Below are 56,337 nucleotides of genomic sequence, written 5' to 3'. Positions count from 1 at the left end.
GCGGGCTGCGGGCCCTCCACCTCGGACGGCGGTTGCGGGCGGGCCGGCTGCACGGGGCCGTCGCCATGCAGGTCCTCCTCCTGGGCACTGCCCTGATGGCCGTCAGCGCTCTGGTCTCGTGGCCCGCTGTGTTCACCGGCGCGGCGCTCGCCGCGTGCGGCGCCGACCTGTACCTGCACCGGGCCGACCCAGCGCTCATGCGGCTCCTCGGACAGCGGCGGGCCGGAGTGACGGTCCGGGTGGCGTCCCGACTGGCGATGCTGGCTCCGATCCTGATCGGACTGCCCTACGCCTCGCCGAACCGGTGCCGGGCCGCGGCACTGGGCGGGCTGTCGCTGGCGGCGGGCATCGCCCTCTTCTCAGGTCTGACGGCCGCGTTGCGCCGCAGGCGCCGACTGCCCTTCGCCAGCCGCAACATCGAGCTGGCGAGGCTGAAGGTCGCCGGCACCCCCTCGCGCTGGCTCACCGCGTGGCCGGGACGGCGCCTGCTGCACCACGAGGCGGTGATCTGGCTGGGGCTGGCAGGCACCGTCGCGGGCCGCCGGTTCGCGTGGGTGGCCTTCGGGCTGGCCCTTTCCGGAACGGCGATGGCCGCCGGCCTCGTGCTGCTTCTCGCGGCACTGCGCCGTACCGGGCGCGGCACCGATGCCGGGCTCGCACTGCGCAAGCTCGACGCCTGGCTGGGCCACCACCGTCCCACGGTGGTGCTGTACTTCAGCGGCTCCCGCGGCTCCGCCTACCAGGTCGACATGTGGCTGGAGGCGGTGGCTGCGCTCCCCGGTGCACGCCCGCTGGTGCTGCTGCGCGAGCGGCACGTCCTGGCGGACCTGGCCCTGACCCCGCTGCCCGTTCTGTGCGTGCCCTCGGCCGTCGACCTGATGGCCCTGGACCTGTCCTCGGTACGCGTGGCGCTGTATCCGGCGAACGTGGGCAAGAACATCCACCTGCTGCGCGAGCCCGGCATCAAGCACGTGTTCATCGGGCACGGCGACAGCGACAAGGCCGCCAGCGTCAACCCGTTCAGCAAGGTGTACGACGAGGTGTGGGTCGGCGGCCCCGCCGGGCGCGACCGCTACGCCGCGGCGCAGGTCGGCGTCCGGGCACACGCCATCGTGGAGGTGGGCCGGCCCCAGCTCGACGGGGTCCGCACGAGGACGGCCGCCCGCCCCGCCGTGACCGGGACGCCCACCGTGCTGTACGCGCCGACGTGGGAGGGCTGGACCGACGAACCCGGCAACACCTCGCTCATCGCCGCCGGGGAGAACATCGTCGCCGAACTCCTCGCCGTCCGACCGCCGGTCCGCGTCCTGTACCGGCCCCACCCCTTCACCGGGATCCGTTCGCCCGCAGCCCGGCTGGCCCACGAGCGGATCGTGCGCGCACTGGCGGAGGCCAACGACAGGACGAGCCGGGCGCGGCTTGACGGCGCCCGGGCCCGCCGCCGGCACGACGCGGCCGCGTGGCGGCTCGCCGAGGCACGCACCCGGCGGGCCGAGCTGACTGCCCTGGCCCGCCGGCCGCAGGCGGACGAGGCGGAGCGCTCTTTGACCGCGGCCCGCACCGACCACGCACTGCTCGCCCGGATCAAGGAGGCGGACCGGGAGTGCGCGGAGCTGTACTGGGCCGCACACCCTCACTCCCGCCACCTGGTGATCGGGGCGGACGAGGTGCCCCTGTACGACTGCTTCGACCGCGCCGACCTGCTCATCAGCGACATCTCCAGCGTGGTGTCCGATTTCGTCGCCACCCTCAAGCCCTGTGCCATCGCGGACACCGCCGGTCTCGGGGCCGAGGAGTTCCGGGCCCGCCACACCGCTGCCCGGGGTGCGTACATCCTGACGCCAGACGCCCGCGGCGTGCACGGCCTGGTCGACACGGTGCGCTTCCCCGCCACCGACACGCTCCGCGCTTCCCGGGCCGAGCTGCGCGAATACCTCCTGGGCCCCTGCGTACCGCCGTCCGCGGACCGCTTCGCCTCCGCTGTGAACCGCCTCATCCTGCTCGGCGCCGAGCAGGGGCCGCGCATATCCCCCCACGCACACCACACCCCGCAAGGAATGCTCGCGTGAAAGTCTCCTTCCTCCTGCACAACCGGTACGGCATCGGCGGTGTCATCCAGAGCACCCTCAACCTGGCCGCCGCCCTGGCCGACCAGTACCGGGTCGAGATCGTCTCCACCCGCAGAGACCGGGACGAGCCCGCACTCGCCCTGCGCCCCGGCATCGAAGTCGTCGACCTCGTCGACACCCGCAAGGGCTCCTTCGCTTACGACGGCAAGGACCCGCGCTTCACCGCGCCCCCGCTGGTCTATCCGGAGGGCGACACCGTGCGGTTCCGGGACATCTCGCGGCTGACCGAGGTGCGGCTGGGGTCCTATCTGGCCCGTACGGACGCCGACATCGTCGTCGCCACCAACCCCGGACTCTCCGTCTGCCTGGCGGCGATGGGGACCGGGCCGGGCATGGTCCGGGTGGCCCAGGAGCACCAGGCACTGGCCGCACCGGACAGCGCGCTGGGCCGCCGCCTGGCCGAGGCCTACCGCACGCTGGACGCGGTGGTGACGGTCAACCCCGATGACGAGCGGCGGGCCCGCGCTGCCTTCGGACACGCCGGCACGCGCATCACGACCATCGGCAACTGCGTGCCCCGCGCCGGCGTGGAGCGGTCGGACCAATCCTCCCGGACCGTGGTCACCGCGGGCCGGCTGGCACCGGTGAAGCGCTACCCCGATCTCGTTCGCGCCTTCGGCAGGGTGGTCGCCGAACGCCCCGACTGGCGGCTTCGGATCTACGGCGTCGGTCCCGAACACGCCCGCATCCGCGACGAGATCGACGCGCTCGGGCTCGCCGACCACGTCCTGCTGATGGGCGCCTCACCACGGATGGAGGCCGAGTGGGCCAAGGCCGCCATCGCCGTCTCCTCCTCCCACGCCGAGGCGTTCTCCCTGGTCGTGGTGGAGGCGGCGCGAGCAGGCGTGCCCACCGTCAGCACCGCCTGCGACGGGCCGCGGTCCCTGATCAGCAACGGACGAAACGGCATCCTGACCCCCCGGGGCGATCCGGAGGCCCTGGCCGAGGCACTCCTGGCCCTGATCCAGGACGACGGCCTGCGTCGGCGGATGGGCGACCACGCGCTTGAGATTCCCGGCCGGTTCGCCCCCGAGCTCATCGGCCACCAGTACACCGCGCTGTTCGAGCAGCTCCGGGCGGACCGGGCGCTCCCCCGGTCTGCCGACTGGTGGACGGACACCGCAGGCGACGTCATTGTGCGTGTGACGGCCCCGGACACCCCTGCCGACCGGCTGCGGCTGCTGTGCGCCAGCGGCGACGGCTCCGCCGCCGAGCCCCTCGTGGTCCTGCCCTTCGTCCGCGATCCCGCAGGGGAGCCGGGGTCACTGGTCTGCCTGATCCGCCGGGCGGTGCTGCCCCTGTCGGAGGGAACGTGGGAGCTGTACGCACAGTCCGCGGACGGCGGGGCCCGGCGGCGTCTGCGCACGGGCGCCTTCGACAACCGCACCCTGCTGACGGCGACGCGCCGGCCGGTCTCGCCGGACGGCCCGGCCCTGGTCTCGCTGGTCCCCCACACGGGCCCCGACGGACTCCTGGACCTGCGGGTGTGGATCCGCCCCCGCCACGCGGAGGTCACAGGAGTCGAAGTGGCGGAGGGCGAAGCCCGGGTCACGGTCGAACTGTGGCCCCCGGCGCCGCCGGAGCGGGTCTGCGTACGCGCGCAGTCACGGCGGCAGGCGTCCCCCGACATCGTGCTCCCGGTGCGGGCCGGCCACGGACCTGCGGTGCAGTTCGTGCTCTCCACCGTCGAGTTCGCCGACCACTGGGGCGGCGGGCAGGAGGTCTGGGACCTGTACGTGACCGGTGGCGACACGGCTCCGGCACGGGTGGCCGGGCTGGTCGGGGACTACCCGGACCGCTCGGCCGTCCACCGCTACCCGTCCATCGCAGTGGCGCAGACACCACACGGTGCGGCGCGGGCCCGCGTGTTCTACACGGACGCCAGCGAACTCTCCTTCGAAATGGCCGGCCTCGCCGATGCGGGTGCCGACGGCGGCCGCGCCACCGGGGCCGGGGCGCCGCGGCCGGGCCGGTGGCGCGGGCTGCTGCCGCGCCGACAGCGGGCCTCGGGCACCTCGGCGCCGGATCCCGCGGCCGCCCCCAAGAAGGGCATCCCACCATGCGAACGCCATGAGGCGGAGCTGCACCGGTTGCGCGACGAGCAGCGTCGGACCGGGCGGGCGCTGCGCGAGGCAGCGGAACGCCTGGCCCGGCTCGCGGAAGCCCTGGGTGACGCGGCGGAGCCGGGCTGACCGAGTCCAGTCGGGCGGCGGCACGGCCCGGTGTTCTCGGGGTCGCGTCAACCTTCGCGACAGCCGGTCAACTTCTGCTCCCGGCCCCTGGATTGCACGGAGGGCAATGCTGGATGACATCCAAGATCCATATTCGGAAGGCGAGGCCATGCAGCACGTAGTTGAGCCGGGAGCACGCTCCGGGGAAGCGACCGGCGGACGGCAGCCTGAGGGGCTGCGCACGGGCCGGCGGGTGGCTGTCTGCGCCCTGCTCGTCGCGGCAGTCACCTGCGCCGCCGCACCGGTCCACGCGGCGGCCGCCCCAACGGGGGCCAACAGTGCTCCGGAGACTGCCACGTCCGCTGGGGAAGAGGCGACAGCGTCCAGCGGAGGGGTCATCGCCTGGGACTACGAGAAGGAAACCTTCCGTGAGGTACCTGAGGAGGCCACCTCCGGTGTCGCGTCCCTCGCCGTGTCCCGAGTCGGCGAGCTCTACCAACTGGCACTCAAGGAGGACGGCAGCGTCATCGCCTGGGGCGGTGAGGGAACGCCGGGCTGGGCCACCGTCCCTCCGGCGGCAGCCACCGGTGTCCTCGCCGTCTCCGCCGGATTCGGACACTCGCTCGTGCTGAAGAAGAGCGGCAGTGTCATTGCCTGGGGCAGCAACAAGTTTGGCCAGGCCACCGTCCCCCCGGCTGCAGCCACCGGCGTCGCCGCCGTCTCCGCCGGAAGCAACTACTCACTCGCGCTGAAGGACGGCGGCGTCGTGGCGTGGGGCTCTGAGCCCGCGCCGCTGCCGGCCGCAGCCACCACAGGTGTCACAGCGATCTCCGCCGGCTCGCGCCACGCCCTGGCGCTGAAGGACGACGGCAGCGTCATCGGCTGGGGCGACAACGAGGCGGGCGAGGCCGCCGTCCCTGCGTCGGCGGCCTCCGGAGTGGTCGCCATCGCCGCAGGTGTATCCACATCCGCAGCCCTCAAGGCCGACGGCAGCGTCATCGTATGGGGCAGCTTCTGGGGCCCCGAGACGGTCCTGGCTCCCGCCGGCTCCGGAGTTACCAGCATCGCCGCTGGTTACCACATCGCCGTGGGGAGGAGGGACGGCACCATGGGCTTCGCGTCGGCACCCGGAGGGTTCGAGGACCTGCCCCCAGCACTCGGCACGGGCGTAGCGGCCGCCGCTGTGGGCGACTCGACGCTGTTGGCAGTGCGGACCGTCCCGGCCCCCGAGGTCACCTCCCCCCGCCCCGACACCGTCGCGGGCACCCTGCGCCCCGCCATCACCGGCAAGGGCGTGCCCGGCGCCGGTATCACCGTCAGGGCGAAGGACAGCGGCGCAGTACTCACCCGCGGCACGGTCAAGGACGACGGCACCTGGTCCCTGACCCCCGACAAGGACCTGACCCCCGGCCGGGTCACCACCTCGGTCACCCAGACCCTCCACAAGGTCACCTCCGCCGCTGTGGAGCGGTCGTTCACCACCCTGGCCGCGCTGCCCGCGAAGGACCTGTCCGAGATCGTGCTCGCCGACTTCACCGGCGACGGCAAAGCCGACATCGTCGCCAAACCCAAGGCATCCGCGGGGCTCCACCTGTTCAAGGGGCGCGGCAACGGCACCTTCGAGCCCGGAACGAAGATCTTGGACACCACCACCTGGGCCTACACCCAGACCACCGCCGGCGACTTCGACGGCGACGGCGCGGCCGACCTCGTGGCCACCGACCCCTCGGGCACCCTCCACCTGTGGCGCGGCAAGGCCGACGGCACCTTCGGCGACCGGCGGAAGCTCACCGGCTGGACGGGCAAGGAACAGACCGCGGCCGGAGACGTCGACGGCGACGGCATCACCGACCTCGTGGCACTCGACACCAAGGACCACACCCTCAAACTCTGGAAGGGCACCAAGGCCGGCTCCGGAAACCCCTTCGCCCGCCCTCGGAACCTGACCACGTGGCAAGGATTCGAGCAGAGCAGCCTCGGCGACCTCGACGGCAAGGGCCTGGCCCACCTGATCGCGGCCCGCACCGACCCCAAGACCGGCAAGACCGGCCTGCGGCTGTGGAAGTCCAAGGGCAACGTGCCCGGCAACCCCTTCGAAAAGCCCCACCACCTCACCGAATGGGCAGACTTCACCCACACCACCCTCGGCGACATCGACGGCAACCACACCGCCGACCTCCTCGCCGTCGACAACCACAAGAACCAGCTCAAGATCTGGAAGTCCAACGGCCGCATCGACGGCAATCCCTTCGGCACACCGCAGAACGTGATGCTCTACCTGGCCTCCTGAACGCCCTTCGAGGTCGTTGCCCGCCGCTTCTTCGATAAGGGGGCCGGGTACGGACGGCGGACCAGTGCCCTGGAAGCACCGCCCGCAGAACGGGTCGGCCGCATTGGTCTTGCCCGAGCTGCCGGGGATGCATCCCGCGGGCAGACAGCAGAAGAGGACCCGCTCAAGGCGCCTACGGCCCCGGGCGGGTCCTCTTCCGGCCTTGGAGCCGCAGCAGCTCACCTGCACCTGTCAGTGGTTCACGGGGCCCGGTGCAGGCGGGTCCGGGGGCGTTCGACGCGCAGCCGGATCCGGGTTCGGAGCTTTCGGGGCCGGAGCAGGGGTGCCACCTGCCGGAGGACACCCTCTGACACCCCGGTCAGGATGTCGCCCGGGTGTGCCGTGCCGTCCACGGTGAGGGAGACGGCCAGGCACACCGTATTCCCGCGGCCCGTCAGGCGGCAGCGGGCTCGTACGACTCCCGGCACGGTGGTGCACCCGGTCTGGACGGCCCGTTGGACCGCTCGGCTGTCCAGGCGGCAGCCCGGCGGGGGAAGGTGCAGGAGGCGGGGAGCACGCCGCGTGATCTGTGTGGCGAGCAGGGCCAGCGAGGCCGCAAGACCCGTCCAGCCCGCGGCGAGGAGCAGGCGGTGGTCTGCCTGCCCGAGGCGTTCGAGGCCGGCTTGGACGGAGTGCTGCCCGCCCCACCGGGCCAGGGCCGCGCCTGCGGCGAGAAGGGCGAGTCCGCAGAGGGCGAGGACCAGCCGGTTGGCCACGGCCCGGCTACGCATCCGCATCCTCCGGCCCCTGCCTTCCGTACGCGGAGGTGTGCGGGTCGCGGGTGTGGTGGAGTACGACCCTCACCTTCGGATTCCGTCTCAGCGTCAGGGTCCCGACGGCTCGTCGGACGGCTGCGTCGGCTGCGTCGCGGAGGTCCTGCGGGTTCCCGGACGCTGCCTCGGCACGGACGGTGACCCGGCGGGGGGTGAAGCGGACGCTGCGGACCCGCAGCCCGGGCACGCCGGTGGCGGCCGCACGCACCAGGCGTGCGGCGTGTGTGCGGGTGGTCCAGGCCCGGAGGTGGGGAGGGCAGCCGAGTCCCAGTGCGCGGCGGTGCCCGGGGGTCAGTGCCAGGAGGACCAGCCATGCCCCGGCGGCGGCCAGGAACGCCGCCGGGGGTACGGGGGACCAGCGTGCGGACTGCCGGGTCCATTGCCCCGCCTGCTTCCACGGGGGCGCGGCGATGCCCGGGGCGTGCTGCTGCAGGACGGTCCACAGCAGCAGGACGGACAGCACGGCCACGGCGGAGCCCAGGCCTGTGGCGGCGGGGCGGCGCTCGGACCACCGCCTGCGACCCGGACCCGGCGCCGGCTCTTCGGCGTGCGGCTCGGGGTGGGGTGGGAAGGAGGTGAACCCGCGGATCCGGATGTGTGCGGGCGCGACCGCAAGCCCGGTCAGGTACCGGGTGCGTGCGGTCAGGCCGTCGCGCAGGTGGTCCATCTGAGCGGCGTTGCCGGGTACCGACAGGGGGAGGTCCACCTCCACCGTCATCTCGACTGCGGGTCCGCGCCTGGCGGCGGTGGTGCGCCGGACGAGGCCGCCGGCTGCCGCGGTGGCCTCGGCGCAGGCCTGCCGGGCGATCTTGGCGGTGACCCGGTCGGAGAGCGTGGTGGTGCCCCGCTCCGCCTCCCTCACCGGTGGCTGCGCTCGGCGATCAGGAGGTCGCGCAGGTCTCCGCCCCGCTCGAGGTAGCTGCCGGCGGCGTATCCGAGCCCGCCGAGCGCGGCGACGAGGACGAAGGCGCCGAAGCCTCCGAACCATCCGGCGAATCCCAGTGCCATTCCCGCCACGAGCCCGAGGGCGTGCTTGTCCATCACTGTCTTCCCTTCCTCACGGACGGCATTCCGTCTCCGTACGCAGACGCGGTGCGGGGTGGGTCAGGCCACGCGTGTTTCGCCGCCGTCGTCCCCGTCGTCGCCGGGGAGGTGGACGTCGGTGACGGCGATGTTCACCTCCACGACCTCCAGTCCGGTGATCCGCTCCACCGCGCTGATCACGTTCTCCCGCACGTCGCGTGCCACGTCCGGGACCGGGACCCCGTATTCCACGACCAGCTCGACATCGACGGCGGCCTGGCGTTCGCCGACCTCCACCTTCACTCCGCGCCCGATGTGGGGGCGCCCGCCGGGTACGCGGTCGCGGACCGCGCCCAGGGTCCGGGACAGGCCTCCGCCCATGTCGTGGACGCCGGGGATCTCCCGGGCCGCCCGCCCGGCGATCTTGACGACCACGGTGTCCGCGATCGACGTCCTGCCGCGCGTGCCCGCCGGTTCGCTCACCTCCGTACGCCCTGCCTGCGGCTGCGCCCCGTTCGCGGATACCCGGGGGGCCGGCGCCTTCTCCTGCGTTGCGGTCATCTGCTGCTCCCTGAACTGGTGTGTCTGCGGCTCGTACTCCTTTGACACCGCGAGCCCTCCATCCGTTACGGACCCCTTGTCCTGAACGGGTGAACGGCAGTGCGGATCAGGACCGGCGTAACGGAAGCCGGGCGGGCGGTGTCAAACACGGTGGAGGCTGGAAGGAGCCCGCGTTGAAAGCTCGGTGGGGCCCTGACGTACACGAGGAGACGGCCGAGGCCGATGACCGGCTGCTGGCCGTACGGGCCGCGGAAGGAGACGAGGAGGCGTTCGAGGTGCTGGTACACCGCCGCTCCCCGGCCATGCTTCAGCTGGCCGAACGCCTCATGGGCAACCGGACCGAAGCCGAGGACGCGGTCCAGGACGCCTTCGTCAGTGCCTGGCGCAGCCTTCCCGAGTACCGGGGAGAGGCCGGATTCGCCACCTGGCTGCACCGCATCGTCACCAACCGGTGCCTGAACCTGCTGCGGGCCCGCAGACCCGCCGCCGACCTCGACGCCGTCACCGAGCCCGCCGCACCCGAGCACCAGACCTCACCCGCCCGCGCCGCCGAATCACACGCCGCCGCACGCGACCTCGCCCAGGCCATGGGCTCGCTGTCCGCCGAGCAGCGGATCTGCTGGGTGCTGCGCGAGATCGAGGGCCAGCCGTACGAGGCGATCGCCGAGACGGTGGGGATCAGGCCCGAAGCGGTGCGCGCCCGCGTCTTCAGGGCCCGGCGCATGCTGACGGAGGCGATGGCCGCATGGCGATGAACCACCACCCCACCCCCGGACACCTCCCCGACGAGCCCTTCGACGGCGACGACTCCGAACTCCTGGCCTGCGGGCGGGACCTGGCGGCCGTGTGGGAACAGGCGGACTCGGCGCGGAGCGACCCGCACACCGCCACCTGCACCTACTGCCGACGGGCTGTAGCGGACCTGGAGCACCTGCGCGCGGCCCTCCCTTCGTCCTCCCCCGCGTCGGCCGACACCGACACGTCGGCGGTGGTGCGGCGGGTCATGGACGCGGTCCGGCTGGAACTGCGACCCGGACGCAGCCTGCCGCTCGGAGAGGCGGACGAGGACAGCTGGATCTACGAGTCCGTCGCCGCCCGCGTCCTGCGCACCGCCGCCGAACAGGTGCCCGGAGTGCTGGCCGGCAGCTGCCGCATCGCCCCGCCCGGCAGTCGCACCAGCCCCCTGCGGGGCCCCGTCGCCGTCAGCCTCGGCATCACCGTGGCCTTCGGACTCGACCTCCAGGCGACCACTCGGGCCGTGCGCGCGAGCCTCGGCGCAGCCGCCCGGGACCGACTCGGCATCGTCGTCTCGGACCTGCACGTCACCGTCACCGACCTGCACGGACCCCCCGCCCAGGCCCAGGAGGCCGGACCGTGAGAAACCAGCGGAGCACCGCCCTCACGCAGAGGGTCACCGAAGCCGTTCTCGCGGTTCCCGGCGTCGCCTGCCTGCGGCCCGGTCTGCGCAGCCTGCTGCAGACGGCGGCCTCGCAGCCGCCCGGTGCCCACGGGGCCGGCAGCCCGGGCTCGGCGGTACGCATCACGCTCGACGCCCGCGGCGCGGTCGCCGGACTGCAGGTAGACGTCGTCGTCCGCGCCCGCCCGCAAGCCGCCCGCACGGCAGCGGCCGTACGGGCGGCGGCCGCGCAGGCGGCGGCGGCCCCACCCGGCGCAGTCAGGGTCACCGTCACCGGAATCGTGTGAGCCACCGCTCGCACGCAGCCCGTCCCGGCCGTCCACCCGCCCCGCCGCCTAGAAGGGCGGCGCGCACATGAGGACCGCCCACAGCGCGAGCGACGCCAGGCAGGCCGCGGCGCCCAGCAGCCGAAGCCGCCGGGCGCAGTGCGGCGCGAGTGGGTCCGCGCCGCCTGCTCCCCCGCGCACCGCCCCGACCGCTGCGGGTGCCGTCGGACGCCCGGGCAGGGGTGCGGGGGTCAGCTGCGGGGCGGGGCTCACACCGGATCCGGCTGCCGGGGGCGCCGGACGCGGTCCGGCCGCCTCTGGAGACCGGCGTCCTGCGGCGAGCACCGCGGCGACGGTCAGGGGCACGGCGCCGTGCTCGGCCAGACCGCCCAGAAACCACCGGTACGCCTCCTTGCGGCCGCCTCTGGGCGCCGAGCGGCCGCGCTCCCAGGACCGGACCGTCGCCGGGGTCACTCCGAACGCCACGGCCACCTGCCGGGTCGTCAGGCCCCACTGCTCCCGCAGTCGGCGCCGCTCCCCCGGCTCGGGCAGCTCACGCCGCAGGCGCCGCGGAGCCGGGGGCGGAAGGAGGGCGGCCTGACGGGGGATCGCCTGCTGGTGCATTTTCGTCATATCGATACGACAATCCGTACGGACCGGATGTGACGCACGGTCGGGCACGTTCACCCGGACGCCCCGTCCCGGGGCCGAACCGACCGGCCGGGCGGCCCCGGGCCTTTCAGAGAAGACTTCAGCGGGCTCTGCGACCCGCACGGCGGTGACCGCGCGGCGGGTACTGCGGCGCGCCCGCGGTCAGGAGGCCTGCCGCCACGCGCCTGCGGCAGGCGCCGGCCCGTCTGGAACGCCTGCCGCTCACGGGTGGAGTGTCGCCTCGCCCTTGACGACGATGCCGGTGCGCTGGCCCGGGTGGACGGCGACGGGTGCGGGCAGCCGGATGCCGACCGGTGTCTCCAGCCCGTCGACGGAGACGGTGACCATGGCGTCGTGTCCGTAGAAGGTGACGTCGGTGACGGTGCCCTGGGCGGCAGTCGCGGCTTGCGTGAGCTGGAGTTGTTCGGGCCGGAGCAGGACGGTGCCCCGGGTGCGGCCGCCGGCGGGTGCCGCGAGGGGGAGGCGGCCGAGAGCGGTGGTGGCGGTGCCGTGCTCGGCGGTTGCAGGTACGAGTACGGCGTCGCCGACGAAGCGGGCCACCCACGGGTCGGCGGGGCGGAGGTAGACCTCCTGCGGTGTGTCGCACTGGGCCACGCGGCCGTCCCGTACGACGGCGACGAGGTCGGCGGTGGAGAGGGCCTCCTGCTGGTCGTGGGTGACCAGGACCGCGGTGGCGCCGGTGGCGCGCAGGGCGGCCCGTACGTCGGCCCGGACGCCTGCGCGCAGGGTGCTGTCGAGGGCGTTGAACGGTTCGTCGAGCAGGACCAGTGCGGGTTCCGGCGCGAGGGCCCGGGCGAGGGCGATGCGCTGCTGCTGTCCGCCGGACAGTTCGTGGGGCATGCGGTCGCCGTAGCCTGCGAGGCCGACGAGTTCGAGCATCTCCTCGGTGCGGTTGCGGCGTTCGGTTCTGTCGGGGCCGGTCAGCCCGTAGGCGACGTTGCGGGCGACGCTCAAGTGGGGGAACAGGGCGCCTTCCTGGGGGACGATGCCGATGCGGCGGCGCTCCGGGGGAAGGTGGAGGCCGGGACGGGCCAGGTGCCGTCCGCGGACGGTGATGGTGCCCGCATCGGCGTGCAGGAAGCCGGCGATGATGCGGAGCAGGGTGGTCTTGCCGCAGCCGGAGGGGCCGAGGAGGGCGGCGAGGGCGCCGGCGGGGACGGTGAGGTCCAGTCCGCGCAGGACGGGTGTGTCCGGGCCGTAGGACTTCGTCACTCCGGTGATCTGTACGTCGCTCATGTGCGGTGCCGTCCGAGGAGGTAGGAGGGGATGGCCGCCAAGAGGATCAGCGCTGCGGCGTAGGGGGCGGCGGCGGCGAACGACCCCGTCCCCGTCTCCGTCCAGAGGCGGGTGGCGAGGGTGTCCATTCCGGTGGGGCGCAGCAGGAGGGTGGCGGGGAGTTCCTTCATGCACACCACGAAGGTCAGGGCCGCTCCGGCGGCGACGCCGGGCGCGGCGAGCGGGACGGTGATCTCGCGCAGTACGCGCACGGGGCTGCGGCCGAGCGAGCGGGCGACGTCCTCGAGCACCGGCGGGGACTGCAGTACGGCGGCCCGGGTGGCGGCCACGGCTACGGGGAGGAAGAGCACCGTGTACGCGCAGACGAGCAGCGGGAGCTCCTGGTAGAGCGGTTCGGCGTAGCGGACGGCGAAGAAGACCAGGGACAGGGCGACGGTGATGCCGGGCAGCGCGTGGCCCGCGTAGGCGGACTGTTCCAGGAGGTGTGCCGTCCGGCCCCGGTGCCGGGCTGCGATCACGCCGACGGGCAGGGCCAGGAGGGTCGTGAGCGCGGCGCCCGCGGCGGCGGCGCCGAGGGTGGTGCCTGCGGTTTCGAGGAGGGCGGCGGGGTCCCAGGTCGCCGAGTTGCCCACGGCGAGCCAGTATCCGAGGGTGGCCAGCGGCATGAGGACGGCGGCGGCGGTGACCGTCGTGCACCAGGCCGCGGCGGGTATCCGCCATCGGCCGAGCGGTGCGGGGACTGCGGGGCGCGCCGTCCCGGTGCCGGTCCTGGCGTGTCGCGCGCGGCCGCGGGTGCGGGCCTCGGCGGCGACGAGCAGGATCGTCATCACGACCAGGACGATGCTGAGCGCGGCGGCCGGCGTCCGGTCGAAGCTGGCCCGGTAGGAGGTGTAGATGCCGCGGGTGAAGGTGTCGTACCGCATCAGGGAGACGGCTCCGAAGTCGGAGAACACGTACAGGGCGACGAGTACGGCTCCCCCTGCCGCGGCGGGGCGCACCTGGGGCAGTGTGACGTGCAGGAAGGTCCGCAGCGGACCGTGGCCGAGCGCGCGCGACACCTCCTCCTGTGCCGGATCGGCCCCGCGCAGCGCCGCCGTGACGGGCAGGTAGACGTACGGGAAGCTCACCAGGGTCAGTGCGAGTGCGGCCCCGGTGAAGCCGGCCAGTTGCGGGACGGCGGACAGCCAGGTGAAGGCGGCGACGTAGCTGGGTACGGCCAGGGGCAGGGTCGCGAGGACCGACCAGGCCCGGGCGCCGGGCAGCGCGGTCCGGACGGTGAGCCAGGCGAGCGATACGCCGAGCAGCAGGGAGGCCGATACGACGGCGGCGGCCAGGCCGAGGCTGCGGCCGAGGAGCTGGGCGGTGCGCTCGTCTGCGATGGCGTCCCAGGCGAAGGCGGGACCGCGCTCCAGGGAGCGGACCGCGAGGTAGCCCAGGGGCAGCAGGGCGAACACGGCGGCGACGGCCGCCGGCAGGAGGAGGACGGCGGGCGGGCGGTTGCCGGCGCGCAGCCGCCGCGGACGGTTGCCGGCGCGCAGCCGCCCGGCGGGCGCGGCGGCGCCGGCCGGGCGCACTGCGGGATCCGCCGGTGGGACGGGATCCGTGGAGTGCATCGGGTCAGACCATCCCGACTTCCTGGAGCATCTTCAGGGTCTCCTGGAGCGAGTCCAGCCTGCCGAGGTCGATCTTGGGTGCGTCGAGGGAGGCCAGCGGCGGAAGGCCCTCGACGGTGCTGGTGACACCGGAGGCCAGCGGGTACTCCTTGGTGTCCTCGGCGAAGTACTCCTGCGCCTTCTCCGAGAGCAGGAAGTCGACGGCCTTCTGCGCCGCGGGGGCCTGGTCGCTGCCCTTGACGACGCCGACTCCTGCGGCGTTCACGAGGGCGCCCGGGTCGCCGCCCGGCAGGAAGTGGATCTTCGCTCCGACCTCGTCCTCGCCCTTCTCGGCGACCTTCTCGTACCAGTAGTAGTGGTTGATCAGGCCGAGCGCCACCTCGCCCTTGCCGACGCCGTCGAGGACCTTGAGGTTGTTGTCGTAGACCTTCGGGTCGTTGGCCTTCAGGCCCTCGAGCCAGGTGCGGGTGGCCCCGTCGCCCTCCAGGACGCGCATGCCGGTCACGAAGGCCTGGAATGAGGCGTTGGTCGGGACGTAGCCGATCCTGCCCTTCCACTCCGGCTTGACCAGGTCGTGCACGGTGTCGGGGACCTGGGAGACCTGGGCGGGGTCGTACGCGAGGACGCGGGCGCGTCCGGAGGTGCCCACCCAGTCGCCCGCGCCGCCGCGGAACGCCGGGTCGACCTTGTCGAGCGAGGCCTGGGGCAGCTTCGCCAGCAGGCCCTTCTTGGAGAGGGCCCCGAGGGCTCCGGCGTCCTGGGAGAAGAACAGGCCCGCCTTGGTCTTGCCGCCCTCCTCCTGGATCTGGGCGGCGAGTTCGGCGCTCTCGCCGTAGCGCACGGCGACCGTGGTGCCCACGGCCTTCTCCAGCTCGTCCAGGATCGGCTCGACCAGCTTCTCGTTGCGGCCGGAGTAGATCACGAGCCCGGCGTCGTCCTCGTCGACACCGCAGCCGGCGGCAGCGGGGAGGAGGAGCGCCGACACGAGGAGCGCGGTCGAGCGTCGGACCAAGGGGCGTCGCATGGGAAGCCTTCCTGCACGTGCAGCGAGAACCTGAACGCCCCCATAACTAAGGTAAAGCTAACCTAAAGGCAAGTGTGATGCACGCAACGCTTCGATCTCACCGGGAGTTCGGCGGAGCCGACCCTACCCCGTGCATTCGCTGTGGATCTCCCCTATCCCAGCCGTGACTCTACTGTGACTATCCCCTCAGGTAAGCCTTTCCTAAGATGCGCTCCGTGACAGCCCTCCCCGCCCTGCTCCCCGGTGCCCGTACCGTTCCGTTCGCCGCCGCCCTCGCGGCCCACGGCGGCCGCACCGCGGTCATCACCGCCGACGGTCCGCTGGCCTACAGCGAGCTCGCCGCCCGGGTAGCGGCGACAGCCCGTCGCCTGGGGCGCGAGCGCCGTCTGGTCCTGGTGGCCGGCGCCAACACCGTGGACGCGCTCGTCGTCCATCTCGCGGCCCTCGCGGCCGGGCACCCGGTCCTGCTGGTGCCGGGAGACCACCCGGATGCCCTCCAGTCGCTCGTCGACGCGTACGACCCCGACGTCGTGGCACGCCCCGACGGCGGACAGTGGGTGCTCGACGAGCGGCGCCCCGTCTCGGCGCACGACCTGCACCCCGACCTCGCCCTGCTGCTGAGCACTTCCGGATCGACCGGTTCACCGAAGCTCGTACGTTTGTCGCACGAAAACCTGCAATCCAACGCCGAGTCCATTGCCGACTACCTGGAAATCCGCGATACCGACCGCGCGGCCACGACACTGCCGATGCACTACTGCTACGGCCTCTCCGTCATTCACAGCCATCTCCTCCGCGGCGCCTCGCTGGTCCTCACCGACCTCTCGGTGGCGGACAGGTGCTTCTGGGAGCTGTTCCGAAGCGCCCGGGGAACGACCTTCGCCGGCGTCCCGTACACGTTCGACCTGCTCGACCGCGTCGGCTTCGCCTCCATGGACCTCCCCCACCTGCGCTACGTCACCCAGGCCGGCGGCCGGCTCGCCCCCGACCGCGTCCGGCAGTACGCGGCGCTCGGCCGGACCGCCGGGTGGAAGTTCTTCGCGATGTACGGCCAGACCGAGGCGACCGCCCGCATGGCCTACCTGCCGCCCGACCGGGCGGAAACCCACCCCGAGGCGGCCGGAGTCCCGATACCCGGCGGTTCCTTCCGGCTCCAGCCCCTGCCCGACTGGCCCGGGGAGGACACCGGCGAGCTCCTCTACACGGGACCGAACGTCATGCTCGGCTACGCCCGCACCCCCGGCGACCTCGCCCTGGGCCGGACCGTGGCGGAGCTGCACACCGGCGACATCGCACGGCGCACCGCCGAGGGCATGTACGAGATCGTCGGCCGGCGCAGCCGGTTCGTGAAGATCCTCGGCCTGCGCATCGACCCCGCCCGGGTCGAGGCGGTGCTCGCCCGGCACGGGATCCCCGCACTCTGCACCGGCGACGACGGCGCACTGTCCGTGGCCGCCGTCGCCGCCGACACCCACGCAGCCGATGCGCGGAGCATCCGGAACCTGGTGGCGGGCGAGTGCGGCCTGCCGCCCCGCGCGGTCAGGGTCCAGGTCGTCGCGGACCTCCCCCGCCTGGACACCGGCAAACCCGACTACCCGGCCGTGCGCGAACTGACCCGCCCCGCCGACTCCGACCCCTCCGCGGCCCGGCACCCGGGCAACCGCCCCGGCCAGGGCCCGGGCGACCGCCCCGACGACCTGTGCCAGCTCTTCGCGCGCATCCTCGACCGCACCGACGTGACGCCGGACAGCACCTTCGTCGGCCTCGGCGGCGACTCCCTCTCGTACGTCGAGATGTCCCTCCAGCTCGAAGAACGGCTCGGGCACCTCCCCGCCGACTGGCACACCACACCGATCCGGGAACTCAGGCCGCGGGAGGCGAAGACTCCCGCGCACACGCGGCGGGCCCTGGAGACCAGCGTCGCCCTGCGCGCCATGGCGATCTTCTGCATCGTCGGATCGCACATCCACGTCTTCGGCATCAAAGGCGGAGCACACCTGCTCCTCGCCATGGCCGGCTACAACTTCGCCCGCTTCCACCTGACCACCGCCGCACGCGGCGAACGCATCCGGCGCGCCGCCCTCAGCATCGTGCGGGTCGCGGTCCCCTCGATGGTCTGGATCGGCTTCGTCCTCCTGCTCAACGACGACTACACCCTGGCCAACCTCGCCCTCCTCGACAGCGTCCTCGGGCCCGAGGACAGCAAGACGGGCATGCACTTCTGGTTCATCGAGGCACTGGTCTACATCCTCATCGCCGCCGTGGCCCTCCTGGCCCTCCCCCTCGCCGACCGCGCAGAGCGCAGGTTCCCCTACGCCCTGCCCCTGACGCTCGCCGCCCTCGGCCTGCTCACCCGCTACGACCTGCTCGGCCTCCCCGACCCCGCCCGGATGCCCGACGCAGTCACCGTCTTCTGGCTGTTCGCCCTCGGCTGGGCCGCCGCGAAGGCCCGGACCACGACGCAGCGGGCGGTGGTCACCGCCGCCGCCGTGGCCACGGTGCCGGGCTTCTTCCCCGGCGACCCCGGGCGGGAGGCGATCGTCATCGCGGCGTTCGCCCTGCTCGTCTGGGTGCCGTCCCTCCCCAGCCGCGAGCGCGTCAACCAGCTGGCCGGCCTCCTGGCCACCAGCTCGCTGTACATCTACCTGACCCACTGGCAGGTCTTCCCCCTGATCGACGGCTTCTCCCGCCACCTGGCCTTCCTGGCCTCACTGGCCTTCGGCATCGCCTACGGCCTCGCAGCGGCCCGCCTGATGCGCGCGCTGCCCGCGCTGCTCCCGCCGGGCGCGCTGGCAGGACGCACCCGTACAGGGCTGACGACTCGGCTCCGCTGACCGCGTGGCACGGCTGCGGCGCCCTTGCGGGTACGGGGTGCGCACAGCCGACCGGAACACGGAACGCGTCGGCTCGGGGACCGGTCCGGCCGGCGTCGGCGAGCCGCACGGCCCGGTCGATCCCCGGCAGGGAACGGCCGTTGCGCAGGTTGGCGACGTACTGCGCGCTGGCATGCAGCTACCGGGGCCGGAATTCGCCGAACGGGTCGCAGGTCGAATCCCGACCCCGGTAGACGCTGCGGGCGCTGGGCGGAGCCACTGGGCACGGAGGGCGCCGCGGTGACCCTCGGCACCCGGCGTTCCGGGTCAGTCCGGCGCCCGTGTCCAAGGGTGCCGGGAGGCCCCCGACTCCGGTGCGTGTGCACGGGTTTGGCACCATGATCCAGTCCTGAACACGCAGGACGTCGATTCTTGGGGGACCCGATGTCGCGCATGCACCTGCTCGCCGCGCCCGTACTGGCCGCCGGCCTGGCGCTCACCGCCGCGCCGAGCGCGAGCGCCGCCACCGCCACCATCAGCAAGGCCGAGTACGACCTGATCAAGATCGGCACCACCGCGTCCACGATGCACAGCATCGCCGACCCCGGTGCCTGCAAGCTCAAGGACCGCGACGACTCCGGCGGCGTCGCCTACCGGCACTACGAGTGCAAGGGCGACAAGCGCCACAGCAACGCCACGTTCGACTTCGTGAACGGCAAGCTGGAGAGCAAGGGCCAGGTGTTCCTGGACGGCCTGAAGTCCAACGGCAAGATGACCAAGGCCAAGTACGGCAAGATCAAGAAGGGTATGACGGCCAAGCAGATGCACGAGATCGCCGGCAAGGGCACCTGCGTGCGCGTCGCCCAGTTCCAGACCCGTACCGACAGCATGGCGATCTACGACTGCGAGCAGGCCCGCACCTTCGGTGTCGCCAGCTTCTTCTTCGAGAACGGCAAGATCACCACGCGCAGCCAGGCCGGCCTGCGCTGACGCGACACGAAGTGAGATGACCTGAGGGGGTGGCGGTGCCGTGGCGCCACCACCCCCTCACCCCTCCTGGTGTGCCGGAGCACCGCCCGTCGCAGGTACCCGCCGAGCCTTCCGGAGTCGCACCGGACCGGTGCCGATCCGCCCGGCCAGGGCTGCTCCACGGACTTCGCCCTCAGCACCCTCCCCGTGCGCAACCGCGACGGCTGCGCCGTCTGGAACGCCCCCTCCCCCGGCCGGCATCCGGACGCGGTTGACGCAGGCGGCCCCCGGGGGCGACCGTGACCGGCATGGGGAGAAGACGACACCGGCTGTTCGTACCGCTACCGCTCATCTGCCTGCTCGCCGCCGTCGCCGGCGGCGGCGTGCTGGCCGCGGCCGTCGCGGGTACGGGCGGGCCCGGAGGCCCGCACGCGGCAGGTGCCGCCGGACCCGCACCCTCCGACTTCGTCGACATCCGCGACGTACCGCCCACCGCCCCGGCGCCGCCCGTCGGAACGGACGCCTCCACCGGGTCGGTCCGGATGCACTGCGGGCGTACCGAGGGCGGGCACTACAACCAGGACAACCTGGTGGTCTCGCCGGGCCTGCGCGGCGGGGCCCACCACACGCACGCCTACGTCGGCAACACCTCCACCGACGCCCTCTCCACGGACCGCACCCTGGCCGCCGCGCAGACCACCTGCCGCGGCGGCGACCGGTCCGCCTACTACTGGCCCGTGCTGCGCCGCACCGACCGGCCCGCCCGGCTGCCGTACGAGACGGCCGCCGGACACGGCAACGCGGGCGAGATCCTCGTACCGGCCGAGGTCCGCATCGAGTTCCACGGCAGCCCGGTCGGGCGGGTCGTCCCCATGCCGCGCTTCCTGCGCGCCCTGACCGGCGACGCGGTCGCGTACACCGCCCGTACCGACGCGGAGGTCCGGGCGCGGTGGGGCTGCGCGAGCCTGCCCGGCCGCTCCACCACCCGCTACCCGCGCTGCCCCTCCGCCACCGACCGAACCACCCGCACCCTGGTCTTCCCCAGCTGCTGGAACGGCCTGGACACCGACCACCCCGAGCGCACCCACCTGCGGTTCCCCGCGGCGAACGGCGTCTGCCCGCCGGACACCTTCGCCGTACCCGAGCTGCGCATCACGCTCTCGTACGCGCTGCCCTCCGCCCGCACCCCGATCGCGCTCGACTCCTTCCCCGAGCAGCGGCACAGCCCCCGGACCGACCACGCCATGTTCGTCAACGTGATGACGGACCGCCAGATGGCCGCCGTAGTGGACTGCATAAATTCGGGCCGCCGCTGTTGAACCGGGCGCTCCGTCCGTGCGTGTTGAGCACGAGCACGTACGCGCTAGGACGGAGCTGGTGACATTGGCCGGACGACCATGGCCCCGCAGCAGGCGGGGCTCCACCGACGAGGCACTGATCAGGACGGTGTACGAGGAGCACGGCGGGGCCCTGCTCGCCTACGCGACCCGGCTCACCGGGGACCGCGCCGCCGCCGAGGACGTCGTACAGGAGACCCTCATCCGGGCCTGGCGGCACGCCGACGCCCTGGTCAACGGCAAGGGCTCGGTGCGCGGCTGGCTGCTGACGGTGGCCCGCAACATCGTCACCGACCGGTACCGCGCCAAGGCCGCCCGGCCGACCGAGATCGCCGGGTCCCCGGCGACCCCGCCCACCGAGGACGACCACGCCGACGCGGTCGTCGACACGATGACCGTGCTGGGCGCCCTCGACCGGCTCTCGCCGGAACACCGGGACGTCCTCACCGAGCTCTACTACCGGGAGCGCAGCGTCGCGGAGGCCGCCCGCACGCTCGGGATTCCCGAGGGCACGGTCAAGTCCCGTTCCCACTACGCCCTCAAGGCCTTGCGCGGGGAAGTCGCAGACCCCCCTGCGGAGCGGGCCGACGCAGCAGGTTCAGGCTCCGCGCATCCGGGCGGCGCCGCAGGAAACGACCGGCCGGGCGCGCCGCGCCCGCCCGCCGGCTTCGAGGAGGTGGTCGCATGAACCGGCAGCAGCACGAGGAGGAGGTGCTGATCGGCCCGTACGTGCTCGGTGTGCTCGACGCGGCGGAGGGCCGGTACGTCGAGGAGCACGTCGGCGGCTGCGAGGGCTGCCGCGAGGAGGTGGCCGCCCTGCGCGCGATGGAGGCGGCACTCGGCGAGGTGCCGCCGGAGGCCTTCGTGGACGGTCCGCCGCAGGGCGGTGACCTGCTGCTCCAGCGGACGCTGCGGCAGGTGCGCAGCGAGCGGGCCGGAGCCGTGCGCCGGCGCCGGGCACTCGTCGGCCTGGCTGCGGCCGCGGCGCTCGCCGGGGTGTTCTGGGCGGGTACGGCGGTTCCGGGCGGTGGTTCCCCCGTCGCCCTGCCCGCCCCGACACCGCCGCCCGCCACGGCGCCCCCGCTCCCGCCGCCCGGCACCCGGGTCGCCTCGGCGACCGACCCCGCGAGCGGCGCCCGGATGACGGTCCGGGTCACGCCCGCCAAGCGCTGGGTACGGGTCCACGCGGCGGTGGCGGGACTGCCCGCCGGGGAGCGGTGCACGCTGGTCGTCCTCGGCAGGGACGGCAGCCGGACCACGGCGGGCAGCTGGGTGGTGGGCTCCGCGGGGGCCGGAGGCGAGGGCAAGGGCGTCTCGCTCGACGGCTCGGCGGCGGTCGACCCGGCCGAGGTGCGCGCGGTGGTGGTCGAGAACGAGGCGGGCAAGCGTTTCGTCACGGTGCCGATGCCCGCGTAGGACGCGGGCGGCGGAGGCCGGCAGGGGGCGGCGGGGACCAGGCGTCCCCGCCGCCCTCCGCCGTTCCGTCCCTGCTCAGCCGCCCCGCGAACTCCTGCGAAAAAACTTCAGGATTCCGTTGAACCCGTCCCCGACGGGCCGCGTGTTTCCCGTGCAGACAGATTCCACGAAGCATCTGATCACGGGAGAAACCATGAGGAACCTGCGGAAGTTCGGCGTCATCGCAGCAGCCGGTACCGCGCTGGTCCTGGGAGCCACGGCCTGCGGTCCGCAGGAGAGCGGTGCGGGCTCCGCCGCGCAGGCGCCGGCCGGCGCGGCCTCTCCGGCGGGGGCCGGCGGCTCCGGCTACGGGGGCGGCAAGGCGGCCCCGGCAGGAGGGACGACCGCTTCCGGCTCCCTCGCCGTCCGCAACGACGCGAAGCTCGGGCCCGTGGTCACCGACGCGGAGGGCTTCACCCTCTACCGCTTCGACAACGACACCGCGAAGCCCTCCTCCTCCACGTGCGCGGGCGACTGCGCCAAGGCCTGGCCGCCGGTTCCGGCGGACAGCACCCAGGACGGCGCGGTGGAGGCCTCCCGTACCGGATCCGTCGAGCGGGCCGACGGACTGCGGCAGCTGACGATCGCGGGCTGGCCGGTCTACCGCTTCGCCAAGGACACGGCGCCGGGCCAGACGAACGGGCAGGGGGTCGGCGGCACCTGGTTTGCCGTCACCCCTGAGGGCGGGAAGGCTGGATCGGCGGCCGGGGCCGGCAAGCCGGGAGGCGAGGCGCTCCCCGCCCTGTCGCTCGCGGACGACCCCGCCCTGGGCAAGATCATCCGTGATGGCAAGGGCAGGACCCTGTACCGCTTCACCAAGGACACCGCCTGGCCCATGAAGTCCAACTGCGTGGGCGCCTGCCTGGAGAAGTGGCGCCCCGCCAAGCCGGTCGACGTGAACGGCGTCGAGGGCATCGACCCGAAGAAGCTCATCGTCTACACCCGGCCCGACGGCACCAAGCAGCTGACGGTCGACTGCTGGCCCCTGTACTGGTTCACCGGGGACAAGACCCCCGGCGACACCAGCGGCCAGGGCGTGGGCGGCACCTGGTTCGCCGTCACCGCCGAGGGCAAGCTCGCCAAGTAGGTCCCCCGCCCGCCGGGCTGCGGGGGCGGGGGCCGGCAGTTGACGCTGCACCCTGGGCGAGCTTGTCGCGGAGCAGTCGGCTGCGGTCGAGTTCGGCGGCGAGTGCGGCCGTGAGGAGTCCGGCGTCGGCGGCCCGCTCGGTGAGGACGTGTTCCAGGGCGAACAGGGAGTGCGTGACGGCGACGGTGGCGAACTCGTACCGGTAGGAGGAGTGCCGGATGAGCTCGCGCGAGGTCTCCATCGCGCTCATGAGGCACATCGACGCTCCATCGGGCTGATGTACGGCTGAGTCGCTGCGTGCGCTCGCCGGGGCCGGTGGATGGCCCTGCCGGCGTCCCCGTGCCGCCGGCAGGGATGGTCGGCGTGTGGCGGCACGGGGACGGGGCGGTACGGGCTTCGGCGGGCGCTCCCGCGGCGCGGGAACGCTATGTGGTGGGGCCCGCCGGTCCGGCGGGCCGGCTCAGGCCGTGTGGAGCCTCAGGCCGTAGCGGTTGAGGATCTCGTTGACGGGCTGGAACCAGGTCTGGCCGCCCGAGGAGCAGTTGCCCCAGCCGCCGGAGGTGACGCCCTGGGCCTGGTCGCCGCTGATGAACGCGCCGCCGGAGTCGCCGCCCTCCGCGCACACGCTGGTCTTCGTCATCTGGTGCACGGCCCCCTGGCTGTAGTTGACCGTCTCGTTCTTGGCAAGGACGGTGCCGCAGTGCCACTTCGTGGTGGACCCGGAGCGGCAGACCGACGTGCCCACCGGGGCCTCCGCGGAGCCGCGGACCAGCCGGTCCGGGATGACGCCCCAGCCCAGGACGACCGGCACCGTCCACCAGCCGCTGTGGATGCCCACGTAGGCGTAGTCGTCCCCGGGGAAGGAGGAGCCCTGGAAGGTCCCCATGGCGGAGCCGTCCCAGCCGCGCACCGAGGCCCCGGCCCTGCCGCAGTGGCCGGCGGTGACGAAGCCGCCGTGCACGGAGAAGCCGATGGAGCAGCGGACGTTCCCGGTGTAGTACGGGTCGCCGCCGACCGTTCCGGCGGCGTAGGTGCGGGGCGCGGCGGGGGTCTCGGCCGTGGTCAGCGGGGCGGTGCGGCGCGCCTCGTCGAGGAAGGCGCGGACGGCGGGGGTGTGGCGTTCGGCGCGTACGACGGTCACGACGATGCCGTTCGTACGGGGGTCGACGTGCCAGCCCGCGATCCCCGCGGGGGCGGGGCGCCCGTCCAGCCGGGCCTTCATCCGGTCCAGTGCGGCGGAGGTGTGCCGGACGAGCCTGGTGTCGGCGCCGAGGGCGCGTACGTCCGCCCCGGCGACGGGGTCGGTGACGGCGACAACGAGCCGCCCCGTCGCGGGCTCGAACCACGAGCCGCCGTATGCGGCGCCGGCGGCGCGGCGGGCGCTCGTCTCCAGGGCGGTGGCGGCCTTCTCGGCGCGCAGCCGGGCGGCCGCCTGGTCGGCGGTCAGCCCGAGGTCGCGGCGCAGGGCGTCGAGCAGGCCCCCGGACACGGCGGGGGTGGAGGGGCGGGGCTCCGGTAACGGGGCGGCGTTGGCGACGCCGACCGAGCCGAGTCCGAGGACGAGCAGCAGGGCTGCGGCGGCGGAGCGGAGGGGCATGGTGCGTTTCACGAGACCTCCTGTGGTGGGGCACAGAAGCGCTGAGAGCGCTCTCATGCCGCGTCACGCTAGCCCGATCGGCTTGACAGGTCCATACCACATATCGGCCGATGGCGGCTTTGCATGCCCAGTCGGCCGCGACGCCGCCCCGCCGCTCCGGCGCCCGGCACGGCCCCGACGGGCCGCCGCGCCTGCGCATGCCGCGGCCGTACGGCGGGCCGGCCGCGGGCCGGGGCTCCTGCCCGGGCCCGGCGGCCGACCGCGGGTCAGCGGCGCGTGGCGAAGACCTGGGTCCAGTAGTGGCCCGGCTGGGCGCGGGAGACGCCGATCTCCTTGAACGCGCAGTTCAGGATGTTGCGCTTGTGGCCGGGGCTGTTCATCCAGCCGGCCATGACCTTGGAGGCGCTCGTGTAGCCGTAGGCGACGTTCTCGCCGTACGTGCGCCACTGGTAGCCGGCGCGGGTGATGCGCTCGCCCGGGTTGGAGCCGTCCGATCCCGTGTGGGACATGCGGCGGTGGGCGGCCATGTCCTTGCTGTGGTGCGCGGCGGCCTTCACCAGCTTCTTGTTGATCTTGAGGGGCTTGCAGCCGACCTTGGCCCGCTGCTTGTTGGCCAGGGCCACGACGCGCTCGGCCGCGGTGGGGGCCGGGGCGGCCGCGGGGGCGGCGGCCTCAGCTGCCGGTGCGGCGCCGGCCTCTTCGGCACCGAGTCCCGCCAGGGACACGGGTATTCCTATGACGCCGAGGGTGACGGCGGCGACGGCCGTCTTCTTGAAGTGGTTCTTCTTGGCGTGCTGCTGCATACATGACCTTCTTCGGTGTTCTCGAAGCATCGGGACCCCGGCGGCTGCCGGGGTCCCGACGGGCCGTCATTGTTAGGAGTGGCGGAACGGGCTGACAAGTCCCGGCACTTGCCCGGCCGGGCAGGGCCCCGACCTCGACTTGAAATGAACGCGCCGACGTGCGTGGCCGCAGCAGACCGGGCGATGTGGAATCTGTGACGCTCCGTCAAAAACGTTCGTCAGCTGGAAGTTCGACGGAGTCGTCTCATGATTCGAGACGGACATTTCGACGGGTGCGGGGAATGTCCGCTCTCGGTGTGCATGTACCGACATAGCCAGGTCACACGAGCGGTCGTAATGCTTCCGTAATCACATCGGCGCGGGTGATCCATGTCACCGCATCCCCCTTCCCCACCGGGGGCGGGGCCGCCTGAGACCGCCACGCGGGGACGCCGTACGCCCCCTCAGCGGAAGGCGGCCGCGTTCTCCGCCGCCCACTGAGCGAAGGTGGACGACGGGCGGCCGGTCACCTTCTCGATCACGCCGTTCGGGGTGTTGTACTCGGCCGGCGGGTCGGCGAACACCTCCAGCTGGAAGTCGATCATGTGCTCCGGCACGCCCTGCGCCCGCATCGCCGCCCGCGCCTGGTCCGGCGTCAGCTCCACGAACTCCACGTCCCGGCCGACCGCCGAGCCCAGCGCGGCGATCTTCTCGCGCAGCGAGATCCGCTCCGGGCCGGTCAGCAGGTACTCCGCGCCCGCGTGCCCGTCCTCCAGCAGCGCCGCGGCGGCCACCGCCCCGATGTCCCCCTCGTGCACCATCGCGGTGCGCGAGTCCCCGTACGGCCGCTCGACCCGCCCGCCGCGCACCTCGTCCGCCCACTCCAGGGCGTTGGCCATGATCTCGGTCGGCGCCACCGTGGTCCAGGCCAGGCCCGACGCCTTCACGGCGGGCTCCAGGGTGGACTCCGACCAGCCGGCCAGCATGGTCACCCGCCGCACCCCGGCCGCCTCGATCGCCTCCGCCAGTTCCCGGCCGTTCTCCAGCGGGGCGTAGTCGTCACCCCCGAAGTTGATCAGGTGCACGGCGGTCACCCCGTGCAGCGCCGCTGCCAGCGACCCCGCGTCGGTGAGGTCGCCCCCGACGACCTCGACCCCCGGACCGAACGCCACCGCCCCGGGCCGACGCGTCAGCGCCCGCACCGGCGCCCCGGCCTCCCGCAGCGCCGCCACGACCTGCCGCCCGACCGTACCGGTCGCACCCGCCACCAGAATCGTCATGTCCCGCTCCCCACACCGTCCGTCGCCGGTCGCTCCGGCCACACCCGCACGATGGCACCCAATGAGGACAGGGGATGTCCTCATTGGGTGCGGGCCGCGGGTGTCAGCTGGTGGGGAAGTTGTCGGGGGTGCGGATGCGGTCGCGGACCCAGACGCCTGCGGGCTTGAGGCGGCTGGTGCCGGTCCAGGAGGTGTCGGCGTTGCAGGTGCCGGGCGTGAAGACGGCTCCGGAGCGGTGGTCGTCGGAGAAGTTCCAGTTGACCCAGCTGATCTTCTTGGCCGCCATCAGGTCGAGGTAGCGCTGCGCGCTGTTGAAGTCGTTTGCGCCCTCGCCCGCGGCGTTCTGGGTGCCGAACTCGGTGACGAACAGGGGGAGCCTGTCGGCGGCGCGGGAGAAGGTGTTGAAGTACCCGTCCTTGTGCGAGGCCGCGTAGAAGTGGAACGTGTACATGATGTTGGAGGCGTTGACCGGGTTCGAGACGATCTCGTTCTCGGTGCTGCCGTCGGAGACGCCCAGGGAGGACCAGGCGCGGGTGCCGACGAGGACCGGGGTGAGCGGGTCCTGCTGGCGGATGACGGGGATGAGCTGCTCGGCGTAGGACTTGATCCTGGACCAGGTGACGCCGTTGGGCTCGTTGGCGATCTCGTAGAGCAGGTTGGTCTTGGTGCGGTGGCGCTGGGCGATCTCGGTGAAGAAGGTCTTGGCGCGGGCGAGGTTGTGGTTCGGGTCGCCGGGGGTGAGCTGGTGCCAGTCCACGATCACGTACAGGCCGCGGGCGGTGGCCTCCTCGATCATGCGGTGGACGAGGTCGGTGTACTTGCGGGGGTCGGTCTCGTAGCCGCCCTCCTGTACGTACGTCGACACGCGCAGGACGTCGGCGCGCCAGTCGGTGGCGAGGGCGTCCAGTGAGCCGCGGGTCAGGCAGTGGCCGTACCACTGCGTGCCGTGGCTGCTCATGCCGCGGAGCTGGATCGGCTTGCCGTACTTGTTGACCAGCTTGGTGCCCTCGACCTTCAGACGGCCGTTGATGCCGGCCGGGGTGCCCGCGCCGGGCTCCCCCGGGCCTCCCGGGTCCGGGGCGGCTTCGACGGAGATGTGGTCCACGTTGGGGCCGCCGTCCGCCGTGGCGGCGGTGGCGCGGATGGTGTTGGCGCCGGCCTTGAGGACCACGTCGAGGGAGGCGGTCTGCCAGGCGGTCCAGGCGCCGGTGCCGGGGAAGGCCTTGGCGGCGGCGACCCTGGTGCCGTTGACGGTGATGTCCATGGCCCGGTTGGCCGTGGATCCGTTGGCGAAGCGGAGGGCGAGGGTCGCGGGTCCGGCCTGGGCGGCGTTCACCGTCCACTGGACGTAACTGCCGCTGGTGTTGTCGTAGTTGACGAAGCCGGTGCCGGTGAAGCCGGCGTGGTCGGAGTCCACCCGGCCCTGGGAGAGGGTGGCGGACTCCGCTTCGTGCACGACGGCTGCGGCGGCGTGGGGGGCCGCCGCGGCGGGGGCGGACAGCGCGGCCGAGGCGGGCAGCGCGGCGGTCAGTGCGAGGGCGAGGGAACTGGCGATCTTGACGCTGCGCAGGGGGTGGCTGGGGCGTACAGAGTTCGTCGTCAAGGCTCACTCCGCGAGGAGAAGGGGTGGGGGAGGGGGTGCGCGGCCGGTCGTGGAGGTGAGGGCCGCCCCTGGGAAGGAAACTTTCCTAACGATTAATGGAATACCAGGGTCCGCGCCGCGGCTGCAAGGGGGGTGAACTCGTGTGCCGTGCAATGGAGTTGGGGATGCGCGGCGCCCCGGGCGACCTGTGTCGTGCGGCTGCTGCCACCGACACGCGCGGGCGCGGGCACGTCGGCGGGCCCGGCCGGGCGCCTCGTCCGAGGACGGGGCGCCCCTGCACGGTCGTCGTACGGGCAGCGCACAGCGGCGTACGGGCGCACGCCGGACAGCGGCCCCCGCAGGCCCTCGGACGGCCCGCCGGCCTCCGACTGCGCTGCGACGGCCGCTTCCCGGCCGGCTCCCCGCCGACTCACGGGCGCGGCCCGGCTACGCGGGGAGCAGTGCGCCGTAGGCCGCGCGCAGCCGTGCCCGTGCCTCCGGCGGTGCGCCGAGGGCGTCCAGGCCGAGGAGCCCTGCGCCCAGTACGGGTGGTGCGGCGGCCGCGCGGGGCACCGCCATGGGGGCGCGTGCGGCCAGTTGCGCGGCGATGCGGTCGTCGAGTGCCGCGTGCCCGGCGGCCAGGATGCTCCCTCCCAGGACCACGGTGACCTCTTCGTCGAGCAGGTCGAGCCGGGTGAGGGCGACCCCCGCCATGACGGCCACCTCGTCGGCGAGGCGCTGGACGAGTGCGGCCGACGCCGGGTCCCCCTCCTGTGCGGCGGCGAAGAGGACCGGGCTGATCTCGTGCCGCCATCCGGGTCTTACGCGTCCGAAGTGGATGCCCTCGATCAGGGCCTGCATGGAGTCCAGCCCGAAGTGCGCGGGCAGGGCGCGGGCGAGTGCGGTGGGCCCTCCCCTGCCGTCCTCGGCCCGGGCGGCGTGCCACATCGCCTCCTCGGCGAGGCCGACCCCGCCGCCCCAGTCCCCGGAGATCTGGCCGATGGACGGGAAGCGGGCCGTACGGCCGTCGGGGAGCATCCCCACGCAGTTGATGCCCGCGCCGCAGACGACGGCGACCCCGCGGGGCTCGTCGGTCCCGGCGCGGAGCAGGGCGAAGGTGTCGTTGCGGACGGTGACGCCGCGGCCCCAGGACCGGTTGTGGATCTCGGCGGCCAGCGCCTCCTCCTCGGCGGGGAAGTCCGCGTTGGCCAGGCAGGCGGAGACGTGGTCGACGGGGCCCTCGGGTACTCCGGCGGCGCGGGCGTCCTCCCAGGCCTCGGAGAGGGCGGCGGACAGCACGTCGACGGCCGCGGGGATGCCCGTCCGCTGCGGCTGGAACCCGCCTCCGCGCGCCGAGCCCAGCAGCGTCCCGTCCGCGCCGAGGAGGGCGACGTCGGACTTGCTGTTGCCCGCGTCGACGGCGAGTACGGCGGCGCGGGGCGTGGTGCCTACGCCCATGCCAGGTGCTCCCTGTTGTGGGCGATCAGGCGGTCGGTGAGCTCGTCGGCGACGGCGTACTGGCCGATGAGGGGGTGGGACAGCAGGGCCTTGGCCACGCGGTCGCGTCCGCCGCGCAGGGCGGCGTCCAGGGCCAGGTCCTCGTAGGCGCTCACGTTGGCGATCAGGCCGGCGTACAGGGGGTCCAGCGTGCGGACCGGGAGGGGGGACGCGCCGGTGCCGTCGACCATGGCCTGCACCTCGATCACTGCGTCGTCGGGGAGGAAGGGCAGGGTGCCGTTGTTGGAGGTGTTCACGACCTGGGGGCCGGGTGCGCTGCCGAGGAGGGAGGCCGCCAGGTTGACGGCGGCTTCGGAGTAGAAGGCGCCGCCGCGCTTGGCGAGCAGTGCGGGCTTCTCGTCCAGGGCGGGGTCCGCGTACAGCCGCAGCAGTTCGCGTTCCATCGCGGCGACCTCGGCGGCCCGGGAGGGCTTCTCGTGCAGTTCGCGCACGACCTCGTCGTGGGCGTAGAAGTAGCGCAGGTAGTACGAGGGGACGACGCCGAGCCGGTCCAGCAGGTGGCGGGGCAGCCTGAGGTCCGCGGCGACGGCCTCGCCGTGCTGCTCCAGCAGGGCCGGCAGCACGTCCTTGCCGTCCGGGCCGCCCAGGCGCACGGCCAGTTCCCAGGTGAGGTGGTTGAGGCCGACGTGGTCGAGGTGGACCTCCTCGGGGGTGGTTCCGAGGAGGGCGGCGAACTTGCGCTGGAAGCCGATGGCGACGTTGCACAGGCCCACGGCCTTGTGCCCGGCCTGGAGCAGGGCCCGGGTGACGATGCCGACGGGGTTGGTGAAGTCGATGATCCAGGCGTCGGGGTTGGTGCGCCGGACCCGCTCGGCGATGTCCAGGACCACGGGGACGGTGCGCAGGGCCTTGGCGAGGCCGCCCGCACCGGTGGTCTCCTGGCCGATGCAGCCGCACTCCAGCGGCCAGGTCTCGTCCTGCTGCCGGGCGGCCTGCCCGCCGACCCGCAGCTGGAGCAGGACGGCGTCGGCCCCCTCCACTCCGGCGTCGAGGTCGGCGGTGGTGACGATCCTGCCCGGGTGGCCCTGCCTGGCGAAGATCCGCCGGGCGAGGCCGCCGATGAGTTCGAGGCGTTCGGTGGCGGGGTCCACCAGGACCAGCTCGCTGATCGCGAGCGTGTCGCGCAGGCGCGCGAAGCCGTCGATCAGTTCGGGGGTGTAGGTGGAGCCGCCCCCGACGATTGTCAGTTTCATGGGGTGTTTCAGCCCTTCACTCCGGTCAGTGTGACTCCCTCGACGAACGCCTTCTGGGCGAAGAAGAACACGAGGATCACGGGGGCCATGACCAGTACGGTCGCGGCCATGGTCAGGTTCCAGTCGGTGTGGTGCGCGCCCTTGAAGGACTCCAGGCCGTAACTGAGCGTCCAGGCGCCGGGGTTCTCGGAGGCGTAGATCTGTGGCCCGAAGTAGTCGTTCCAGCAGTAGAAGAACTGGAACAGGGCGACGGCGGCGATGCCGGGCTTCGCCATCGGGACCACGATACGGACCAGGGTGCGGAACTCTCCGCAGCCGTCGATCCGCGCGGCCTCGACGTACTCGTTCGGGATGGTCAGCAGGAACTGGCGCAGCAGGAAGACGGCGAAGGCGTCGCCGAAGGCCATCGGGATGAGCAGCGGCCACAGGGTGCCGGAGAGGTCCATCTGCTTGGCCCAGAACAGGTACATCGGGATGATGACGACCTGCGGCGGGAGCATCATCATCGAGATGACGAGCAGCAGCGACAGGTGCCGGCCGCGGAAGCGGAACTTGGCGAGCGCGTAGGCCACGGGGATCGAGGACACCACGACGAGTACGGTGCCCAGGCCCGCGTACAGCAGGGAGTTCCGCCACCAGGTGAGGAAGCCCTCGGCCCGGAAGACCCGGAGGTAGTTGTCCCAGTGCCAGGAGTTCGGCGTGAGGTCGTTGGTGAGTGCCTGCTCGTCGCTCATCAGGGAGGTGAGGAGGACGAAGACGAAGGGGAGGACGAAGAAGAGGGCCGCGGCGACCCCGAGGGAGTGCACGGCGATCCAGTGGAGGAGCGCCTTGCGGCGGGCCTGCCGCAGGGCCGGACTCGGGTTCGGGCTCGGGTTCGGGCCCGTTGCGGGGCGGACGGGGGTGGTCGTGGTCGTCATGGGTCAGTCACCCGAACCGATCAGGCCGCCGCGCCGGCGCATCAGGAGCGCGGTGAAGGCCATGGAGAGGGCGAAGAGCACCAGCGCCACGACGCAGGCCGCGCCGTAGTTGAACTGGCTGAAGCCGAGGCTGTAGACGAGCTGGGGCAGGGTCAGCGTGGAGTCGTCCGGGTAGCCGGGGACGAAGGTGACGCCCGAGCCGCCCATCACCCCCGAGGCGACCTTGGAGGCCACGATCGGCTGGGTGTAGTACTGCATCGCGCCGATGATCCCGGTGACGACGGCGAAGAGGACGATCGGCGCGATGTTGGGCAGGGTGATGTAGCGGAACCGCTGCCACCGGGAGGCCCCGTCCAGCTCGGCGGCCTCGTACTGCTCCTTCGGCACGTCGAGCAGCGCGGCCATGAAGATGACCATGAGGTCGCCTACGCCCCACACGGCGAGGACGGTCAGGGCCGGCTTGGCCCAGTCCGCGTCGTTGAACCAGGAGGGGGCGGGGATGCCGACCGCCTCCAGGAGCGAGTTGACCGGGCCGGTGCCGGGGTTGAGCAGGAAGACGAAGGCGAGCGTGGCGGCGACCGGCGGGGCCAGGTACGGGAGGTAGAACAGGGTGCGGAAGACCCCGGCACCCGTCTTGATCTTGGTGATGAGCAGGCCGATGCCGAGGCCGAAGACCACCCGGCAGGTGACCATGACGACGGCCAGCCAGAGGGTGTTCTGCAGGGCCGGCCAGAACTGCGGCAGGTCGGAGAAGACGTACGTCCAGTTGTCCGCGCCCCGCCAGACCGGTGCGTTGAGGCCGTCGTACCGCATGAACGAGAAGTAGAGCGTCGAGAGGAGCGGGTAGGCGAAGAAGGCGCCGAACCCGATCAGCCAGGGCGCCATGAACGCCAGGGTGCGCAGCGCGTCGCGCCGCCGCCGGGACCGGAGCGTGTTGCGTCCTGCGGGAGCGGGGGCGGCCGGGGCGGCCGTCCCCTTCGCGGGCAGGGTATCCGTGCTCATGGGCGGTTTCCGGCCGTCACTTCGCCGCGGCGATGTCGCGGTCGATCTGGGCCGCGGTCTCCGCGAGCCCCTTCTGCAGGTCGGTGACCTGGCCCTTCTCGTACTGCTGGGCGAACTTCTGCAGGGTGTCCTGGTAGGCGGAGCCGTTGACCGCGCCGTCCGAGGTGGAGGAGGCCGGGTGCCGGGCGATGTCGAGGAAGGTCTGGAAGCGCTCGTCGAACTTCAGGTCCGGGGACTTCAGCGCCTCCAGGGTGGAGGGGACGTTGCCGATGCCGTTGGCGAAGTCCACCACCGCCCCGGTGTCCGTGGTCATGTACTTGACCAGCTCCCAGGCCGCGTTCTGCTTCCTGCTCTGCGGGGCTATGCCCATGATCGTGCCGGAGAGGTAGCCCTTGCCGTACTCGGCGAGCTCGTCGTCGGGCACCGGCAGCGGAGCGACGCCGACCTCGAACTTCACGCCGGCGTCCTTGACGAAGTTCAGCCGCCACTCGCCGTCGAGCTGCATGGCGACCTGGCCGGTGTGGAAGGGGTGCTTGGCGCCCCACTCGTCACCGAAGCCGGTGCGGAACCTGTCCAGCTTCTGGAAGCCGCCCAGGGCGTCGACCAGGGACTTCTGGTACGTCATCATCTTCGCGAACGCCGGGTCCTTCGCGACGGCCGACTTGCCGTCCGCGTCGAAGTACCCGCCGTGCTTCCACTGGGACATGTAGTGGGAGACGACGGTCTCGTAGCCGAGGTACGTCGGCATCACGCCGACGCGCTCGTACGAGTCTCCCTTGGCCTTGGTGAGCTTCTTCGCGGCCTCGGTGAACTGGGACCAGGTCTTCGGCGGGGCCTCGGGGTCGAGACCGGCCTCCTTGAACGCGTCCTTGTTGTAGTAGAGCCCGTACGCGTCGGAGAGCAGCGGCAGGGAGCAGCGCCGGCCCTCGAACTGCGTGTACGACTGGAGGACCTTCGGGAAGATCTTGTCGAGGTCCAGCTTGTCCTTCTCGATGAACGGCTTGAGGTCGGCGAGGGCGCCCGAGGCGCAGAACTTGCCGACGTTGGCCGTGGTGAAGGAGGAGACGACGTCCGGCCCGTTCGAGCCGCCCGCGCGCAGGGCCTGGCCCAGCTTGTCGTCGTTGATGTTGCCGACGACCTTGACCGTGATGTTGGGGTGGGCCTTCTCGAAGCGGGCGACGTTATCCTCGATGGCCTTGACCTCGGCGGGCGCCGACCAGCCGTGCCAGAAGGTCAGCGTGACCCTGGCCTTGGGGTCGTCGGCCGCGGTGGAGCCGGTGGATCCCGTACAGGCGGAGGCGAAGAGGGCGGTGGCTGCGGCCAGAGCGCCGGCGGTTGCTTTGCGGTGCATGGCAGGACTCTCTGTTGAGGGGGGACGGGGTTCCGTGCGGGCGTGCCTGAGTGGGGGGCGGGTGTGGTGACCGGCGGCGGATGCGGGGTGGGCACGTCGTCATCGGCCGTCGCGCGAGCGGGGGGTGTGGTGCGCGCGTTCCCGCCGCCCGCGGCGGGAGGGCAGGGGTGGGGTACTCCCTGTCCCGGCCGGCGGCGGGGACGGGAGGTTCGGGGTCCGGTCTGGTTCTGGGTCTGGGTCTAGCGGGAGGTGTCGAAGACCTCGTCGCGGGTGGCGGCCAGCGCGCTCTCCAAGGCGCCCTGCTGGACGGGCTGTTCGGTGATGCCGCCGAGCACGAGGCGCGGCCGCGAGGCGGCGAGCTCGTGCAGTTCGGAGCTGACGCGGCTCAGGAGCGGGTCCCCGCCGGGGGTGATGGCCCCGCCGGCGAGGACGACCAGTTCGGGGTCGAGGACGGCGACCAGCGAGGCGAGTCCGGTGGCCAGCCGCGTCGCGTAGGCGTCGAGGAAGGCCCCGTACGCCCCCGCGTCCGAGGCCGCCGCCCGGGCCAGGAGGAGGGCTGCGACCTCCGGATACGGGCCCTGCGGAACGTCGGTGACGCCGAGTTCGCGCGCGAGCCCCGGGAGCACCTGCGCACCCGCCAGGTCCTGGTAGCCCCCTCCGTTGGCCCGGGTGACACCGCGTACCAGCGGCGCGCCCGGCACGGGGAGGTAGCCGAGCTCGCCCGCGCCGCCCGTGAAACCGCGGTGCAGGCGTCCGCCCATCACCAGCGCGGCCCCGAGTCCCTCGGCGTTCCAGAGCAGGACGAAGTTCTCGTGGCCGCAGGCGGCGCCGCCCTGCTGCTCGGCGACGGCGACCAGGTTCACGTCGTTCTCGTACTCCACCGGCATGGGCAGGGCCGCGGCCAGTTCGCCGAGGAGGCTGGGAGAGTGCCAGCCGGGCAGGTGGGCGGCGTAGCGCAGGCGGCCCGTGGACGGGTCGAAGGCCCCCGGGGTGCCGATCACGACCCGGTGGACGTCGGCGCGGACGAGACCGGCCGCCTTGACCGCACCGTCCAGTGCCGCCGTCACCTGGGCGGCGGCGTCTCCGGCCCGCCGCCCGGGGGTGGGCAGCTCGTACCGCCCCACGACCGCGCCGGTCACGTCGGCCACCGCGGCGTGGATCCGCTGCGGGGTGACGTCGAGCCCGGCGACGTACGCGATGCGCGGATTGATCGTGTACAGCTGCGCGCCGGGGCCCGGCCGGCCGGTGCTGGTGCCGGTCGCGAGTACGAGGCCTGCGGCCTCCAGCCGGCCCAGGAGCTGGGAGGCGGTGGGCTTCGACAGCCCGGTCAGGGCTCCGATGCGGGTCCGGGACAGCGGGCCGTGCTCCAGGAGCAGGTCGAGCGCGGCCCGGTCGTTCATCGCCCGCAGCACGCTGGGGGTGCCGGGGACACCGCCTCCTGGGGTCTGCACCATCCGTCCGACCTACCTTCCGCTCACCCGCCGGTTGATTGTTAGGAACGTTTCCGGTTGGTTGGGGAGAAGGTACGTCCCCTCCTGTACAGCGTCAAGAGGGCGGGCTGCGGCGGCTCCCCGCGGGCCCGGGCCGACGGCCTCCGCACCCGGCCGGAGGCCGTACCCGACCGGGCACCGCGATCAGAGGCCCTCCTGACCACCGCTCGAAGGGGGTCGGAAGCGGGCCGCGAGCTGGTGTGCGTACTGATCGTCCGGGCCGAGCTCCCGAACCGCCAGCTCCGCTCCCCGGGGCCGACCCGTCTCGCACAGCAGCCGGACGAAGACGTACAGGGCGTCACGGTCACCGGCTTCGGCACGGCTGCGCAGCTGCGACTCCATCCCCTGATCGCGCAGGGCCCTGTTGAGTCTCCGGCGTGCGTGCACATCCGTGAGAGCGCGGTCGGCGAGTTCCGGGAGCCGTTGCGCACGCACCAGCAGGTCCATGTGCCACAGATGGCTGTCGTGCCTGAACGGATCGCGCGCATAGCACTGGGCGTGGGCGCTCACCAGAGCGATGGCCGCGTCCCAGTCGCGGCGCTCTTCCGCAGCCCGGGCCTGCTCGAACCACTCCACGGGACGAGTATCGCGCGGTACCGCCCGTACAGCGTCGTGGGAGCCGCCGCTGACAGCCGCCGGACAACCGCCGCGGTCCTCGCCGCAGGTACCTCCTACCGGTCTCCCGGGGCGGCCACGGGACTGCCCGCGCACCGAGGAGTTCTGGATGGTCCAGCACCTCCACCGCGCAGCACAGAAGGCGTCCTGACCCGCGCGGGCTGCACGGCTCAGCGCCGCGGCGGCCAGCGGCTCCGATGCCACGGCGCTCTCCCCGGTCCGGGCCGACGGGCCGCAACCCGGTGGATCGCGCGGGGCGTTGTCAGAGCCCCGTGCGAGGATCCCCCCAGGTCGGTGGTACGGGCGGGAGCCGTGGCCGGTGCGGACCGTGGTCGCCTCCGGGGGGCGGATGAGCGTGGACAAGGACGTGGGTGGGGACATGGGCGTGGACGTCGGCGTGGTCGCCGGAATGGGCGGGGACGACACCACGGAGGCGTGGCGGCCGGCCACGTCTTTGTCACGGCTGCGGGAGCTGGCGGCGCGGGGGCCCGGGACGGCCCGGATCGTGGCCTCCCGGATAGGCCTGCCGGCCGGGTTGGCCGAGGAGGTGGCCGTACGGGCGCTGGCGGGCGGCCCGGACTGGTACGGCGTACTGCGCGCACTCGCCGCCCACCCTGCGACCCCGCCCGAGCGGCTGGCCGAGCTGGCCGCCCACCCGCAGGAGTCGGTGCGCCGGGTGGTCGCGGTGCACCGTGCGACCCCGAAGGCCGCCGTCAAGGCACTGGCCCGGGACGGGTCGGCGGTGGTACGCCGGGCGGTGGCCGCCCGCGAGAAGCTCCCCCGCAAGACGGCCGGGCTGCTGGTCTCCGATTCCTCCGGCGACGTGCGGCTGGCCCTCGTCCGGCGGGTCGGAGCGCGTCCGGAGCATCTGCGGGCCCTGGCCACCGACCCGGACGTCCGGGTCCGCCGCGTGGTCGCCGCACTCGGCCACGCCGGCGATGCGGACCTCACGGACCCGGATCCCGGGGTACGCCGGACCGCCGTGCACAAGCGCGCGGCACCCGAACTGCTCCCGCTGCTCGACGCCCTGGCGCAGGACCCGGACACCCGCGTCCGGGAGCTGGTCTCCCAGCAGTACCGCAACCACTCCCCGGCCGTACTCGCCCGCCTCGCAGCAGACACCGAGCCCAGCGTCCGGGCCGCGGCGGCCGAGAACCCCTTCACCCCCGTCCGGCAGCTCACCGAACTGGCCTCGGATCCGGACCTGACGGTGCTCGCCGCCGTCGGCAAGAACCCGACGGCCCCGCCCGAGGCGCTCGCCCGCCTGGTCGACACGATCACGCGGTTGTCCGGTGGGAGTGACGGCGGGGGCGAAGACCCAGGCCCGCAGGAGGAGGTCCAGCGCCTGGCGTACGCGGCACTGGAACACCCCGCCACCCCGCCCGAGGCGCTGCGCGCCCTGCACGCCCTGGGCGTGTGGCCGTACTTCCACCACGGGAACGCGATGGACCAGCCGAACTGGCCGCCGGACCTGCTGGCCGAGTTCGGCCTGGCCTACAGCGCGAGCACGGTGTCGGGAGAGGCGGAACGGGCGAGTTTCGCCGCGATCGACGAGGCCCGGCACACCGCGCCCCCCGGAGACGTCCTCGCCGCCATGGTCCGCAGCCCGGTCTACTACCTGCGACGCGCGGTCGCCAACCGGCACACCCCGCCCGAGGCGCTGGCCGCGTTCGCGGGCGATCGCGCACGCGCCGGCGACTCCAGCCTCCTCGACTCCCTCGCCAAGAACCCGGCGGCGCCGGTCGGGATCCTGCTCGCCTGGGCCGAGGCGGGCGAGCGCCACTACGAGATGCTGAAGAACCCCGAACTCCCCGATCCGGTGCTCGCCGCCATCGCCGCGGCCCCGGACAGCCCGTACGCCGGGCAGGCCCTGTGGATGCTGGAGGTCCGGGCGCTCCGGGCCGGAACGGAGACCCCGTGCTGAGCATGTCCTCGTGGCGGGCCCGGTTCGACCGGCTCCCCGACACCTCCGCGGTGGTCGACCGGCTGGGCTCCCAGACGGTCATCGCCGACTACCTCCGGGACACCGGCACCGCCTGGCAGTACCACGCGGGCGACCTCGTGGTCCCGGAGGACCTGGCCCTCGACATCGCGCTCGTCGTCGACGGCGACCTCGTCGTGCACGGCTTCCTGGACGACTGCGCCGGGAACATCGGCATGCTGGTGGTCCTCGGCGACCTGGTGGTCCGCGACCTGGTCTCCTGGGGCTCGGTGTACGTGCACGGCGACCTGCGGGCGGAGGGCGTCGTCTACGGCTACTACAACGACTTCACCTTCGAGGTCGCAGGCCGCGTACACGCCCGGGCACTGGTGCTGTCCGACAAGTCCGCCTCGTACACCACGGGCGAGGTGGAGGTCGAGGTGGATTCCTACTACCCGTCCAAGCAGCAGCTCCTGGCCGCCCGCGACCTCTTCGTACCGCAGGTGTACGACGGCGGCGCCAAGCGCGCCCGCAAGGGCCTGCCGCCGAAACTGCGCCGCCCGAGCTACCGGCGGGTCTGCCGCCGGCTGCGGGAGGGCAAGCCGCTGTTCCGCAGCACGTAGGAGCGGGCTGCCCCCAGAGCCTGCCAGCAGGGGCCGGGCCGCTCCGGGAGCCGGGGCCGCACCCCCACCCGGCCACACCACCGCCCGCCGCCCGGGGCGCCTGGTGCGGTAGCAGCGGTCCCGGCGTTACCCTCGACGGCCGGGCGGCCGGGCAGACGGGCATCCGGGACGGAGGAGGACCGATGGCGGAGCAGAGGACCGGGACCCGGGCCCGGGTCCTGGCACTGGGCGCGCTGTTGTGCGCGGCGGGGGCGGTCGCCGCGCTGGCCAGCACCGGGGCGCACGGGCTGCTCGTGCTGCTGTGCGGGGCGGCCGCGCTGGTGGTGGCGGCCGCCGGCTGCTGGTGGGTCCTGGCCCGGCGCGGACTGCCGCGCGTCCTCGGGGCGGTGCTCGCCCTCGCCGCACCGGCCGGTGTGCTCGTACTGGCGGCCGGTGCGCACGTGGTGGCGCTCTTCCTCGCAGCCTTCGCACTCTGGCTCGCCGGTCTGTTCCTCGGGCGGGCCGCCCTCGGAGCCGCAAGGCCGTCCGCGCCGATGCGGGCCAGGCCGGCGCCTGCGCCCCGGCACGCGGTGCTCATCATGAACCCGAAGTCCGGGGACGGGAAGGTCGAGCGCTTCCAGCTGGTCAGCCGGGCGAGGGAGCTGGGGGCCGAGGTGGTGGTCCTGGACCCGTCGGCGCAGCAGGACGTCACCGCCCTGGCCCGCAAGGCCGTAGCCGAGGGGGCGGACCTGCTCGGTGTCGCGGGCGGCGACGGCACCCAGGCCCTGGTGGCGGCGGTCGCCGCCGAACACGGCCTGCCGTTCCTCGTGGTGTCCGCCGGGACCCGCAACCACTTCGCCATGGACCTGGGCCTGGACCGGGGCGACCCGTCCACCTGCCTGGACGCGCTCACCGACGGCGTGGAGCTCACCGTGGACCTCGGCCGCGTGGCCGACCGGCCCTTCGTCAACACGGTCTCCTTCGGCGCCTACGCCCAGATCGTCCAGAGCCCGCAGTACCGCGACGCGAAGGCCGCCACGGCCCTGGACGCCCTGCCCGAGCTGCTGCTCGGCACGGACGGCCCGCGCCTCGTGGCGTCCATGGGCGACCAGCGCCTGGACTCCCCGCAGGCCCTGCTGGTCAGCAACAACCCGTACGCCGAACCCGACCCGGCCACCCTGGGGCGCCGGCCGCGCCTGGACCTCGGGGTCCTGGGCGTCATCGGCGTCCGCGTCGACGGCGCCGCGCAGGTAGCCGACGTGACCCTGCGCGGCTCCCGGGCCGACGCCCTGACGGTCATGACGGCGTCCCGGGTGACCGTGGACGCGGACACCGCGGAGATCCCGGTCGGCGTCGACGGCGAGGCCCTCACCCTGCCGACCCCGGTCGTCTGCACGATCGCCGCCGGCGCGCTGCGCGTCCGCGTCCCGCGCCGCCGGCCCGGCGCCGACCCGCGGCAGATCGACCGCGCCCGGCGGCCGAACTGGCGCACCCTGTGGACCATCGCCTTTCCCTCCGGAAGGACCCGCACGTGAACGACCCGATCCTGCACGACCTGTCCGCACTGGACGGCGCCCTCTACGCCGCCGTCGCGGCCACCGAAACACCCGCGCTGGACGCCCGCCTGCGAAGGCTGTCCGGCCTGGCGAACCACTCCAAGATCAACCTTTCCATCGCGCTGGCCCTCACCCTGGTCCCGGGACGCTGCCGGCGTGCGGGCCTGGCCGGAGCGGCAGCCGTAGCGCTCGCCTCCGCCACCTCCAACCTCCTCGGCAAGCAGCTGGTGCGCCGCCCCCGGCCCGACCGCGAAGCCGCCCGCGTGGCAGTGGACCGCCAGGTCCCCATGCCCGCCTCGGCCTCCTTCCCCTCCGGCCACAGCGCATCCGCCTTCGCCCTGGCCAGCGCCGTGGGCCTGGCGCTCCCGGCCGCCGCCGTACCCCTGGGCTTCCTCGCCTGCACGGTCGGCTACTCCCGCGTGCACACCGGCGTCCACTACCCCGGAGACGTCCTCGCCGGCGCCCTGCTGGGCACGGCCTGCGGGGTCCTGGCGGCAACCGCCCAGCCCGGTCGTTGACGTCCGGGCCGCCGGTCAGCTGCTGAGCGGAGGGTCCGCTGCGGGGTGCTCGATGACCCGCGGCGCTCCGCCGCGTGCGTACAAGACCCGGCGGGGGCCAGCGGCTCCAGGTCCCGTACCAGCCCTGCCGGGGACGGGGACCGGCCGTCGGTCCCGTCGCACCGCCAGTCGCCTCGGATCCCGTCGGCGATCGGTGGCCGGATGGCTGTTTTGTACGGGACACCCCGGGGAGACGCCCCGCAGGCCACGAGTACGCCGGGGAACGGTCCGGCGGGCCGGTGGCGGCTCCACCGTCCATCTGGTCCGGGTGAACGGCCCGCAGAGGCGTGCCGGAGCCGCGGACCCCGCCCTCCGTACACCGCGGGGTCGGGGGCCCTGCGTGTCGTCTCTCACCGTCATGCCGCCTCGTGCGGCACCGAGAGAAGCATCATGAAAGCAGCGGTATCGCCTGCGGCTTCTGCAAGCAGTGCGAGCGGGGACTGACCAACTACTGCCTGACCATGCAGCCAGAACCGGTGCTCGCCGCAGCCGCCTACGGCTTCGCCGACATGGGCCCGTACCAGGGCGGCCAGGCGGAGCTGCTGCGCGTGCCCTACGGCGACTTCACGCGCTGCGGCTGGGCGAGGACGCCGCCGAGCGGCAGACGGACTACGTGATGCTCGCCGACATCTTCCCCACCGGCTACCACGCCACCGAGATGGCACGCGTCAAGCCGGGTGACCAGACGATCGTCTTGGGGCCGGGCCCGTCGGGCTCATGGCGGCGTACTCCGCCGTGCTCAAAGGCGCCGGCCGCGTCTGGGTGGCCGACCACCAGGCGGACCGGCTCCTCAAGGCCGAGGAGATCGGGGCCATCCGGATCAACACCGCTGAACAGGACCCGGCGGAGGTCGTCAAGGAGGCCACCCTCGGGCTGGGCGCCGACAACGGGTGCGAGTGCGTCGGCTGCCAGGCGCACGACCACCAGGGGCAGGAGGACGCGAGCCTCACGCTCAACGGCCTGATCGACGCGGTCAGGTTCACGGGCGACATCGGCGTGGTGGGCGTCTTCCTGCCCGAGGACCCCGGCGGCGAGGAGGCCCAGGGCGAGATGGAGGCCCAGGGCAAGGTGCCGCTCGACTTCGGCCTGATGTGGTTCAAGGGCCAGCACATGGGAACCGGCCAGGCGCCCGTGAAGAAGTACAACCGGGCCCTGCGGGACCTGATCGCCGGGGAGAAGGCGACGCCCGGCTTCATCGTCTCGCACGAGCTGAGCCTGGACGAGGCCCCCACCGCCTACGAGCACTTCGACGCCCGCCACGACGGCTGGACGAAGGTGGTGATGCACCCCGACGGGCACGGCAACGGCCACAAGCCCTGAGCCGGCCGGGGGCTTCAGCCCGCGCCGTGAAGACGTGGGGGGGGAGAGCCGGGTTTGCGGCTCTCCCCCCAGGGAACACGCGCACCGGGGAGACTCCCCGCGGGCCGTGCGCATCTCCCCCCTCGCGCACGGCCCGCTCGTGCGGGTCAGGCCGGTTCGCGGCCCAGGGAGGCTGCGCGCCGGTAGTACGCGTAGAGGCCGTCGAAGACGGGGGTGGCGACGGCCATGGTGCGGGTGTCGTCGCCGGTCATGGACAGGCCGCGCAGGACGACGTCGAGGCCGGGGGCTTCGGGGGCGTGGAAGCGCTCGTCGTCGATGTCGGCCTCGTGGACGATCTGCGCGATGCGCCGCAGGGCGGGGTCGTCGCTGAGGTGGTGGACGCGCAGGACGGTCTCGAAGCTGCAGTCGCCGTGGTGGTGTCCGAGTGCGGCGCCGCGCATGTCGAAGGGGGTGGCGTCCCCGGGGACGTGGGCGGGGTCGGTGACGAAGACGAACTCGGCGGCCGGGTCGATGAAGCGGCGGATCAGCCAGGCGCAGGCGGCGCGGTCGATGTGGATGCCGGCGCGGGTGGCCCACTTCATGGGGAGCTCTCTTCCGTGGTGTTGGCGGGGTGCAGGGCGTTGACGGCCTGCTCGGCGGTGTCCCGGGCGGGTGGGGGGAAGTAGTCGCGGCGCTGGATGCGGCGCAGTTCGGCGCGCAGCCGGGTCAGGGCGCGCCGCCGCTCGGCGCCGTCCCCTGTGCGGGCGGCTTCGGCCTGGGCGAGCACCTGCTGGTATTCGGCGGCGCGGGCCTGCGTCATCGTGTCGATGAGCTGGTGTTCGTCGCCGGTGGCGGCCGGGTGGGCGATCCACAGGGTCGCGGTGCCGGCGCAGTCGCCGACCTCCTCGGCGATCCACTCGAGCTGCTCGCGGGTGCGGGCGTCGGCGGGCAGGGCGACGAGGCCGTCGCTGATCTGTGCGACCCCCAGGCGCTTGAGCTTGCGCCACACGGCGATCCGCGGGGTGGAGGGCTCGCGGGGGAGGCGGTAGGAGAGCAGCACCCACTGCCGACCGGTACCGGCGCCTGTGCCTGTGCCTGTGTTTGCGCCGCTAGCCGTGCCGGGGGCGGTCACGCCCGGATTCCCGGCCGGTCCGCCCGGGGCGGGTCCGGAGGCTGCAACGAGTTGTTCATGTCCATCCCCCGAGACCTGTCTTCCTCCGGCCCAGCTCTGATGCAACCATGGTTGCACAGCAGAGGGCGGGGGTCAGGGTGCAGTCGCGCACGCCGGTCCGTCCGACGGCGGCCGCCAGCAGCCTGACCAGGAGGAAAGGGAGGGCCGGTGACAGCCACCGACCAGCCGCCCAGCCCACGGGCCCGAGCCGACCGCACCGCCGACGCCGGCGGCGGGCACGTGATTCCGCTGCGGGAGGCGACCCGGACATGGTTCGCGATCTCCTGGCAGACCTTCGGCGGCCCCGCCGGGCAGATAGCAGTGATGCAGCGGGCCCTGGTGGAGGACAAGCGCTGGATCGGGCAGCAGCGGTTCAACCACGCCCTTTCCTACTGCATGCTCCTGCCCGGCCCGGAAGCCCAGCAGCTCGCGATCTACACCGGCTGGCTCCTCAACGGCACCCGCGGCGGCCTGATCGCCGGCACCCTCTTCGTGCTGCCCGGCGTCCTCGCCCTGCTCGCCCTGTCCGCGCTGTACGTCGCGTTCGGCTCGAGCGCCGCCGTCACCGGCGTCTTCGCCGGCCTGGCCCCCGCCGTCGTGGCGATCGTCGGCCAGGCCGTCTCCCGGGTCGCCAAGCGCTCCCTCACCCACCCGCTCCTGATCGCCGTGGCGGCCGCATCGTTCGGGGCCCTGGCCCTGTTCTCCGTGCCCTTCCCGGCGGTCATCGCCGCCGCCGCCCTCGCCGGCTGGCTCATCGGCCGGTACCGGCCCGACGCGCTCAAGCCGTCGGACGGCCACGGCGCGGACGACGGCCCCGCTCCGCTGATCCCCGACGACGCGCTGCACCACGAGCAGCCCGGCCGCCGCCGCACCTGGCGCATCCTGGCGACCGGCCTGCTCCTGTGGGCCGTCCCGGTGGCTGCGGTCGCCCTGCTGACGGGTACCGGGAGCGTGTTCACCACCCAGGGCGCGTTCTTCTCCGGCACCGCGCTGGTCACCTTCGGCGGCGCCTACGCCGTCCTCGCGTACGTCGCCCAGCAGGCCGTGCAGACCTACGGCTGGCTCACCCCGAAGGAGATGGTCAGCGGCCTGGCCCTGGCCGAGACCACCCCCGGCCCGCTGATCATGGTGGTCCAGTTCGTCGCCTTCCTCGGCGCCTACCGCGACCCCGGCACCCTCGACCCCTGGGCCGCGGCCGTCCTCGGCGCCCTCCTCACCACCTGGGTCACCTTCGTGCCCTGCTTCCTGTTCATCTTCCTCGGCGCGCCCTACATCGAGCGCCTGCGCGGCAACCGGCGCATCTCCGCCGCCCTGACCGGCATCACGGCCGCGGTGGTCGGCGTCATCGCCAACCTCGCCCTCTACTTCGCCGAGCACGCCCTCTTCACGGACGTGGACGAGAAGGTCTTCGGGCCGGTGACCCTCGCGCTGCCGGACCTGGGCACGCTGCGGCCCGCCGCCCTCGTGCTCACCGTGATCGCGGCGCTGCTGGTCTTGAAACTGCGGTGGAGCGTCCTGCGCACCCTCGGCATCTGCGCGGCCCTCGGACTGGGCGCCGCGCTGGCCGGACTGCCCGGCATCTGAGCCGGTCATCCGGGACGCTCCCCGTACGGGAGGTCGACCGGGCCGTGGTGCCGGGGGTACGCGCCTCCTCACCACCGAAGTACCCGATCCGCTCCGCGCCCGACGTGGAGGAGTACGGGCGGGGTGAGGACGGGGCCGGTTCCCGGCGGGGGCGTCGCCCGTCCTGGCGGGGCGGACGGGCCGGACGCGGACGCACCCCGCCCCACCGGACCAGCAGGCCGATCAGGTGAGAGAGAAACCTTCCTGCCGGCGCATCCGCAACCGGGCGGATCCGGCCGGGGAAAGCACAGCCGACAGCACGCCCTTCCCCTCAGTGAGGACCAGCCCATGCGCCTGCGCAACACCCTGGCCGCCGCCCTCGGCGCCCTCCTGCTCTCCGTCGCCCTGCCCGCGTCGCCCGCCGCGGCCGCCAACGGCGAGTTCGTGTACACCTACGTCGGCCTCAACGGCCTCAACCTGCGCGGCGTCCTCGCCGAACCGGACAGCCGCATCTGCATCGACATCCCCGAGACGATCGGCTCCGAACTGCCGGCCCTCGCCCCGCGGAACTTCACCGACTCCACCGCCACCGTCTTCCTCGACGCGGACTGCGACGGCGACGTCTTCTACGTGATGCCCCCCGGCAAGAGGCTCGGCGACCGGCTGCGCTTCCGCTCCGTCGTCTTCAACTGACGCCCCGCGTCGCACCCCGCCGGACGCCGGGCCCCGGCCACCGGGGCCCGGCCCCGCCGTGAAACTGCCCCATCGTCTCCACCCCCGCAGGGCGGCAGTTGAGCCGCCGGGCCGTCTCTGTGGACTCCGGACGCGGTCGTTGCACCTGTTCAGGGCCGGGGCGGGAGGGAGGGCGGCTCCTCAGGGCCGGGACTCGGAGTGCTGGTCCTCGGCAGCGCCCTCGCCCTCCCCCACCGCGGGGAGCCGGGCCAGAGCCCCGCATATCAGGCGGACGGCTTCCTCGGCGTCGGTCAGCTCGACGGCCGAGGGCAGGACCGTGCCGAAGGCCCGGTCGGGCTCCGCGGTCAGCGCCCGCCAGCGCAGTACGGGTACGAGGGCTGTGCTCGTACCGGCGAGGAACCAGGCGAGGTGGCCGTGGGTGCGTGCGGTCGCGAGCGCCAGCACGGCCAGGGCCTCGCGCAGGTCCTCCAGCCGCTCCAGGCCGGACAGCGTCTGCCGCCCGGCGGGCGGGCCGACGGCCGCCGCCAGCTCCCCGGCCGCCCGCCCGGCCAGTACCGCGTCCCCCCGGCTGACCTCCCAGGCCCCGCTGGCCACCAGGCGCTCCGCCTCGGCCGCCAGGGCCGACACCTGGGCCTGCATCCCCGCGGGAGGACCGGCCTGGGCTGCCGCGGCCGCGCTCACGAGCCGCCCTCCACCGGAAGGGGGTCCGGCGGGTCGGCCCGCCGGAATGCGGGGGCCGGGGCCGGGCCGGGGGCGTGGGCGAAGAGGTCCGTGGTGCCGGTCAGGGACAGCAGGCGGGCCAGCTGCGGGGGTACCTGGCCGTCCAGGACCAGCCGGGCCCGCTCGTCGAGCAGGACGTGGAGGAACGAGGAGTCGGCGAAGACGACCTCCGAGACGTCCACCACGAGCGGCCCGCCCGCGCCGTCGAAGGCCCGGCGCAGGACGGGGCGGGAATCGGCGTCGAACTCGCCTGCCAGGGAGATACGGACCGCATCGGGCGGCCCCTGCTGGCGTTCGACATGCAGGAATGGAGGGGTGGACCGGTTCATGGCTGCCGTCCCGGTAGAAGAGGAGCCCTCCCTCCCCGCGGACGGGAAGGACGCACGCGGCCGTCGGCAGCCGCGCGATCGAGGAGGTCCGTACCGGAAGCACCCCACCTCGCTCAGGGGGGATGCGGCAGCGCGGGTCACACCAACGGCTCCTCCCAACGTACCCGAAGCCCGGCGCCCGCCCCAGTCCGCGGACCCGCCACCGCACAGCCGGACGGCAAACCCGCAGGCCACGTCCACGGCCGGGCTGCCGCGCGCCCCTCGCCTCTTCACCGCGCCCCCGACGGGTAGGAGCCCCCGTATGGAGGGCAGGACGCCTCACGGCGGGGGCCGGTGCACGTCCGGGGGCCCGCGGCGCTTCATGCGCCGCGGGCCCCCGGACGTGCACCGGCGTCAGGGCCGGCGGCCCTCCCGCAGGGAGTCCTTGATTCCGCGGGCGCGCTCCTCGGCCTTGCCCGCGGCCTCACGGGCCTTCCCCTTGACCTGGTCGGTCTTCCCCTCGGCCTGCATCCGCTCGTTACCGGTCGCCTTGCCGGCGACCTCCTTGGCCTTGCCCTTGACCTGCTCCATCTTGCCCTTGGCCTTCTCCGCCACGACAAACACTCCCTTTTCCGAAGAACGGTCGTTCGATGGACAAGCTAGACGAGAACAGGCATCCGCGCGCGTCGAACCCGTGTGCTGAACATCCGTCCGTCCACATCGCACCGAGCAGGCGGCCCGAAGATGGCCGTCAAAACCCTTAGGCCGTGCGGGTTTCACGCCTACGATCGCGCGCATGGGGGACCTCTTCGCGCCGGGCGCGACCTTGGCAGGCGGCCGCTACCGCATCGACGGCACGCTCGGCAGCGGCGGCATGGCGCAGGTGTACCGGGGCTGGGACACGATGCTGTCCCGCGCGGTCGCGGTCAAGACGATCCGGCCGGAACTGGGGGCGGACAGCGGCCTCTCGCTCCGCTTCCGGCGGGAGGCCCAGGCGATGGCCGCGCTCTCGCACGCGAACGTGGTCACGGTCCACGACACGGGTGAGGAGGCGCGGCCGGACGGGCCCCCGGTGCCGTACTTCGTGATGGAGCTGGTCGCCGGGCAGTCCCTCGCGGACCGGCTCCGCGAGGGCGGCGCGCTCCCGGTGCCCGACGCGGTGGGGATAGCGGACCAGGTCCTGGCGGCACTGGCGGTCAGCCACGAACGGGGCCTGGTGCACCGGGACATCAAGCCCGGGAACGTGCTGCTCCCGGAGGGCGCCGGACCGGCGAAGGTGGCCGACTTCGGCATCGTACGGGCCGTGGCGGCAGAGGGCCCGGCCCTGACCGGGACGCGGACCATGGTCGGTACGCCGCAGTACATGTCCCCGGAACAGGTGCGGGGTCTGGCCGGGGTGGACGGCCGCTCCGACCTGTACGCGGTCGGGGTGCTGCTCTTCGAGATGCTGACGGGCCGGGTCCCCTTCGACGGGGACGACGGCTACGTGATCGGATACCAGCACGTCACACAGCCCCCGCCCACCCTCGCCTCGTACGGGATCTTCGGCAGGCCGCAGCTGGAGGCGGTGCTCGCGAAATCGCTCGCGAAGGATCCCGGGGAGCGGTACGCGGACGCCCACGCGATGCGGGCAGCGCTCCGCGCCCCGGCCGCCGCCCCGACCCCGACGGCGCTGAACGTCGTCAGGCCGCCGGCCTTCCCGCCGCTGCCCCCGGCCCCGCCGCCCTTGAACCCCCCGGCGCAGCACGGTCCTCCCGCCGCGCAGGACGGGACTCCCCCGGCGCACACGAATCCCCCCGCAGCCGCGCCCCCGCCGGCCACGCCCCGACCCGTGCGGATGCGGGCCCTCGGGCGCGCAGTGCACTGGGGGCGGTTCCTCCTGTCCCTGGCCGTCCTGGTCTCGCTGAGACCCACCGACTCGGGGTTCACCGCGGCGCTGCACGGAGTCGGAATCCTGCTCGCCCTGCCCCTGCGGCGCAGGAGCAGGGGCCGACTCGGCTACCCCTTGGCCGTCCTCATGTCGGTCGTGGTCGTCCTCCACGCCCTGGCCATCGCCGTCGGCCTCCACTTGCTCGACTGATCGCAGGGCACATCGGAGGACCGGCAGCGCGGTGGCCCGCGGCCGCGTGCTCACTCCCCGTCCGTACCGGGCCCGCCCCGGCCGTCCCCGTCGCGCAGACGTCCTGCCTGGGTGGCGTAGTCGCCAGGGTGTCACCGCCCCGCTTGGACGGGCGGCACGCGCTCCGCACGGGCCAGGGCGCCCGCGGTGGCTGCCGTTCAGCAGGTCTCCCGGTACGGGACCCCCGGCGCGTAGGTCTTCCAGTCCGCCGGGGTGAGCCCGGTGACCAGGCGGGCGCAGAGGGATGCGGCGGCGCGGGCGGGGTCGGTGTCGTACGACTGGACGGGGACGTGTGCGCCCGCGGCCCGGAGGGTGGTTCCGTCCGGGGCGAAGGCGAGGGCGCGGATCGTGTCGCCGGGGGTCGGCAGGGCGGCGCCGAGGAGGCGGTGGGAGGACGTGTCCCACAGTTGCAGGGTGCCGGAGTTCCCCGCGACGGCGAGGACCGATGCGTCGGGCGAGAAGGCGAGCGCCGATACGGATTCGTCCTCCACGTGCCGGGCTCCCGTGTGGGTCCCGGCGAGCGACCCGAGGCGTTCGCGCAGGTCGCCGTCCCAGATGGTGACGCGGCCCAGCACGTCGCCCGCCGCGAGGCGGGTGCCGTCCGGGCTGAAGGCGAGGGCGGTGGTCTCGTCGCCGCCCAGCGCACGCCGTCCGACCCGGCCGGAGGGCAGGTCGGCGACCGAGTCGGCCCAGGAGACGGCCGTGCGGCCGTCGGGGCGCAGGGCCAGGTCCTCCCCGCTGAAGCCGGCCAGGGTGCGCAGGCGCTTGCGGGCCGGGACGTCCCACAGTTCGAGTACTTCGCGTTCGCCCGCGCGGGAGACGGCGAGCGTCCGGCCGTCGGCGCCGAGTGCGATGCCGGAGGTGCCGAGGGGCAGTTCGTCCTCGGAAAGGGGCGTAGCGCCTTCGTCGAGGTCGAGTCGGGCGAGCACCCGTCGCGCGCGTACGTCCCACACGGTGACGAGCTGGGGTCCGGCGGTGCCGGGGTCGATGCTGTCCAGGGCCCGGCCGTAGGCGAGGTATCCGCCGTCGGGGCTGAACGCGAGGAGGTCGGAGCAGCTGCTCTCGGGCGGCGCCGTGCCGGCGGCCGGCTGGGGGCCGGCTTCCCGGGGTGCCGCGCCGGGCGCGGTGCCCTCCGCGCCCGCGGTGGCCCCGCCGTCCGCCGCCCCCTCCTCGGTCACCGCCCCCTCCTCGGCCGCCGTCCATTCATCGCCCGCCGTGCCCATCCCGACCTCCGCGCCGTCGCCGTCCGCGTCCTCGGGGAGGTCCTGCACCGGATCGTCCGGCGGGAGGGGCGGGCAGGCGGCGCCCGGGAGCTCGTCGAGGAGCCGGCCGCGGTGGTCCAGCAGCCGGTACGCAGCCCGGTCGCCGGCGGCGGCCGTGGTGGCCAGGAGCCGGCCGTCCGGGCTCCACTCGGCCTCGCCGGCGGGCTGTTCGCGCCAGCCGCCGGTCACGGCGCGGCCCAGGGTCAGCGACCGTACGGTCGCCCCGCTGCCGGAGGCGTACCGGATGGCGCCCCCGGGGAGGTCCAGGCGCAGGGCGTGGGGGGTCTCGTTGACCAGGGTGTAGCGGAACACCGGGGCTGCGGGGGCGGCGGTGCGCCACAGCAGGATCTCGTTGGCGAGGGTGGCCGCCACGGCGAACCGGCCGTCGGGGCTGAACCCGAAGTGCTGGACCCCGGGCGCCGCGAGCACGAACGCAGTACGGCCGCTGCGCAGGTCCCGGGTGCGGATGCCGCTTTCGGTGACCAGCGCGACGGCGCGGCTGTCGGGGGTGAAGGCGAAGCCGCCCTCGACGCAGTGGTCCCTGCCCGCGCCGGGCAGCCACGGCAGCGGCAGCTTCCCGTCGCGGCCGGTGCCCGCGGTGCCGGGGCCGCGTACGAGGCTGCGGATCTCCAGGGGCCGGTCGTCCGTACACAGGGCCAGCCAGCGGCCGTCGGGGCTGACGGCGCTGTCCTGGACGGTCTCCTCGGACCCGAGGGTGAGGGCCAGCAGCTGGCGCCGCCGCGCGAGGTCCCAGACCTGCACGCCCTCCGGGTCCTCGGCCTTGTCCCCCCAGTTCTGCACCACGAGGGTGCGCCCGTCCGGGCTGAACTTCGCGCCCAGGGCGGACGGCACGGGCAGACGGCCCGCCGCACGGCCGGTGCGCACGTCCAGGAGCCGTACGCCGTCCTCCTCCAGCAGCGCCAGCGTGCGGCCGTCCGGGCTGAGCGCCGTCCAGGGCGCGCTGTCCTGCCCGGCGGGGCGGGCCCCGGGCCGGGCGGGGGTGTGGACGTGCGTGTGGGTGCGGCGGTGCGTGCGGACGTCCCAGGTGTCGACGCGGTCGGGCGCGACGGACACCAGCGTGCGCCCGTCGGCCGTCAGGTAGCGGTCGGCGTCTGCGGGGGCGGCGGCGTCCGGAAGGGTGAAGACGTCCTGCTCCTTCTGCCCGAGGGCGCCCAGCAGGGCGGACCGGGTCTGCGGGGTGGCCGCGAGGCGCCAGGCGGCGACGCTCAGGCGCATCGCCCTGGGCGGGTCGGTCAGGCGCAGCCCCTCGGCGACGGCGGCCAGGCGCCCGGCCTCCGCCTGGATGCGCCTGCGGTCGCTCGTACGGCTCTCCTGCCAGGCGACTCCGACGGCGAGCAGGGCCAGGACCAGCAGGCAGGACAGCGCCCCGGTCAGGGCGCGGCGGCGGCGGCGCTCCCGGGTGCGGCCGGCGAGGGAGGCGGTCAGGAAGGCGTCCTCGGCCGCGGTGAGTGCGGCGGGCCGCCCGGGTCCGGTGCGGAAGTGCTCCTCGGCGGCGACGAGGCGGGCGCCCCGGTACAGGGCGCCGTTCTCGCGGCCGAGGTCCTCCCAGGCGCGGGCGGCCTCCGTCAGGCGGCGGTGGGCGCGCAGGCGTTCGCGGTCCTCCTCGATCCACGCGCCGAGCCGGGGCCAGGCGGTGATCAGGGCCTCGTGGGCCAGGCTGACCGTGTCGTCGTCGAGCGTGACCAGCCGGGCGCCTGCGAGCCGTTCCAGGACGTGGGCGACGTCCTCGGGGGCGGCGATGTCGAGCTCGGCGCGGGGGGCGGGGCGGCGGGTGTCCTGGGAGCCCTCGCCCGGTGCGATCAGCCGCAGCATCAGGAGCCGGGCGAGCTCGGCCTGCGCGGGCGAGAAGCGGGAGTGGACGTCCTCGGCGCTCTGCGCGATGGCGCCTTCCAGCCCGCCCGCGGCGTGGTACGCCTCCTCCGTGAGCGCCCGGCCGCGGCGGCGCCGCCAGGTCTCGCGCAGGACGTGCGAGAGCAGGGGCAGGCCGCCGGGGCGGCCCTCCACCTCGCGTACGAGCCGGGCGGTGAGGGAGCGTTCGACGATCAGCCCGGCCGCCTGGGCCGGTCTGACGACGGCCTCGCGGAGCTCCGCCCGGCTCATGGGGCCCACGAGCACGCTCGTCTCGCGCAGCGCCGCGGCCAGGCCGCGGTGCTCGGCGCAGCGGGCGTAGAAGTCCGCCCGTACCGCGATGACGACCCGCAGGCGGCTGTCCGGACGGCGGGCGGCCAGCAGCAGGCCGATGAACGCGGCGCGTTCGGCCTGGTCGCGGCAGAGCGTGTACACCTCCTCGAACTGGTCCACCACGACGAGCGTGTCCCCGGCCGCGTCGTCGCCTTCGCGGGGGCGCAGGGCTGCGGCGTGCGTGGGCACGGGGTGCTCGCCGGGGGTCAGGACGCGGATGGCGGCGAGGCGGAGCGGTACGGCGGCGGTGACCGTGCCGGTGTGCCCTTCGCCCCGCAGGGCGGGGATGAGCCCCGCCCGCAGCAGGGAGGACTTGCCGCTGCCGGAGGGGCCGAACACGGCGGTGAAGCGGTGCTCGGCGACCGACTGCCGCAGCACGGCGGTCAGTTCGTCCCGCCCGAAGAACCTGTCGTGGTCGGCGGGCTCGAACCGGGCCAGCCCCTGGTACGGAGGGTCCTCGGAGGCCTCGTCCCCGCGGACCCTCGCCTCCAGCGCCTCCGCCTCCGTCTCGCGCCAGCGCCGCTCCCACGCGTGCGGATCGCCCCCGCAGGCCGTGGCGTAGGCGAGGGTGACCGCCAGCGTGGGCAGCTGCTCGCCGGCCGCGGCCTGGGAGAGGGAGGTCACGGAGTAGTGGGCGCGCCGGGCCATCTCGCGGTAGGTGGGGCCGCCGGCCTCCTGGCGCAGCTTGCGCAGCTCGTACGCGAACCGCTGGACCGGTCCCTCGTTCGGATCGACAGGTGTCTCGCGACGCCCCATGGTGTGTCTCCCCCGTCCCCCGTGCGCGGGTGTGCCTGCGCACGACGGGCCAGGGTAGGGAGCCCGCCAGGGGTAGGGCAAGCGCCGATCCGGCCGCCGACCGGCGGCTTCTTCTTTGTTCGGTCCGGCGGAAGGGGCCTGCTGAACAACCGTCGGCGCTGGTGAACTCGGTAGCGCCGGCCCGGTCGGGGCTGGCGGCAGCCCCGGTCACGGGGCGCTCAACGGGGAGGGAACCCTTCATGATCACGACACGCTCGGCCAGGCCCGCGCACCGGTCCCTGAAGGCCTTGGCGGCCGCGGGGGCGGCAGCCCTGGCGGTGGGGCTGCTCCCGGCAGCGGCGGGGGCCCAGGAGTCGGCGGCTCCGCAGTCGGCTGCGGGGACGGCGGCCGGGGAGGCTGCGGCCGCGAGGAGCTACACCTACCTCCAGTTCAAGAAGAACAAGAAGGACCCCTCGAACTCGCGCCTGTCGCTGGTCCACGTCCGGCAGATCAGCCCCGACAAGACGCGCTCGTACGTGGTCGACAGCTGGCGCGCGGGGTCGGGCATCGGCGACGCCAGGAACGCCAAGCGGAAGGTCGGGCAGAACCCCTGCCAGAAGAACGCGGGCTGGCTGCCCAGCGGCGACTACAAGATCGAGTACTTCAAGAACGACTTCGCCGGCACCATCAACGGCATCGTCTGGAAGCTCCAGGACAAGCGGTGCAAGTCGAACGGGAAGAAGGGCACCAAGCGCGACGCCCTGTTCATCCACAGCGAGATGAAGTCCAACGGCAAGCAGGGCCGCACCGAGCCGACGCGCTGGGACGGCAACGGCGACTACAAGTCGGCCGGCTGCATCAAGCTCAAGCCGTCCGACATCCGCGAGCTGAGGGGCTACCGCAGCAACTTCCCGAAGCCGACGCGCCTGTACGTGTCCTGACGCCGCGCCGGCAGGGGTCCGGCCCCGCCCCTCGGGGGCGGGGCCGGACCCCTGCCGGGCCCCACCACCCCAGGCGGTCGTTCCAGTACATCGCATACCTGCCGGATCCCGGGGATGCGGCGGCCGTGGGTGTGCTGCCGTCTGCTGCCAGGATCCCCGTCCCTGAGCTCCGCGAAAGGGCCGGTCGGGCCCCTGAGGGGCCCACAGGGCCCACGCCCCGAGTCGACCGCGCGACGAAGACTGGGGGTGGGGCGGACTCGAGATCTGGAGGCCTTCGATGAGCACACCCTCCCCCACTCGTATCGCCGCGGCTCTGCCTGCCGATTGCCGTTCCCGGCTGATGGAACAGGCCCGCGAGGTCGGCTTCCCCCAGGGAACCCGCATCTTCCGCGAGGGCCAGCACGCCGACCGGTTCTGGATCGTCCGGTCCGGCACCGTCACGTTGGACGTCCATGTGCCCGGGCGACGGGCGGCCGTCATCGAGAGCCTCGGCGCCGGCGAGCTGGTCGGCTGCTCGTGGCTCTTCAAGCCGCACGCCTGGCAGCTCGGCGCCGAGGCCATGAGCCCCGTACGTGCGTACGAGTTCGACGCGGAGCAGGTCCGGATGCTGATGGACGCCGACCCCCGCTTCGGCTCGGCCCTCGGGCACTGGGTCGGGCAGGTCCTCGCCCACCGGCTGCAGGCGGCCCGGATCCGTCTGCTCGACCTGTACGCGCCCTACGGCAGTGGCAGTTACCTCTGATCACCTTCACGGCAAAGGAGCAGGTCATGCCCGCTTCCCGCTCCACCGTCAGTGACGTCATGACGCGCACCGCCGTCGCGATCGGCCGCGAGGCCTCCTACAAGGAGATCGTCGAGCTGATGCACGAGTGGAAGGTCAGCGCCCTGCCCGTCCTGGAGGGTGAGGGCCGCGTCGTCGGTGTCGTGTCCGAGGCGGACCTGCTGCCGAAGGAGGAGTTCCGGCGCACCGAGCCCGTACTTCCCGACCAGCTGGAGGAGGCGTCCAAGGCCGGCGGGGTGCTGGCCGAGGAGCTCATGTCGAGCCCGGCCTTCACTGTCCACCCGGGTGCGCCGGTCGCCGAGGCCGCCCGGATCATGGCCCGCAAGCACGTCAAGCGCCTGCCCGTGGTGAACGAGGTCGGCATGCTGGAGGGCGTGGTCAGCCGGAGTGACCTGTTGAAGGTCTTCCTGCGGCCGGACGAGGAGCTGGCGGAGGAGATCCGCATGGCGGTCCTCACCGAGCTGGCCCCCGGCGTGACCTTGGATGTCGTCGTCCAGGACGGGGTCGTCACCCTGCGTGGTCCGGTTCGGGACCGTGCGCTGGTACCCCTGCTCGCACGTGCGATCCGCGCGGTCGAGGGCGTCGTGGACGTCCGGATGGGGCTGGCAGGCGCTCCGGGCGCCGCCGCATGACGCCCGCGGTACGGGTGGCCGGGACCGGCGACGGGGTGGGATGCTCGGCTTGCTGGGATAATTCGGGTGGAAGCGCACAGCGCGGACCGAACCAGGGGCGGCCATGTCCGACGATCCGAGCATCTCCCCCGGGGCGCCGATCAGGGTGTTCCTCCTCGACGACCACGAGGTGGTCCGGCGCGGGCTGCGGGACCTCCTCGAGGCCGAGCCGGACATCACGGTCGTCGGTGAAGCCGGCACGGCCGAACAGGCCCTGGCCCGCGGGCCGGCGCTGCGTCCCGAGGTCGCCGTGCTCGACGTGCGGCTGCCCGACAGCGACGGCATCAGCGTCTGCCGCGAGCTGCGGTCGCACATGCCGGGCCTGGCCTGCCTCATGCTCACCTCGTTCGACGACGAGGACGCCCTGCTGGACGCGATCATGGCGGGAGCCGCCGGATACGTACTGAAGCAGATCAAGGGCTCCGACCTGGTCTCCGCCGTCCGTACGGTCGCCACGGGCCAGTCCATGCTGGACCCGGCCACGACCGCCCGCCTGATGCACTCCCTGCGCGACCCGGAAGCCGCGAAGACGCCGGAGGACGCCCGCCTGGCAGCTCTGACGGAACGGGAACGCGCCGTCCTGGAGCTCATCGGAGACGGTCTCACCAACCGGCAGATCGCCAAGCAGCTCTACCTGTCCGAGAAGACTGTCAAGAACCACATCTCGCGGCTGCTGGGCAAGCTCGGCGTCGAGCGCCGGGTCCAGGCTGCGGTCATCGCCGCACAGGTCCACGATCACGACCACGGTGGCCAGACCGCGCGCTGAACGCCGTCCGGCCCTGATACCGGGCCGCCGTCCGCGTGGAGGCGCACCGATCACGCCTGCGGGGGAGCGAGGGGCACCTGCCATTCCAAGCGGGTGCCGTCCCCTCCTTGGCCTCGCAGCGTCACGGTCATCCGTCCTCCCAGCTTCTGCGCACGTTCGGTCAGGTTGCGCAGTCCGCTGCGCCGGCCTCCCCCGGGAACGCCGACGCCGTCGTCCGTCACCGCGACGGTGAGGACGCCCTCGGCCGCCGTGATCAGGACCTCGACGT

The 56,337-nt window shown here is 73.5% G+C and carries 50 protein-coding genes and 1 pseudogene (2 of these 51 cut by a window edge); 24 read left to right on the top strand and 27 right to left on the bottom strand.

The window, feature by feature from the left end:
- The 3 genes from ACZ7JZ_RS21470 to ACZ7JZ_RS21460 form a co-directional block, all read left to right on the top strand.
- Positions 1-2,069 carry the 3' portion of a hypothetical protein gene (locus ACZ7JZ_RS21470; RefSeq protein ID WP_470941496.1) on the top strand. Its footprint begins 19 nt before the window's first position, so only the last 2,069 of its 2,088 coding nucleotides appear in the window; the start codon falls outside the window, past its left edge; the stop codon is at positions 2,067-2,069.
- A complete protein-coding gene (locus ACZ7JZ_RS21465) occupies positions 2,066-4,321 on the top strand; it encodes a glycosyltransferase (protein ID WP_470941494.1) in 2,256 nt (751 codons plus the stop codon). Before ACZ7JZ_RS21470 ends, ACZ7JZ_RS21465 begins: the two co-directional genes overlap by 4 nt.
- Positions 4,322-4,469: 148 nt before the next feature.
- Positions 4,470-6,590: an FG-GAP-like repeat-containing protein gene (locus tag ACZ7JZ_RS21460; RefSeq protein WP_470941492.1), complete on the top strand. Its 2,121-nt coding sequence runs from the start codon at positions 4,470-4,472 to the stop codon at positions 6,588-6,590.
- Positions 6,591-6,829: 239 nt separating this feature from the next.
- Here ACZ7JZ_RS21460 and ACZ7JZ_RS21455 read toward each other — a convergent pair whose 3' ends face one another.
- From ACZ7JZ_RS21455 to ACZ7JZ_RS21440, 4 genes are all read right to left on the bottom strand, one after another.
- A complete protein-coding gene (locus ACZ7JZ_RS21455; RefSeq protein ID WP_470941490.1) occupies positions 6,830-7,366 on the bottom strand; it encodes a hypothetical protein in 537 nt (178 codons plus the stop codon).
- Entirely contained in the window at positions 7,353-8,264 is a 912-nt protein-coding gene (locus tag ACZ7JZ_RS21450; protein WP_470941488.1) for a DUF6286 domain-containing protein, read from the bottom strand. Before ACZ7JZ_RS21450 ends, ACZ7JZ_RS21455 begins: the two co-directional genes overlap by 14 nt.
- On the bottom strand, positions 8,261-8,443 hold the full coding sequence (locus ACZ7JZ_RS21445; protein ID WP_470941486.1) for a hypothetical protein: 183 nt from the start codon (positions 8,441-8,443) through the stop codon (positions 8,261-8,263). Before ACZ7JZ_RS21445 ends, ACZ7JZ_RS21450 begins: the two co-directional genes overlap by 4 nt.
- A 63-nt stretch (positions 8,444-8,506) precedes the next feature.
- Entirely contained in the window at positions 8,507-8,986 is a 480-nt protein-coding gene (locus ACZ7JZ_RS21440; RefSeq protein WP_470941484.1) for an Asp23/Gls24 family envelope stress response protein, read from the bottom strand.
- Positions 8,987-9,159: 173 nt separating this feature from the next.
- Here ACZ7JZ_RS21440 and ACZ7JZ_RS21435 point away from each other — a divergent pair, with 173 nt between their 5' ends.
- The 3 genes from ACZ7JZ_RS21435 to ACZ7JZ_RS21425 are packed head-to-tail and all read left to right on the top strand — an operon-like array spanning position 9,160 to position 10,690.
- The gene (locus ACZ7JZ_RS21435; protein WP_470941482.1) at positions 9,160-9,741 is read left to right on the top strand and encodes an RNA polymerase sigma factor; all 582 of its coding nucleotides are present in this window, start codon (positions 9,160-9,162) and stop codon (positions 9,739-9,741) included.
- Positions 9,732-10,364: an Asp23/Gls24 family envelope stress response protein gene (locus ACZ7JZ_RS21430; protein ID WP_470941480.1), complete on the top strand. Its 633-nt coding sequence runs from the start codon at positions 9,732-9,734 to the stop codon at positions 10,362-10,364. Before ACZ7JZ_RS21435 ends, ACZ7JZ_RS21430 begins: the two co-directional genes overlap by 10 nt.
- Complete coding sequence (locus ACZ7JZ_RS21425; RefSeq protein WP_470941478.1) at positions 10,361-10,690, top strand: hypothetical protein; 330 nt, start codon at positions 10,361-10,363, stop codon at positions 10,688-10,690. The genes ACZ7JZ_RS21430 and ACZ7JZ_RS21425 overlap by 4 nt, the downstream gene beginning before the upstream one ends.
- Before the next feature lie 48 nt (positions 10,691-10,738).
- Here ACZ7JZ_RS21425 and ACZ7JZ_RS21420 read toward each other — a convergent pair whose 3' ends face one another.
- From ACZ7JZ_RS21420 to ACZ7JZ_RS21405, 4 genes are all read right to left on the bottom strand, one after another.
- A complete protein-coding gene (locus ACZ7JZ_RS21420) occupies positions 10,739-11,302 on the bottom strand; it encodes a helix-turn-helix domain-containing protein (RefSeq protein ID WP_470941476.1) in 564 nt (187 codons plus the stop codon).
- A gap of 240 nt (positions 11,303-11,542) precedes the next feature.
- Positions 11,543-12,577, bottom strand: coding sequence for an ABC transporter ATP-binding protein (locus tag ACZ7JZ_RS21415; protein WP_470941474.1), 1,035 nt, complete (start codon positions 12,575-12,577; stop codon positions 11,543-11,545).
- Positions 12,574-14,190, bottom strand: a complete 1,617-nt coding sequence (locus ACZ7JZ_RS21410; protein ID WP_470941472.1) for an ABC transporter permease — start codon at positions 14,188-14,190, stop codon at positions 12,574-12,576. Before ACZ7JZ_RS21410 ends, ACZ7JZ_RS21415 begins: the two co-directional genes overlap by 4 nt.
- A 4-nt stretch (positions 14,191-14,194) precedes the next feature.
- The gene (locus tag ACZ7JZ_RS21405) at positions 14,195-15,214 is read right to left on the bottom strand and encodes an iron ABC transporter substrate-binding protein (protein ID WP_470941470.1); all 1,020 of its coding nucleotides are present in this window, start codon (positions 15,212-15,214) and stop codon (positions 14,195-14,197) included.
- A gap of 206 nt (positions 15,215-15,420) precedes the next feature.
- Between ACZ7JZ_RS21405 and ACZ7JZ_RS21400 the strand changes: the two genes are divergently transcribed.
- The 6 genes from ACZ7JZ_RS21400 (at position 15,421) to ACZ7JZ_RS21375 (ending at position 22,875) form a co-directional block, all read left to right on the top strand.
- Complete coding sequence (locus tag ACZ7JZ_RS21400; RefSeq protein ID WP_470941468.1) at positions 15,421-18,048, top strand: non-ribosomal peptide synthetase; 2,628 nt, start codon at positions 15,421-15,423, stop codon at positions 18,046-18,048.
- Between the two features lie 423 nt (positions 18,049-18,471).
- Positions 18,472-19,017 carry a hypothetical protein gene (locus tag ACZ7JZ_RS21395; protein ID WP_470941466.1) on the top strand — a complete coding sequence of 182 codons (546 nt, stop codon included), beginning with the start codon at positions 18,472-18,474 and terminating at the stop codon, positions 19,015-19,017.
- A 287-nt stretch (positions 19,018-19,304) separates the two neighbouring features.
- Entirely contained in the window at positions 19,305-20,315 is a 1,011-nt protein-coding gene (locus tag ACZ7JZ_RS21390) for a DUF1996 domain-containing protein (protein ID WP_470941464.1), read from the top strand.
- A 64-nt stretch (positions 20,316-20,379) separates the two neighbouring features.
- On the top strand, positions 20,380-21,021 hold the full coding sequence (locus tag ACZ7JZ_RS21385) for a sigma-70 family RNA polymerase sigma factor (protein WP_470941462.1): 642 nt from the start codon (positions 20,380-20,382) through the stop codon (positions 21,019-21,021).
- A complete protein-coding gene (locus ACZ7JZ_RS21380) occupies positions 21,018-21,749 on the top strand; it encodes an anti-sigma factor (RefSeq protein ID WP_470941460.1) in 732 nt (243 codons plus the stop codon). Before ACZ7JZ_RS21385 ends, ACZ7JZ_RS21380 begins: the two co-directional genes overlap by 4 nt.
- Before the next feature lie 193 nt (positions 21,750-21,942).
- Entirely contained in the window at positions 21,943-22,875 is a 933-nt protein-coding gene (locus tag ACZ7JZ_RS21375) for an SCO0930 family lipoprotein (protein WP_470941459.1), read from the top strand.
- Here ACZ7JZ_RS21375 and ACZ7JZ_RS21370 read toward each other — a convergent pair.
- The 12 genes from ACZ7JZ_RS21370 to ACZ7JZ_RS21315 form a co-directional block, all read right to left on the bottom strand.
- Positions 22,847-23,125 carry a hypothetical protein gene (locus tag ACZ7JZ_RS21370; RefSeq protein ID WP_470941457.1) on the bottom strand — a complete coding sequence of 93 codons (279 nt, stop codon included), beginning with the start codon at positions 23,123-23,125 and terminating at the stop codon, positions 22,847-22,849. The two genes, ACZ7JZ_RS21375 and ACZ7JZ_RS21370, sit on opposite strands and share 29 nt — an antisense overlap.
- 210 nt (positions 23,126-23,335) lie before the next feature.
- Positions 23,336-24,484: a S1 family peptidase gene (locus ACZ7JZ_RS21365; protein WP_470941455.1), complete on the bottom strand. Its 1,149-nt coding sequence runs from the start codon at positions 24,482-24,484 to the stop codon at positions 23,336-23,338.
- 254 nt (positions 24,485-24,738) lie between these two features.
- The gene (locus tag ACZ7JZ_RS21360) at positions 24,739-25,275 is read right to left on the bottom strand and encodes a CAP domain-containing protein (protein WP_470941453.1); all 537 of its coding nucleotides are present in this window, start codon (positions 25,273-25,275) and stop codon (positions 24,739-24,741) included.
- 443 nt (positions 25,276-25,718) lie between these two features.
- A complete protein-coding gene (locus ACZ7JZ_RS21355) occupies positions 25,719-26,534 on the bottom strand; it encodes an SDR family oxidoreductase (RefSeq protein WP_470941451.1) in 816 nt (271 codons plus the stop codon).
- Between the two features lie 103 nt (positions 26,535-26,637).
- A complete protein-coding gene (locus ACZ7JZ_RS21350) occupies positions 26,638-27,990 on the bottom strand; it encodes a cellulase family glycosylhydrolase (protein ID WP_470941573.1) in 1,353 nt (450 codons plus the stop codon).
- A gap of 573 nt (positions 27,991-28,563) precedes the next feature.
- Positions 28,564-29,574 (bottom strand): N-acetylglucosamine kinase, encoded by a 1,011-nt coding sequence (locus ACZ7JZ_RS21345; protein ID WP_470941449.1) that lies wholly within the window; start codon positions 29,572-29,574, stop codon positions 28,564-28,566.
- Positions 29,565-30,827, bottom strand: a complete 1,263-nt coding sequence (locus ACZ7JZ_RS21340) for a 6-phospho-beta-glucosidase (RefSeq protein ID WP_470941447.1) — start codon at positions 30,825-30,827, stop codon at positions 29,565-29,567. Before ACZ7JZ_RS21340 ends, ACZ7JZ_RS21345 begins: the two co-directional genes overlap by 10 nt.
- An 8-nt stretch (positions 30,828-30,835) precedes the next feature.
- A complete protein-coding gene (locus ACZ7JZ_RS21335) occupies positions 30,836-31,744 on the bottom strand; it encodes a carbohydrate ABC transporter permease (RefSeq protein ID WP_470941445.1) in 909 nt (302 codons plus the stop codon).
- 3 nt (positions 31,745-31,747) lie between these two features.
- A complete protein-coding gene (locus ACZ7JZ_RS21330) occupies positions 31,748-32,629 on the bottom strand; it encodes a carbohydrate ABC transporter permease (RefSeq protein WP_470941571.1) in 882 nt (293 codons plus the stop codon).
- A gap of 133 nt (positions 32,630-32,762) precedes the next feature.
- On the bottom strand, positions 32,763-34,097 hold the full coding sequence (locus tag ACZ7JZ_RS21325) for an ABC transporter substrate-binding protein (RefSeq protein WP_470941443.1): 1,335 nt from the start codon (positions 34,095-34,097) through the stop codon (positions 32,763-32,765).
- A gap of 239 nt (positions 34,098-34,336) precedes the next feature.
- Positions 34,337-35,551, bottom strand: a complete 1,215-nt coding sequence (locus tag ACZ7JZ_RS21320) for an ROK family transcriptional regulator (RefSeq protein WP_470941442.1) — start codon at positions 35,549-35,551, stop codon at positions 34,337-34,339.
- A 180-nt stretch (positions 35,552-35,731) separates the two neighbouring features.
- A complete protein-coding gene (locus tag ACZ7JZ_RS21315; RefSeq protein ID WP_470941440.1) occupies positions 35,732-36,163 on the bottom strand; it encodes a hypothetical protein in 432 nt (143 codons plus the stop codon).
- 388 nt (positions 36,164-36,551) lie between these two features.
- On the opposite strand from ACZ7JZ_RS21315, the gene ACZ7JZ_RS21310 reads away from it, so the two are divergent.
- From ACZ7JZ_RS21310 to ACZ7JZ_RS21290, 5 genes and pseudogenes are all read left to right on the top strand, one after another.
- Entirely contained in the window at positions 36,552-38,126 is a 1,575-nt protein-coding gene (locus ACZ7JZ_RS21310; RefSeq protein WP_470941438.1) for a hypothetical protein, read from the top strand.
- The gene (locus tag ACZ7JZ_RS21305) at positions 38,120-38,746 is read left to right on the top strand and encodes a hypothetical protein (protein WP_470941436.1); all 627 of its coding nucleotides are present in this window, start codon (positions 38,120-38,122) and stop codon (positions 38,744-38,746) included. The genes ACZ7JZ_RS21310 and ACZ7JZ_RS21305 overlap by 7 nt, the downstream gene beginning before the upstream one ends.
- Before the next feature lie 182 nt (positions 38,747-38,928).
- The gene (locus ACZ7JZ_RS21300) at positions 38,929-40,260 is read left to right on the top strand and encodes a diacylglycerol/lipid kinase family protein (protein ID WP_470941434.1); all 1,332 of its coding nucleotides are present in this window, start codon (positions 38,929-38,931) and stop codon (positions 40,258-40,260) included.
- Positions 40,257-40,799, top strand: a complete 543-nt coding sequence (locus ACZ7JZ_RS21295; protein ID WP_470941432.1) for a phosphatase PAP2 family protein — start codon at positions 40,257-40,259, stop codon at positions 40,797-40,799. Before ACZ7JZ_RS21300 ends, ACZ7JZ_RS21295 begins: the two co-directional genes overlap by 4 nt.
- A 443-nt stretch (positions 40,800-41,242) precedes the next feature.
- Positions 41,243-42,158: pseudogene (locus tag ACZ7JZ_RS21290) on the top strand (zinc-binding dehydrogenase); the annotation flags it as partial.
- A gap of 146 nt (positions 42,159-42,304) precedes the next feature.
- Here the strand turns inward: ACZ7JZ_RS21290 and ACZ7JZ_RS21285 are convergent.
- On the bottom strand, positions 42,305-42,739 hold the full coding sequence (locus ACZ7JZ_RS21285) for a chromate resistance protein ChrB domain-containing protein (RefSeq protein WP_470941430.1): 435 nt from the start codon (positions 42,737-42,739) through the stop codon (positions 42,305-42,307).
- Positions 42,736-43,197: a Chromate resistance protein ChrB gene (locus tag ACZ7JZ_RS21280; RefSeq protein ID WP_470941428.1), complete on the bottom strand. Its 462-nt coding sequence runs from the start codon at positions 43,195-43,197 to the stop codon at positions 42,736-42,738. The genes ACZ7JZ_RS21285 and ACZ7JZ_RS21280 overlap by 4 nt, the downstream gene beginning before the upstream one ends.
- Positions 43,198-43,476: 279 nt before the next feature.
- Here ACZ7JZ_RS21280 and chrA point away from each other — a divergent pair, with 279 nt between their 5' ends.
- Positions 43,477-44,892, top strand: coding sequence for a chromate efflux transporter (chrA, locus tag ACZ7JZ_RS21275; protein ID WP_470941426.1), 1,416 nt, complete (start codon positions 43,477-43,479; stop codon positions 44,890-44,892).
- Between the two features lie 327 nt (positions 44,893-45,219).
- Entirely contained in the window at positions 45,220-45,564 is a 345-nt protein-coding gene (locus tag ACZ7JZ_RS21270) for a hypothetical protein (RefSeq protein ID WP_470941424.1), read from the top strand.
- A gap of 180 nt (positions 45,565-45,744) precedes the next feature.
- Here the strand turns inward: ACZ7JZ_RS21270 and ACZ7JZ_RS21265 are convergent, their stop codons facing one another.
- From ACZ7JZ_RS21265 to ACZ7JZ_RS21255, 3 genes are all read right to left on the bottom strand, one after another.
- The gene (locus ACZ7JZ_RS21265) at positions 45,745-46,245 is read right to left on the bottom strand and encodes a hypothetical protein (protein ID WP_470941422.1); all 501 of its coding nucleotides are present in this window, start codon (positions 46,243-46,245) and stop codon (positions 45,745-45,747) included.
- On the bottom strand, positions 46,242-46,613 hold the full coding sequence (locus ACZ7JZ_RS21260; protein ID WP_470941420.1) for an STAS domain-containing protein: 372 nt from the start codon (positions 46,611-46,613) through the stop codon (positions 46,242-46,244). Before ACZ7JZ_RS21260 ends, ACZ7JZ_RS21265 begins: the two co-directional genes overlap by 4 nt.
- Positions 46,614-47,006: 393 nt before the next feature.
- Positions 47,007-47,207, bottom strand: coding sequence for a CsbD family protein (locus ACZ7JZ_RS21255; RefSeq protein ID WP_470941418.1), 201 nt, complete (start codon positions 47,205-47,207; stop codon positions 47,007-47,009).
- Between the two features lie 181 nt (positions 47,208-47,388).
- Between ACZ7JZ_RS21255 and ACZ7JZ_RS21250 the strand changes: the two genes are divergently transcribed.
- Positions 47,389-48,672, top strand: a complete 1,284-nt coding sequence (locus tag ACZ7JZ_RS21250) for a protein kinase domain-containing protein (RefSeq protein ID WP_470941416.1) — start codon at positions 47,389-47,391, stop codon at positions 48,670-48,672.
- Between the two features lie 197 nt (positions 48,673-48,869).
- Here the strand turns inward: ACZ7JZ_RS21250 and ACZ7JZ_RS21245 are convergent, their stop codons facing one another.
- Positions 48,870-52,931 carry an nSTAND1 domain-containing NTPase gene (locus ACZ7JZ_RS21245; RefSeq protein ID WP_470941414.1) on the bottom strand — a complete coding sequence of 1,354 codons (4,062 nt, stop codon included), beginning with the start codon at positions 52,929-52,931 and terminating at the stop codon, positions 48,870-48,872.
- Between the two features lie 239 nt (positions 52,932-53,170).
- On the opposite strand from ACZ7JZ_RS21245, the gene ACZ7JZ_RS21240 reads away from it, so the two are divergent.
- The 4 genes from ACZ7JZ_RS21240 (at position 53,171) to ACZ7JZ_RS21225 (ending at position 56,069) form a co-directional block, all read left to right on the top strand.
- Positions 53,171-53,851, top strand: coding sequence for a hypothetical protein (locus tag ACZ7JZ_RS21240; protein ID WP_470941412.1), 681 nt, complete (start codon positions 53,171-53,173; stop codon positions 53,849-53,851).
- Positions 53,852-54,128: 277 nt separating this feature from the next.
- Positions 54,129-54,593: a Crp/Fnr family transcriptional regulator gene (locus tag ACZ7JZ_RS21235; protein ID WP_470941410.1), complete on the top strand. Its 465-nt coding sequence runs from the start codon at positions 54,129-54,131 to the stop codon at positions 54,591-54,593.
- Between the two features lie 26 nt (positions 54,594-54,619).
- Positions 54,620-55,264, top strand: coding sequence for a CBS domain-containing protein (locus tag ACZ7JZ_RS21230; RefSeq protein ID WP_470941408.1), 645 nt, complete (start codon positions 54,620-54,622; stop codon positions 55,262-55,264).
- Positions 55,265-55,367: 103 nt separating this feature from the next.
- On the top strand, positions 55,368-56,069 hold the full coding sequence (locus tag ACZ7JZ_RS21225) for a response regulator (RefSeq protein ID WP_470941406.1): 702 nt from the start codon (positions 55,368-55,370) through the stop codon (positions 56,067-56,069).
- Positions 56,070-56,119: 50 nt separating this feature from the next.
- Here ACZ7JZ_RS21225 and ACZ7JZ_RS21220 read toward each other — a convergent pair whose 3' ends face one another.
- On the bottom strand, positions 56,120-56,337 hold the end of the coding sequence (locus ACZ7JZ_RS21220) for a sensor histidine kinase (protein ID WP_470941404.1). The gene runs 1,513 nt beyond the window's last position; only the last 218 of its 1,731 coding nucleotides appear in the window; its start codon lies beyond the right edge, outside the window; its stop codon occupies positions 56,120-56,122.

It is taken from the genome of Streptomyces sp. NPDC038213 (genome assembly GCF_055600495.1).
The sequence above is the reverse complement of the archived record's forward strand: the minus strand, read 5'-3'. Positions and strand labels throughout refer to the sequence as shown.

Coding starts and splice junctions, on each gene's coding strand:
- ACZ7JZ_RS21330 (WP_470941571.1), bottom strand. CDS start 32,629: ATGGCGCCCTGGCTGATCGGGTTCGGCGCCTTCTTCGCCTACCCGCTC.
- ACZ7JZ_RS21405 (WP_470941470.1), bottom strand. CDS start 15,214: ATGCGACGCCCCTTGGTCCGACGCTCGACCGCGCTCCTCGTGTCGGCG.
- ACZ7JZ_RS21335 (WP_470941445.1), bottom strand. CDS start 31,744: ATGACGACCACGACCACCCCCGTCCGCCCCGCAACGGGCCCGAACCCG.
- ACZ7JZ_RS21445 (WP_470941486.1), bottom strand. CDS start 8,443: ATGGACAAGCACGCCCTCGGGCTCGTGGCGGGAATGGCACTGGGATTC.
- ACZ7JZ_RS21225 (WP_470941406.1), top strand. CDS start 55,368: ATGTCCGACGATCCGAGCATCTCCCCCGGGGCGCCGATCAGGGTGTTC.
- ACZ7JZ_RS21320 (WP_470941442.1), bottom strand. CDS start 35,551: ATGGTGCAGACCCCAGGAGGCGGTGTCCCCGGCACCCCCAGCGTGCTG.
- ACZ7JZ_RS21395 (WP_470941466.1), top strand. CDS start 18,472: ATGTCGCGCATGCACCTGCTCGCCGCGCCCGTACTGGCCGCCGGCCTG.
- ACZ7JZ_RS21270 (WP_470941424.1), top strand. CDS start 45,220: ATGCGCCTGCGCAACACCCTGGCCGCCGCCCTCGGCGCCCTCCTGCTC.
- ACZ7JZ_RS21340 (WP_470941447.1), bottom strand. CDS start 30,827: ATGAAACTGACAATCGTCGGGGGCGGCTCCACCTACACCCCCGAACTG.
- ACZ7JZ_RS21455 (WP_470941490.1), bottom strand. CDS start 7,366: ATGCGGATGCGTAGCCGGGCCGTGGCCAACCGGCTGGTCCTCGCCCTC.
- ACZ7JZ_RS21345 (WP_470941449.1), bottom strand. CDS start 29,574: ATGGGCGTAGGCACCACGCCCCGCGCCGCCGTACTCGCCGTCGACGCG.
- ACZ7JZ_RS21370 (WP_470941457.1), bottom strand. CDS start 23,125: ATGAGCGCGATGGAGACCTCGCGCGAGCTCATCCGGCACTCCTCCTAC.
- ACZ7JZ_RS21235 (WP_470941410.1), top strand. CDS start 54,129: ATGAGCACACCCTCCCCCACTCGTATCGCCGCGGCTCTGCCTGCCGAT.
- ACZ7JZ_RS21440 (WP_470941484.1), bottom strand. CDS start 8,986: ATGACCGCAACGCAGGAGAAGGCGCCGGCCCCCCGGGTATCCGCGAAC.
- ACZ7JZ_RS21375 (WP_470941459.1), top strand. CDS start 21,943: ATGAGGAACCTGCGGAAGTTCGGCGTCATCGCAGCAGCCGGTACCGCG.
- ACZ7JZ_RS21230 (WP_470941408.1), top strand. CDS start 54,620: ATGCCCGCTTCCCGCTCCACCGTCAGTGACGTCATGACGCGCACCGCC.
- ACZ7JZ_RS21415 (WP_470941474.1), bottom strand. CDS start 12,577: ATGAGCGACGTACAGATCACCGGAGTGACGAAGTCCTACGGCCCGGAC.
- ACZ7JZ_RS21400 (WP_470941468.1), top strand. CDS start 15,421: ATGCGCTCCGTGACAGCCCTCCCCGCCCTGCTCCCCGGTGCCCGTACC.
- ACZ7JZ_RS21355 (WP_470941451.1), bottom strand. CDS start 26,534: ATGACGATTCTGGTGGCGGGTGCGACCGGTACGGTCGGGCGGCAGGTC.
- ACZ7JZ_RS21380 (WP_470941460.1), top strand. CDS start 21,018: ATGAACCGGCAGCAGCACGAGGAGGAGGTGCTGATCGGCCCGTACGTG.
- ACZ7JZ_RS21250 (WP_470941416.1), top strand. CDS start 47,389: ATGGGGGACCTCTTCGCGCCGGGCGCGACCTTGGCAGGCGGCCGCTAC.
- ACZ7JZ_RS21430 (WP_470941480.1), top strand. CDS start 9,732: ATGGCGATGAACCACCACCCCACCCCCGGACACCTCCCCGACGAGCCC.
- ACZ7JZ_RS21360 (WP_470941453.1), bottom strand. CDS start 25,275: ATGCAGCAGCACGCCAAGAAGAACCACTTCAAGAAGACGGCCGTCGCC.
- ACZ7JZ_RS21285 (WP_470941430.1), bottom strand. CDS start 42,739: ATGAAGTGGGCCACCCGCGCCGGCATCCACATCGACCGCGCCGCCTGC.
- ACZ7JZ_RS21310 (WP_470941438.1), top strand. CDS start 36,552: ATGAGCGTGGACAAGGACGTGGGTGGGGACATGGGCGTGGACGTCGGC.
- ACZ7JZ_RS21410 (WP_470941472.1), bottom strand. CDS start 14,190: ATGCACTCCACGGATCCCGTCCCACCGGCGGATCCCGCAGTGCGCCCG.
- ACZ7JZ_RS21390 (WP_470941464.1), top strand. CDS start 19,305: ATGGGGAGAAGACGACACCGGCTGTTCGTACCGCTACCGCTCATCTGC.
- ACZ7JZ_RS21245 (WP_470941414.1), bottom strand. CDS start 52,931: ATGGGGCGTCGCGAGACACCTGTCGATCCGAACGAGGGACCGGTCCAG.
- ACZ7JZ_RS21325 (WP_470941443.1), bottom strand. CDS start 34,097: ATGCACCGCAAAGCAACCGCCGGCGCTCTGGCCGCAGCCACCGCCCTC.
- ACZ7JZ_RS21300 (WP_470941434.1), top strand. CDS start 38,929: ATGGCGGAGCAGAGGACCGGGACCCGGGCCCGGGTCCTGGCACTGGGC.
- ACZ7JZ_RS21460 (WP_470941492.1), top strand. CDS start 4,470: ATGCAGCACGTAGTTGAGCCGGGAGCACGCTCCGGGGAAGCGACCGGC.
- ACZ7JZ_RS21260 (WP_470941420.1), bottom strand. CDS start 46,613: ATGAACCGGTCCACCCCTCCATTCCTGCATGTCGAACGCCAGCAGGGG.
- ACZ7JZ_RS21240 (WP_470941412.1), top strand. CDS start 53,171: ATGATCACGACACGCTCGGCCAGGCCCGCGCACCGGTCCCTGAAGGCC.
- ACZ7JZ_RS21420 (WP_470941476.1), bottom strand. CDS start 11,302: ATGACGAAAATGCACCAGCAGGCGATCCCCCGTCAGGCCGCCCTCCTT.